Consider the following 56,147-nt stretch of genomic DNA (forward strand, 5'->3'; position numbering starts at 1 on the left):
CGCCATCGGGACGGCAGGCGCCGTGGCAGCCGGCACGCTTGCCGGGGGTGCCGCCGCGCTCGGCGTTGCCCGCACGGGCGGCGCAGGAGCGCTATCCGCGGTCCGTGCCGGGACCGCGCTCTCCTCCGGGGCCACGACCGCTTATGGCGTGGGGCAAGCCGCTTCGGGTGCGACCGGCGCCGCCGGTATCGCCGCCGGTCTCGCCGGCGTTGCCAGGGCGGGCTCCGGTGTAGCGGTCGACACGGCCCGTTCCTTCGGCGCCCGCGTGTCCGGCGGCTTTTCCGAGAGCGCACGACGGGGCCGCGAGGCCGCGTGGCAGGCGACCGGTGGCAGCAGGGCAGGGGGCGGCAGTGGCGTTGCCATGGTGCCGCCGGGGGACACGGGCGCTCCTGCATGGGCAAGACGCCTGCGCGCCGAGCAGCGCCGGCGGGCGCGTGTTCACACGACGGAGCAGGCCATCCGGGAAGGCGACAGGCCCGGTGCCGGCACCAACCCCGATCTCTCGGAGCGGGAGTAGCCCATGTTCCGACGCGCGACCAACCGCTACGGCGACACCCCAGAGCCCGTCACCCCATACCAGAAGGCGCAGCAGCTCTGGGACGAGCGCCTCGGCTCGTCGCGCGTGCAGGCCAGGAACTGGCGGCTCATGGCGCTCTCCTGCCTGGCGCTCGCGACCGGGCTCGCGGCGGGCCTGCTCTGGCAGTCGGCTCAGAGCCGCATCACGCCCTATGTTGTCGAGGTGGACAAGTTGGGCGGCGTGCAGGCGGTTGCGCCGGCCGTTCAGCCCTACGAGCCGACCGACGCCCAGATCGCCTATCACCTCGCACGCTTCGTCCAGGACGTCCGCTCGCTCTCGATCGATCCGATTGTGGTCCGGAAGAACTGGCTTGAGGCCTACGACTATGCGACCGACCGCGCGGCACAGGTCCTCAACACATTCGCCCGGACCAATGACCCGTTCAAGGCCGTCGGCGAGCGCAGCGTCTCGGTCGAGGTGACGAGCGTGGTCCGCGCCTCGGACAGCTCGTTCCAGGTGAAGTGGACGGAGCAGACCTGGCAGGGCGGCAACCTCTCCGAGACCGAGCGCTGGACCGGCATTCTTTCCGTCGTCGTTCGGCAGCCGCGCGATGTGGCGACGCTCCGCAAGAACCCCCTCGGCATCTATGTGCACGGCCTCGACTGGTCGCGCGAGCTCAATCCCGGAGAAACGCCATGACCCCGATCCGGATTCTTCTGTTCGGCGCCTCAGCCTTGGCGATCGCCGCCTGTGCAGCCGACGGCGCGCCGCCGCCAGAGATCTCCTATGACAGCGACGACTTCGCGCCGGCTACTGTCGAACCCGAGCCGTCCAGGCCGGTCGAGATCGTCACGTTGCCCGAGCCGCTGCCGCTCCCGGGCCAGTTGAAGCCGGTGCCTGACCGCGACCCGGCCGCACCCGACAAACGTCCGCCGCCGGCGCGCGTCGATGCCGCGAACAAGGCCGCGCGCCTGGAGCCGACCAAGCATGGTTATGTCAATGCCGTGCAGGTCTATCCCTTCACGGCGGGCGCGCTCTATCGCCTCTACGCGGCGCCCGAGCAGGTGAGCGACATCGCCCTGCAGCCCGGCGAAAAGCTGGTGGCCGTCTCGGCCGGCGATACCGTGCGCTGGGTCGTGGGCGACACCACCAGCGGCTCTGGCGACGAGCAGCAGGTCCATATCCTCGTTAAGCCCGTGGCGCCGGACCTCGAGACCAATCTCGTCATCACCACCGACCGGCGTGCCTATCACCTGGAGCTGGAGAGCACCGAGCGCACCTACATGGCCTCGGTCTCCTGGCACTACCCGCATGACCAGCTGATCGCGTTGCGCCGGCAGAACGAGCGCGCGATCGATGCCGAGGCGCGCGTCGTCGATCGGGGGCTGTCCCTCGACCGTCTGCGCTTCCGCTACGAGATCACCGGCGACGATCCGCCCTGGCGGCCGGTGCGGGCATTCGACGACACGAACAAGGTCTACATCGAGTTCCCACGGCGGATTGACCAGGGGGAGGCGCCGCCGCTGTTCGTGGTCGGATCGCAAGGTGGCGCGGAGCTCGTGAACTACCGGGTCCGCGACAACTACTACATCGTCGACCGGCTGTTCGCGGCCGCCGAGCTCCGCCTCGGCGAAGACCCGCAGCAGGTGGTCCGAATCAGCCGCACCGACGGGCGCGCGGCGAATGCCGATTCGGCACAACCGTTATCGGCGGAGGACCGCTGATGACCAACCCGGCCGATTCGCAGGGTGGACCGCCAAAGACCGATCCGGAGGCGTTGACGCTCCGCACACGGCCGCGGCCCGTCACGCGCTTCAATCGGAAGGTGCTGATCGCCGGCGCTGCGCTCGGCTCCGCCGCGATCCTCGGCGCGACACTGGTGGCGCTCAATCCACCGAGCTTCCGCACGCAGGAATCCGGCGGCGAGCTCTACAACATAGACCGCAAGCCGACTGCCGAAGGGCTCGCGGGCCTCCCGCGCAACTACGGCGAGATCGCCCCGAAACCGGTGCCGCAGCTCGGGCCAGCTCTCCCGGGCGATGTAGGGCCGCCGGTTGTCAGCATGGAACGCGAGCTTGGTGTCGTGCCGCCCCCACCCACCGCATCTGGCCCCATCTTCCGGCCCAATCCCGAGGACGATGCGGCACGCGCCGAACGCCTCCGGCTGGCACGCCAGGCGCAGCAGGCACGTGAGGCCGGCGTCTTCTTTCAGATCTCCGCACGACGCGAGACGGCAGGTGCATCCGCACAGCCCTCGCCCGGTCAGGGATCATCGCCCGACGGCGCGATGGGTATGGCCGAAGGAGAGACGCGCCGCCTCGAGCTCGACCGTGAGCGCGACCAGAACTATCAGGGCCACAAGCTCGACTTCCTGAACCAGCGCGTCGATCGCGAGATCTACAACCCGCATCCTCTGCAGGAGCCGGTCTCGCCCTACCAGGTGATGGCGGGCACGGCGATCCCGGCGAGCCTGGTTACCGGCATCAACTCCGATCTGCCGGGACTGGTGATCGCCCAGGTCACCGGGAATGTCTACGACACGCCGACCGGCCGATATCTCCTGATCCCGCAGGGTGCGCGCCTCATCGGGAAATACGACAGCGTCATCGCCTTCGGCCAGAGCCGGGCGCTCGTCATCTGGAACCGTATCGTGATGCCGGATGGCTCCTCGATCGTGATCGAGAACCTGCCGGCGACCGACACCGCCGGCTACGCCGGGCTCGAGGACGAGGTCGACTATCACACTTGGCGGCTCATCACCGGCGTTGCGTTGTCGACGGTGCTCGGTGTGGGCACCGAGCTGACCTTCGGCGAGGACGAGGGTGATCTCGTCCGGGCGCTGCGCGAGGCCGCCCAGCGGGACACCAACCGGGCGGGTCAGCGGATCACCGAGCGCAACCTCAACATCCAGCCGACCATCACCATCCGGCCCGGCTGGCCGCTCCGCGTCATCGTCCACAAGGACTTGGTCCTGCGGCCATACGAGAGGTGAAGGAGCCACAGCATGCCCGACCTGAAGCTTGCGAAGCTCCCCGACCGCACGCCGGTCAAGATCACGATCACGGTGAGCCCCGAGCTGAACAACGCGCTTCAGGTCTATGCCGAGCTCTATCGCGAGACCTATGGCGCAGCCGAGCCGGTGCCGGAGCTTATTCCGTACATGTTGGAAGGCTTCCTCGCCGCCGACCGCGGCTTCACCAAGGCGCGGAAGGACAAGCAGTTCGACGGCAGCTCGCGAGCCACGGCGCTGGCCCGGCAACCGGCGCGCCGCCGCACTGCGGAACCGAGTGATCCATCGCCCACTGCAAGCTGAGGAGGAGCAGAACGATGTCCGTGATCGGTACATTCACGCCCGCCAAGGATGGCGGTTGGATTGGCACCATCCGCACGCTCACCATCGAGGTGAAGGCGCGGTTTGTGCCCAACGACAACCGGGACAGCGAGCGAGCGCCGGCGTTCCGCATATTCGCTGGGCGGTCGGAACTCGGTGCGGCCTGGCGCGAGCGCACCAGCGGAGAGAACCCGCGCGAGTATCTGAGCGTCCGTTTCGACGACCCGGGCCTGCTGGAGCCGATCTCTGCGGCCATGTTCGAGGCCGCCGACGGCAAAACCGCCCAGCTTATTTGGAGTAGGCAACGACCGGCCTGAACATCGCTGGGGGCAAAAAATCCACCGCCGGAAGTGCAAGCGGGATCGTGACCGGAAGTCCCGGCAGGCCGACCGCCGCAGCGGCGAGCCCCTTAGAGCCGACGAGCGGCGCTGGTTCAGGTCGATGGTCCAGCGCATCGCCGCGATCCTCGCCATCGGCCCGCAACTAAACGATCTGTATTCGTTGGCCGCCGAGGACGCCTTTACGGCCGCCGAGCTGGGGATCGAGCGGTAGGCACCATCGCCATTGGCCGATGTTTCTCAGATAGGCACGGTTTCGGGGGTGTAGGGGATGTCAACGTGCAGGTCACCGCCAGGCAGGCGCGTAAGCATCATGCCTCCCTCAGCAAGAACTTGAGTGGCGATTTCCTTGAGCGGTTGAAACTCTGCGGGTGAGGTCCACGCGCCGCGCCGGGACCAAAGGTTCCGCAGCGCTTCCCTAAGTTGGTTGACGAACGGAGCGGAGGCGCTTGTGGCCAGGACGGCCTGCGCCTGAGGTGCCGTGTCCAGCTCTTCGCCCCGGCCGTCGAGATGCCCGATCAGGTAGGCGGCCATACGCAAGGGTTCGCACAGCGGGCGGCCGGCCTCCTCAAGAACGCGGTTCAGGTCGCCGTGCAGACGATAGGCGCGGATCGCGTCGTTTGCGAGGCTACGCGCGTCCCGAGTGACTCCCACAAAGCACTCTTCATATCGCGACGCCTGCCCCGCGCCGAATATCGCGCTAATACGGCATGCCGCGTACTCTTCCCAGAGTGCGCCGATAATCGGCTCGAAGAGGGCTTCCTCGTAATCCGTGATCTGACGCTGAAGAATGGTGCCCGGAAAGCATATATCCCTGTGTTTCAGGTCTTCGATATGCGCGCACTCGTGCGCCACCAGGTACAAGGCCTGTTCGAATTCGTCGCCCTCCTGCCGCTCAAGCGGCAGCACGAAAGGGGCGTGAAAAACGAGGTGTCCCTTTATCACACCATCGCGCAGGACGGCCGGCGCCATCGCGACGCCAAGCATCTGATCGCTTGAGGTTCTTGTCAGCGCCTGGTCGGCGTATAGCCGCGGTCGAGCTGCGCAAGTGCATCGTCATAGTCGTAGGCGACCGTAATTCCGTCGAGCCGGTCAAGGTCGATATACCGGCTGATTGACCGGACTGTGTAGGCGATGACGTGAGTAAACTGCTCGGCAGTCTCCGTGTCTGCAAAATTTCGCGCGCTGACCGCAATGGAGTCAGGAGCGGTGGAAGGCGGCAGATCGTCCGTTTCCGACATTCGAGTTCGCTATTTAGAGAGCCATTCGGCGTATGCTTGCACGTCGATCATCGGCACGGTGCCGCTGAACTGTAGCTGCGAAATCAGCTTCAGCAGGAACGCCGTCGCCGACTTGCCGCCGTTGTGACTTGCATACCGGCTGTCTTCCTGATCGAAGCTGAAATACCCGTGGGCCGCGACGCAGCCCAGGTCGAGGCGGTCGCCGTCCTGCCCGTCGCCGAGCGCGTCGAGCAACGCGTCGCCCAGGCCAGGCGTCCAGTCGCTTTCGAATGTCAGTATGCCGCCCAGAATCGGGATCAGCGGCTTTGCCGGATATGTGCCACCGGCGTGAGGAATCGGCAGGCTGGTGCGGTGAAGGCGGCGCACGCTTCCCACCTTCTCCCGCGCATAGCTGACCTGGCTTGCGTTGATCGCCTGCTTCGCTTCGAACACGGCATAGACGCTTTCCGCGGGAATGATGGTCTGCCCTTCATAGTGGAAGATGAAGGGCGAATACTGCCGGTCGAAGACGACGACATCGATCTGCTGGCTGAATACGCCCCGGCTATCGACGACATGGGCGGTTGCAGCCTGATACCGCTGCGGCAGGTAAGTCTGCAGGAGTTCCAGCCATACCTTTTCGCTCGCATCGCCTTTCGTGCCCGGATGACCGAAGCTCTTGCGCACCGTTTCCAGCCGCCGCTGGATGTCGTCGTGCAGCCCCGAGAGGAGCTGCGAGAGGGACCACTCGCTCATGCTGCACCGTCCTGAAAGGGGGGCGTCGGCGCCATCCTTCGCGCGATCTCCAGCGCGCGAGCCGCCGTCACCGTTTGCGTCGGATAGGCGTCGAGCACAATGTTGGGCAGCAACCGCTGCGTCAGGTCCGAGAACGTGAACCCGTAGCCGCCTTCCTTGCGCGCGCCGGTCGCGGCGACCACGGCGTCGATCTGCGGTTGCGAGAACCCGAGCTGCTTGAGCGCCGGCCCCAGAACGGCCCGCCGCTGCGTTTCATCGGGCCGCTGGAACGTCAAAATATCCGCCGCCCGCCTGCGCACGGCCGGATCAAGCGCCGTGAGCCTGTTCGTGCACATGATAACCGCGGCGGGCACGCGGCTGTTGGCGAGGCGGTCCACGCCCCGGATAAAGGCGTTCACACCCGCGCGGTCCTCGTGATGCATCTGCGCCGCCTCCCGGGACTGGGCGAGGGCATCCGCCTCATCGACGAGAAGAATGACCGCGCCGCGCGACCGCGCGCCGCTGCCCTTGAGCTTGCCGGCCTCGGTATGGGCATAGTCGAAGGCGGCGGAGAGGAGTTGCGTCATCTCGCCGACGCGTCCCTGGCCGCGCGTCGAGAGGCTCATTGGGAAAAGGGTGATCTCGATATCCTCCTGCCGCGCCACGGCATCGCCGATCGTCTCGGCGAGTTCCGATTTTCCCGACCCGACATCGCCCGCCAGCACGACGAGGGGCGGACGGCGCAGCACCGCGTGCAGCACGCCGTTGGCGCCGGGATGGTGTTTCTTCGCCCAGGCTTCGAGGCCCGCCGGGTTGACCAGCAGCCCGAGGATCTTCGTCAGGCGCGCCTTGTGATCGTCCAGGCCGACGAGACGCGCGAGTCGTTCCTGCGGGTCGAAGTCCGGGTAAGTGATACGTCGTTCGAACAGCTCGTCGAGGGCAGGCCGTGTTGTCATCAGTAACTCCTTACGGTCGCGCGATCGAGCGCCCGGCCGCCCGACGAATAGGTCCGGTCGCCACTCAGGTAGCCGTTGATGCCCGGCTCCGGGGCGCCCGTCCGCGGGAACGGCAGGCGCTTCTCGAATTCCGCCTTCTCCGCGTCGGTCAGGCTGTGCCATGCCGCGCTGTAGGTCATGTAGCTGTAGAAAGAGGCGCCACTGACATCCGCTCCGGGGCGAATCCGGCCCGGATCATCGTCGTTCGCAGAACCGCCTGCGAGGTCACGCGCCGTATACCGCAGTGTCGGCTCGATCCATTCGCCGTTGCGGCGAAACCCGTAGGTGACGGTGCCAAGGTATCCCGCCTTGAGGAACTCGATCGCCTCCGCTTCGTAGCCGGTAATCTCCGAGTCACTCGGATATCCGTACAGCCGCTGCATCCGCTTGAGGTCGGTGGCGACCTTCGCCGCCATGTGCTTGGCGTGCGTGAGGGTGAACGTGGTCGTTTCGGCGAGCGTGTAGCTGTAGGTCATATCCCCCTCACACCTGGAACGAAGGTCCGAAGACCTTCTGCCAGTAATAGACAGTTTCCTGCTTCGTCGGCGCGGCGAGCGCCGAATCGATGGCATCGCCCGCATCGAGCGCGGCATCCACGATCGCGTCGGCCTGCGCGGCGGTATAGAGCCGGCTGACGTTGTTCTTCTCGTTCACCGGGTCGATGATCTGCACCGGCTCGGAAAACGACCCGACCGCCGAAGCCGCGTAGCAGTCGGTGAAGACGATCTTCTCCCGCATGTTGCTGCGGGCGAGGTAGGTGAAGAAGTGCTGGAGCGCCTCGGGGTAGTCGGAGAAGTCAAGCCCCTGGTCGCACAGGTGCGAGAGGATCATCTCGATCATGAAGGATTTGAACCGGAAATCCTCCTTCTCCCGCTTCATGTTCCGCGCCCAGAACTTCACCAGCCGCGCGACCTGCGCGAAGTGCGTTTCCTGCGCCGTCTTGCGCTTGCGCGTAAACTCCAGGTGGAGCGGGATGCTGGTTTTCAGGAACGAGCCGTCGTCCTGGCTGACGAGGTTGCCGTACCACTGCGGGTCGCCGTCATAGAGAATCGGCACGACATCGACATCAAGGCCCGATCCGCGGAAGGAGACGGTCACGCTGTAGGTCTGCGGCTTGACTTGATCGGGGCTGAAGTTCGGAAACGCCTTCCGCAGGCGCTCGGCCAGGTAGTCCAGCAATGCCTTGATGTCGCTGGGCGCATCGGCGCCGCTGATGTAGCAGCCCACGTCGATATCGTTCAGCGACCGGAGCGCCGTCCCTTTCGCGAGGCTGCCCGAGAGCAGCATCTTCTTGAGCGTGAAGTCAGGGTGCTCATCGAGGTAGCTTTCGAGCCTCTCCCGAAGGCGGCGGGCCTGAGCGCGGTACTCGTCCGCCTTATCCTTCGGCAGGTTCACCTTGTCTTGCGCGAAGCGGACGATGTCGCCGTGGTCTACGTGTTGTCTTCCCATTTTCGATCTTTCTTGCCATTGGCGACTTCGCCATGCAATATATGTCTAGTATGTACATCGCTAGAGAAAGATCGTCAAGTTGTTTATGTCGAGTTCGCCATGACGAAGAAACCTCCACAGGCACCCGCCCCATCCGAGATTTTCCCGGAACGGCTGAAAGCCGCCCGCGACCTGCGCGGCTGGAATCAGAGTGAACTGGCCGAGCGCGCCAAAATGCCGCCCAGCTCTATCGCCCATTTCGAATCAGGCTCGCGCAAGCCGTCCTTCGACACGCTGCGGCGGCTCGCGAACGTGCTGGAGGTCACGACGGATTACCTCCTGGGGCGCGTCGAGGAACCGGAACTCGCCGAATCGGGAGACCCGCTTTACCGGGACGTGGGGAAGCTCACCGGGCGCGACCGCGAGCTGGCCAAGGACTTCCTCAAGATGCTGGCGGAGCGCACCCAGGCCAAGCGCAAGGGGGACTCATGAATTTGGCCTTTCGCCTGAAAATGGCCAAGCAGAAGGGGGAAGCCCTCGTCCGGGAGCTTGGAATCGATTCACTTGCGGTCGATCCACTCGCAATAGCGACGAGCCGCGACATCGTTGTCGAAGCGAAGCCCGACGCCGAGCCCGGCGTCTCGGGAATGCTCCTGCGTCACGGCGACGCCTTCGGAATTCTCTACGCCACACACGTCCAGAGCGAAGGCTTCCAGAGGTTCAGCATCGCCCACGAGCTCGGGCACTATTTTCTTGACGGGCACATCGACCACGTACTGCCGAAGGATGGCGTTCACGCGTCCCACGCGGGATTCGTATCTGCCGATCCCTACGAACTCGAAGCCGACAACTTCGCCGCCGGTCTGCTCATGCCGGCCCACCTGTTTCGGAAGGCGCTTGGGAGGCACGAGCCGGGCTTCGTGGCGGTCGAGTCGGTTGCGGGGCTTTGCCGCACGTCGCTGACCGCAACGGCAATCCGTTATGCGGAGCTAACTGACGATGCCGTTGCGGTCGTCGTCAGCACAGGCGCGACAATCGATTATTGCTGCCTCTCCGACACGATGAAATCCCTGCCGCAGCTCACGTGGCTGCGCAAGGGCTCGCCGGTCCCGCGTGGAACGGCCACGGCGCGGTTGAATGGCAATGGGGGACGTGTTGCTGCCGCAGACCGCGCCGAAGCGGACGTCGATATCATGGACTGGCTGGGGGGCACGCGCTCCGTGAGCGGAACGGAGGAAGTCATCGGACTGGGCGGCTACGGCAAGACCCTGACGGTGCTTACCTGCCCGTCGCTGGTGGACGAAACGTACCAAGAGGACGACGGCGAGGACGAAGAGGATCTGATCGACCGCTGGATGCCGCACTTCCGTCGATGACCGGCGGCCTTCCTGAAATCACCAGCGACTCCGAAGCGCGGGCGCTAATGGCTGGCGGCCTTGGAAAGGCCGAACTTGAGTTCGCAACATCGGTGACAGCGCCGCTCTACTGGGTAATCCGGCAGGAGGACGGGAATTATGTTGTCCGCAACGGCTCCGCCTTCTTTCTTGACGCAGGTGCAGGCCCTTTCGCCGTCACAGCCCATCACGTCATCGAGGGATGGCGGCGGGACCATGAGTGCGGCAACGTCGTAGCATTCCAGCTTGGTGACCAACCGCTCGATCTTGCCGGTCGCAATGCCGTCATCGGCGCCCATGCCGGTCTGGACGTTGCGACCTTCCGCTTCTCTGCCGAGGACGTCGCCTCGATCGGCAAGATTGTGCTGACCGGGTATCAAAGCGAATGGCCACCGAATCCGCCGCTGATAGATCGCGGCGTGTACTACGCCGGATTTCCCGGCACCGAAACGATCTGGCTTTCGCAGGACGAAATCTCGTTTGGCGCTGCCCCCGGAGGCGGGGTTGCAAGCAGTGTCAGCGAGACGGACGTTTCAAGCCTTATTAGCCGCGAGCACCTCATCGGCGTGTTGGGCGGAGGTGTGCCTCCGGAGAACTATGATTTCGGCGGCATGAGCGGTGGCCCGATGCTTATGGTCATCGAGCATCGGGGCTTGCGGTCGTGGTCGCTGGCAGGGGTCATCTATGAGGGGCCGAATCCATCACCCGATGAGCGGCAAGCGATCCTCGGCCTTGAGATAATCAGAGCTCGGCGCGCCCACTTCATCTTGCCTGACGGTACATTCGACGTGCGGCGCTGGAACGCCCTTTGTAGCTAACTGGTGTGGCCGCAGCATGCACGGCAAATGGGCACAACCTGGCGTTCCTCACAAAGGCTGGATCTGCGTCTATGTCGAAGATTTGGGCGCGCCCGATGCGATCTGCGAAATGTGCGAGCTTCAGGAAATCCGGTATGTCCACCATATGCAGCATGCCGACTATCCGGCCGTTCTGGAGGTCGGCTGTGTCTGCGCCGAGCATATGGAAGATGACTATCAAGGGCCTCGCCGGCGAGAGCGCAATCTGAAAAACGCCGCCAGGCGCCGCAGCCGCTGGCTGAACCGGTATTGGAAACTGTCCAGACAAGGCAACCCCTACATAAACACCGATGGCTTCAACATCACCGTGTTTCGAAGGCAGGATGGAGCATGGGGCGGGCGTATAGAGGACCGATCATCCGGCCAGTCAATCACATCCCGCCGCCGCTACGGCACGGAAGATCAAGCCAAGCTTGCCGCGTTTGACGCCATGATCTTCTTGAAGGACAAGCGGGGCTGGGGCCGCTCCGAATAGTCTGCGTTCCTGTTTCTTTCGAAACACAATCGGACGATCCGGCCGGAGGGCAGAAGCGGGCTCTAGGCCGGCGCCTGTGATCTAAACACGCGCGATCTAAGAGCTTCGTTGGCGGTGTAGCGTAGCCCCGATCATCTCTCGACTTCTGTTCGATCTCTTACGCTCATGCCCGCTCTTTGCAGATCCATCCGAACAGCGCCTACGTGGGCGCAAATAAAGGTGATTTAAGATTCAGGCGTTCTGGTGAATCCCTATCTCGGTGAACCCGATAATCGGTTCCGCTGGAAGGGCTGCGCCATGAAGAGGAGCGATCGGCAATCCGAGCCCAAAGTGCCGGCCAACGACAACAGCCGGGAGAGCGGCGAACCCCTGGATCCTCGCATCCTCCGTATTGCGGAGGCGATCGGCCGGCATCTAGCGCGCGAGCACGCCAGACGTTCCTTTCCGGCCAACGACAACGAGCCGCAAAGCGAATGACAAGGTTGAAACCAATTGGGCTTGACAGTACCTTGTATTATACGGAGAATGCAGATGATCGGAAGTATACGTGTCGAGGATGTTATGGCTCGAACCACAGCAATGGAGTTCCAGCGCAAGTTCGGCGAGTTCCAGCACCAAGCCCAACGTGAGCCGGTCGAGATCACCCGCCATGGCCGGCGCGAGCTGGTGCTGATGTCGGCGGACCATTACGACTGGCTGGTGGCCGCGGCACGCCGGACCTCCCGCACGACGGAGGCGCAGGACGTTGTCGTGGAAGCCGTGCGCCGGGCGGAGATGGACCCGGAGCATGCGGCGCTCGACGATCTCATGAAGTGAGCCTGGGCTGGTGGCTATCCCGGAGCCGAAACCCGGCTTGGTGATCCGTTACGACTATCTCTGGTCTCATGAAGCCTCCGCCGGCCGCGATGAGGGAAAGGACCGCCCCGCATGCCTCGTTGCCGCGAGCGACTCCAGCGTCCGTCCGAGGTTCGTGGTCATCCTGCCGATCACGCATTCGCCGCCTGACGAAGGCACGGTCGGCATCGAGATTCCGGCGAGGGTGAGGCAGGCGCTCGGGCTGGATGATGCGCCGAGCTGGGTTATCGTTTCGGAATACAATGTCGATGAATGGCCGAACGGCGGGCTCGCTCCGCTCCCCGGCCGCCCTGGCCTGTTTAGCTACGGCTTCATCCCGCCACGCCTCTTCACGCAGGTGAAGGAGAAGTTCCTGGAGTTGAGCGAGCAGCGCCGGAGCAGTGGGGTCCGCCGATGAAAGGGGATCGATCCATGACCAAGGTTGCGCTCTACGCCCGCTACTCTTCCGACAACCAGAGCGTCGCCTCGATCGACGACCAGTTCCGGGTCTGCCGCGAATACGCTGCGCGGGAGAAGTGGCGCGTGGTCGGCGCCTACAAAGACCCTGCCATCTCGGGCGCGAGCGTGACCTTGCGGCCCGGCGTGCAAGCCCTCCTGCAAGACGCCCAGCGGGGCAAGTTCGACATCGTGCTGGCCGAGGCGCTCGACCGTATCTCCCGCGATCAGGCCGACATCGCGATTCTATTCAAACACCTGCGCTTTGCCGGCGTGCGGATCGTCACCCTAGCCGAGGGAGAAATCTCCGAGCTGCATGTCGGCCTGAAGGGGACGATGAACGCGCTGTTTTTGAAGGACCTCGCCGCCAAGACCCATCGCGGTCTCCAGGGGCGTATCGAGAAAGGTAAGGCGGGCGGGGGACTCTGCTACGGCTATGACGTCGTCAAGCGGACCAACAGCGAAGGCGAGCCGCTCCGCGGGGAGCGCGCGATCAACGAGGCCGAAGCGCTGATCGTGCGCCGCATCTTCCGTGAGTTCGCGGCCGGACGGAGCCCGCGGGCGATCGCGACTGACCTGAACCGTGAAGCGGTTCCCGGTCCGCTTGGCAAGGCTTGGGGCGATACGACGATCCGCGGACATGTCTCGCGCGGTACCGGCATCCTCAACAACGAGCTTTATGCCGGTGTGCTCGTGTGGAACCGGCAGCGCTATGTGAAGGACCCCAGCACTGGCCGGCGCGTCTCGCGGCCGAACCCCGAGTCCGAATGGATCAGAACGGATGTCCTGGAGCTGCGCATTGTCGACGACTCCCTCTGGCGTGCGGCGAAGGAGCGGCAGGCCGAACTTGCGAAGCAGTTCGAGCCGACGACCATCGGTGTGCGGGAAGCACGGGCAAAGCGCATTCACAGTCTGCGTCGGCCGGCCTTCCTGTTGTCCGGGCTCCTTACTTGCGGTTGCTGTGCCGGCAAGTACGCAATCATCGCGCGGGATCGCTATGGCTGCCTGAACCACTACCGACGCGGCACCTGCGAGAACAACCGCACGGTGGCCCGGGAGGTGATCGAGCGCCGCGCTCTTGCCGGCCTTCAGGACAAGCTCGTTTCGGCGGACGCCGTAGCCCTCGCGGTGCGCGCCTATGTGGAGCAGACCAACCGGCAGAACCAGGAGCGCCGCGCCCAAGTAGACGTCGACCGCCGGGCCCTCGAGAAGATCGAGCGCGCGATCCAGGGCATCATGCAGGCCATCGAAGACGGGATGTACCAGCCCTCCATGAAGGTGCGGATGGAGGAACTGGAACGGCAGAAGGCCGAAATTGCCGCGCGCCTGACCGAGGCACCGGCCGATGCGCCTGACGTGCATCCGAACGTCGCCGAACTCTACCGCGCGCAAGTCACCCGGCTGACCGATGCTCTGGCGAGTCCCGATACGCATGCCGAAGCGGCCGCGGATGTTCGCGCTTTGATCGGCGAGGTGGTGATCACGCCAGGCGCGGGCAGAGGCGAGTTTTCGGCCGTTTTACGCGGCGAGCTGATGGGGATTCTGGACTTGGTTGCAGAGGGAGAAGGTCCGCCCGGACCCGAAGTTATAACAAACGCGGCTGCGTGTCCCCGCAACCACCCATACCGACACTCCCGTGAGCCCAGCTCCGGGAGTGTGGTTTTTTAAGACCCGTCCATAGGTTGTTGCTCGATCCAGCTCAGGATGGGCGCGCCGATATCCAACGTGTCATCGGAGGGCTGATACAATCCCTCCTTGACCGCCTCGACGATCCCCTAGATCTTCGATTCCTTGATGACTGTGGTGGCGGATGCGCTCTTTGCAAACGATTCGCTTCGCCATTCTCCTGCCGAGGCGAATATGTCGCCTTTTGCGGTCCATCGATCCGCGCTCGGCATCGGCGCGAAGCTGTGGGTAAGGCTGGTGGAGGCGAGGGGGTCACATGCGCTTGACGGATGGCGACATAGAACGGCGACCGAGCCACTGGCTGGCTTAGGCGCTGGCGGACGACCGCGACCTTGCCCTGAACGGCGAGGAAAGCACAGATCTCTGCGTCGTCGATGGCGGCTATATGGGGGCGACGCGGTCTCCCTCCCGATTCGGCACCGGCTGAGCAGGGGGCTATGAGCGCGGGCCGTTGATGCTCGACAGCCGCGCCTTCGGATCGCGGGTGACAATTGACGGGCGGCTCAATGTCGGCGTAAGCGACCGCTCGGCGAGCGGCTCGTGGCCAATCTCATCCTCGGAGCGGTACGAGCCGCTCATTGACACGGCCTTGGTCCGCCCGGTCGAGCGCGGCCTTCTGCCCGAGCCATTTCGGTTCGACGGCGTCCGTTTCGTGCGCGGCGCCGGTCGCGCGCGACCGGACCGAGCATCAGGGCGAAGCCCGATGCTGCTCCCCAGATTGCTCGCGGGGCTTGCGCCCTCCGGCGTCACCCCTGCGGAAGCCAACTTCAGGGAGCTCCAACGATCAAGTCGCAGCTCCGTGTTATCCGAGCCGTCGAGCGTCCTCTCATTCTCGCCGTGATCGACACCGATACGACGCAGCTCGCCCGCGAGATCAATGCGGCAATCAGCCAGCACATGGGCGCCGGATCGAGGTCATCGGAGGGCCACCGTGGAATGAACGGTCACTTATGACGAGGTGCTCTTCTATGCGGTGTATCCAGTATACTGGGCGGCGCGCCAGGCGTGAAGGAGCCCTAAGGCCGGCGGCGGAGCGACCCGATACCTTTTGTAGGTCCGCGCAGTCCGCGCCTTAACCGTCTCGCGCGCCGCCGCTCCGGCGCGATTGGAAAGCTGTGCCGCGGGTGGCGCGCTCGCGCTCGAGGCCGCTACTGAGCGTAACCTGCGCATCGCGCGGCCCGAATGCTCCTCCACAAGAAGGGCACTTCAGCGCGAGGCTGATTTCCGCTCCACAGGCGCTGTGGATGATCGTCAGCGCCGGCTCCTCGCCAGGGCCAAGCCCACCCCATTTCTCGCCCCAGGCCTTCAGCCCGAGGAGGATCGGATAGAGGTCGCGTCCCCTCTCGGTCAGGCGATACTCGTGGCGGACTGGCCGATCGGCGTACTGCACGCGGTCGAGGATTTTGTCGCGTTCGAGGCGCTTCAGCCGGATCGAGAGCAAATGCGAAGACATCCCCGTCTGCGCCTGGAACTCCTCGAAGCGACGCGATCCCAGGAATGCCTCGCGCAAGATCAGCATTGTCCAGCGGTCGCCAAGAACTGCCAGCGACCGTGCGATGGGGCAAACCGTATTGCCGACCCGAGACCAGCTCATCGGATCTTCGCTCCTTCGCTTCAGAAATTGAAGGAGCTATAGCACCGGATCCCCGTCAGAGGAAAGGCTGGCCACTCCTGCCTTTGAAGGCGTAGTGGGACGTCGCACAAGCGGAAAGAGCGGCCCCGCGGGACGCCCTTGCCGCTAGAGCGCTTCCGCTCTTCTTCGAATCGCGGAAGCACCCTAAGTTTTTGCCTGGTCGCATTTTCTTCACGCGAACCGGTATCCACTTCGCTCGAAAATGCTCTAGAAGGAAGCCGAGGGCTCGAAGGTGCCGAAGCCGCGCCGCCAGCAGTCGACGATCTCGCCGACCGTGGCATAGGCGCGGATCGCATCCATGACCGGCGGCACCATGTTTTCCCCGGTGGTGCAGGCATGCTCGATCGCCGCGAGCGCGCGCTGGACAGCGGCATTGTCGCGCTCGCGCCTGATGCGCGCGGTGCGCTCGTGCTGCCGCTCGGCCGTGCTGGCGTCCACGCGGAAGGCGGTGTTCGGCACATGGGGCTTTTGGGGCCACTTGTTCACCGTCACCCATGGCCGCTCACCGCTGTCGATGCGGCGCTGGCGGCGCTGGGCACCGCGGTTCATGATCTCGCGCGCAAAGCCACTGTCGATGGCGCGCAGGGCTCCGCCGATCTCCTCGATCCGCTGCAGATGCGCCCACATGGTATCCGCCGTCTTCTTCGTGAGCGTCTCCACGAAATAGGAACCGCCAAGCGGGTCTATGGTGTCGGTGAAGCCGTGCTCGTGGGCCAGGATCTGCTGGGTGCGGATGGCCACCCGCACGGTCTCTTCCGTCGGCGTGCCGACCGCCTCGTCGTGGGAGGCGATGTAGACATAGCTCGCCCCGCCGAGCACATAGGCAAGGGTGCCGTAGCCGATGCGGACGATATTGTTCAGCGGCTCCTGCAGGGTCTCCTGGCCATGGCCGTAGACGGTGGTCTTGAGGGCGAAGGACCTGGGATCCTCAGCGCCGTAGCGGTCTCGCATGAGCCGCGCCCACACCTTGCGCAGGGCGCGCAGGTTGGCCACGGACACGAAGAAGTCGTGCCGCTCGTCCGGGAACATGTGGAAGAGCGGTGCGACCTGGTCGATGGTGAGGCCGCGGGCGAGCAGAAGATCGATATAGTGGACGGCATTGGCAAGGGCGAGCGCCGCGCCCCAGGTGGAGCCCGCGCCCCCGGCATTGAGATGGTTGTAGCAGACCGTCAGCGGCGACCAGTTCGGCGCATTGTCCACGCACCACGCGACCGGATCCACCGCCAGCTTGGCGGCCGGCGCGGGCGGGATGATCTGCGTTCCCCGCGCTAGATATTCCTTGAGCGGATCATTCTGCAGGTTGACGACATAATCGCCCCATTTGAGGCCCTGCTTTTCGCCAACCACCGCGAACATGGCGAGCACGATGGGGCCTATGGAATTGCCGAGCGTGCCGACCCTTTCGATGGCGTTGAGCGGAATGCCTTCGAACAACAGCTCCATGTCCGCCAGGGTGTCGATGGACACACCGACGCGGCCGACCTCGCCGGCCGACATCACGTGGTCGGAATCGTAGCCGCATTGGGTGGGCAGATCGAAGGCGACGAGGATCTGCTCGATGCCGAGATCGATCAGCTTGCGGAAGCGCTTGTTGCACTCGGTTGCCTCGCCATAGCCGGCATAGGCGGAGACGACGAAGGGCTTCGTTCTGTACATCGCCGGCCCATCGCCCCTGGTGTAGGGGTATTCGCCGGGGAAGCCTACGTCACGCATATAGTCGAAGCCGATCGCCTCGAGTGATGCCGGGCTGTAGAGCGGCTCGATCACCTCGCCGATGTCGACCTCGAAGGCGCGGCATTCGGGGCGCACCGCCACGGCGGGCTTGTAGGCCTCGTCCAGCCAGCGTTGATGCTCGCGAGCAATGGAGGACGTCTGCTGCACTGTAGGGTGCTCGGCACTCAGCGCCTTTCGACTGATCTCATTCATGGTCTCCCTCCCGGGACATGGCAAGGAAGCGTTCCGCTGCCGTGTGGCGGTCCAGGCGGCGCAGCGCGACCGCCTCGATCCATTCGCTCAGCGATCCGCCGGCAAGCGCCACCCGCTCCACCTGCTGCTGCAGCAGCATGGCCTGAAGCACCGACCGCATCTGCGCCTCGGCCTGGCGCAGGCGCCTTTGCCGGAGGGTGCCGCTCTCGGCGAGCCATCGGCCACAGGCTTCGACCGCCGCGATCAGGGCGGCGACGGAGGTGTCATTGCCCACGGCCGTATTGACGACGGGCGGATGCCAGTGGCCTTTCGCGCCGGCGGGATCGCCGAACCGTTCCGAAAGCAGAAGCCGGGCATGCCCCGGCACGGCGGCCGCTTGCGCCTCGACCGCTCCGGCTTGGTTGGCGCCCGGACGTCCTGCGAAAACCAGCGAGAGCATGCTGCGGATATCGGCGGCGACACTGGCCGCGCCCGCTAGGTCGCTCTTGTTGACCGCATAAACGTCGCCCACCTCCATCAGGCCGGCCTTCGCCGCCTGGAGGGAATCGCCCAGGCCCGGTACGGCCACCACCACCGTGCAATCGGCCACGAAGGCGACCTCGACCTCGTTCTGCCCAACCCCGACCGTCTCCACCATCACCCTGGTCAGGCCCGAGCCGCCCATGAGCGCGCAGATGTCGAAAGCCGATCCGTTCAGGCCTCCGGAATGGCCGCGGGTGGACATGGAGCGGATGAATACCGAACTCAGATCTTCCGAACGCCGCATGCGCACCCGGTCGCCCAGGATGGCACCGCCGGAAAAGGGGCTCGCCGGGTCCACCGCAAGAATGCCGACGCGATGGCCCTGGGCCGCCCAATGCGCAGCCATGGCATCGACGAGGGTCGACTTCCCGGCGCCGGGCGGACCAGTCACTCCCACCACCAGCGTATCGGATGCAGCCGCAACCGCTTCCGCCAGGCATGCCTGCCACCCCGGCGCCCTGTTCTCAAGGGCGCTGACCGCGCGAGACAGTCTGCGGCGCCAGGCGGTATCCATGGGCCTAGTCCACCGACAGGAGCAGGGCATCGCCTTGGCCGTAGCCCCCGCAGATGGCCGCTGTCCCCAGCCCACCACCCTGCCGCCTGAGGCCGTTTGCCAATGTCATCACCAGCCGTGCGCCGCTGGCGCCCAGCGGATGGCCGATGGCAACTGCCCCACCAGCGACATTGGTGCGGGCGCGGAGGACTTCAGCCTCGCGAGGATTGTCCTTCGCCAGGCGCAGTGTGCTGACCAGCGGTGTGGCGGCGAAGGCCTCGTTGATCTCGATGCGGGCGAGTTCCCCCGGCGTCAAACCCGAACGATCCAACAGCTTCAGGATGGCCTTCGCCGGGGTGGACGTGCCGGTGGTGGGACCGTCGGCGACCTGGGCATAGCCTATGATCTGTGCCAAGGGTTCAGCCCCACGGCTCTCGGCGAAGCGGCGGGACGCGAGAACGAGGAAAGCCGCGCCGTCATTGAGCCCGGGCGCATTGCCCGGCGTGACGGTCGGGCTTCCGTAGACCGTTTTGAGGGTGCTGAGTTTTTCCCGACTGGCATCGGCGCGGGGCGACTCATCCACGCTCACCTCGCCGACGGGAAAGATCTCGCCTTCGAAATAGCCCTCGGCCTGGGCTGCGAAATAGCGCTGGTGGCTGGCGAGCGCCCATTCGTCCTGCGCGGCGCGATCAATGCCGGCCCGCAACGCCTCTTCGCCGGTATAAGCGGCAATCGCCTTGTCGAGGAAATCGGCGCGCAGGAGCAGCGGGTCGGAGACCGCAACGGGTCCGGGCCGTGCACCCCTCTGCCGCGGCCAGAGGAACGGCGTGTTGCTCAGGCTCTCGAACCCGCCGCAGACGATGAGGTCCGCGTCGCCATTGCGGATATCCCGGTAGGCGAGGCCCACCGCCGTCATGCCCGAGCAGCAGGCGCGGTCCACGGCCAGCGACGGTGTGGTCTCGCGCAGTCCGGAGCCCAGGAGCAGGGCCTGGCGCGCGGGCGTGAGCACGCCGGCACCGATCATGCCCACCCCGGCATAGACCATCTCCACGTCCGCAGGCGCCGCCTCGCTCTTGCGGAGCGCCTCGGCAATCGCCATTGTCGCCAGCTCAATGGCGGACCGGTCCTTGAGGGCACCGCCAAAGCGGCCGAAGGGCGTGCGGGCATAGGAGAGGATAACGACGTCGCGGTCGCTCTTCATCACGCAGTTCCTCCGCCTTCCAGCTGCGTGCGCAGTGCCGCCTTGTCGATCTTGCCATTGGCCGTGCGCGGCAGATGCGGCACGAAATGCCATCGCCGCGGCGCGCGTATGCCGAGCTTCGGCCGGGCATGGGCCTCGCACTGCTCACGCGTCAGCGCCGCCCCGTCCTCAGGCGCCACGAAGGCCACGCAGATCTCGCCGAACTGGTCGTCGGGCAAGCCGATGACCGCCACCTCCTGCACGCCCGGGCAACTCGAGAGGCACGCTTCGACTTCGGCCGGATAGATGTTGAAGCCGCCCGAGATGAGCATCTCCTTCGAGCGGCCCACGATATGGATAAGGCCGTCGCTGTCCCGGCGGGCGAGGTCCCCCGACCACAGCCAGCCATCGCGCAGCACCTTGGCGGTCTCCTCCGGACGATTCCAGTAGCCGCGCATCACATGCTCTGCCTGGATGGTGATCTCGCCGATCTCGCCGGTGGGGACTTCTTTGCCGCGCTCGTCGCGCAGTACGATATCGACGAAGCTGTAGGGCCTCCCGATGCAGCCGTGCCTCAGCGTACCATCCGGCGCCAAGTGCTCGGCGGCGGTTAGGAAGCTGCAGGTCATCATTGCTTCGGTGAGGCCGTAGTTGTGCGTGAGCACATCGCCCCAGCGCGTCAGGGCCTTTGCCAACGTGTTGCGCTGGATCGCCTCCGCCCCATACCCGACCCAGCGGATGCTCGACAGGTCGTATGAGTCAATGTTGCCGGCGTTCAGGATCCGGGTGAGCACGGTGGGCACGCAGCTGAATGCGGTCACCCGCTCGCGCTCCAGGGTCGGCAGCAACTCACCCAGCGCGCCACCCGGCACCAGCACATTGGTCGCGCCGCGCAGGAGAAACGGAATGGCATAGGTGCCGCTGGCATGGGTCAGTGGGCCGATATGCGCCAACCGATCGCTCGACCTGATATCGCGATCGACCAGCATGTTCTTGTAGACGCTGAGCCAATTGCGATGGGACAGCATCACCCCTTTGGGCACGCCCGAGGAGCCCGACGTGTAGTTGATCGAACACAGCGCGTCATAGTCGTCCGGCGGGTTAGGCGCGCCTGCTTCCGTCGCCAGCAGGGTGCGCCAAGCCGGGCCGCCCTCGGAACCGCCATCCACGTCGACAACCCATAAGCCGGTGATGCCCTTGAGCCGTTCGATGGTGGCGGCGTCGGCGAAAACGGCCCGGGCCCCGCAATCATCCAGGATCCGTTGCACCTCGTAGGCGGTATAGCGGGCATTGAGCGGCACACGGACAAGGCCCGCCTGTTCCAGGGCGAGCTTCAAGATCAGGTACTCGGCTCTGTTGGCCATGAACAACCCGACGCGGCTGCCGCGTTCGAGCACCGAGCCGAGCCCGGTGGAGAGCCGTGCGACCATGTGCTCGAGCTCGGCAAAGGTCCAACGCCGGTCGCCATCGACCAACGCGGTGCGGCCCGCATAACGGCGGAAGGCGTTACGGAGATGGGCATCGACGCTCAAGATGCGTCCTCGGCTGGAATGTGCTGCGAGAGAGGAACCGCCGCGGCGATGAAATCCGCGATCTCGGCGATGGGCGTGCCGGACAGGAAGACCTTGGCCACGCCGGCATCCAGCAGGGCAGGGATGTCCTCCTGCGGAATGACGCCGCCGGCGACCAGGATGATATCGTCCGCCCCGGCTTCGACCAGCAGCTGCCGGACCTTCGGAATGAGAACGTTATGGGCGCCCGACAATATGCTGATGCCCACCACGTCCACGTCCTCGTCTATGGCGGTGCGCACGATTTGCTCCGGTGTGCGGCGGATGCCGGTATAGATGACCTCCATTCCCGCCTCGAGAAGCCCGCGCGCCACCACCCTGGCCCCCACGTCGTGGCCATCCAGGCCGACCTTCGCCATCAGGACACGGATTTTGCGGGACATGATCTCGGAAGGTTCCTCAACACCATGCCCCAAGCATTTCGCCATCGCCGCGGCGAACGCCAATAAAGTGTTTTTATGTTGCACATAATGAGGGGTGAACCCGCTCGGCGAAGCCGTTTCAATTTCGATATCCAAAAGAGTGAATTCAAATCTATCTGATAGTGCGAAGTGGCTCCTCTTGCTAAGTCCATTTATTCAAGAAGCAGAGGCAACCAGACGGGCGACGGCAACGTCGCAGGCACAGGCCTAAATGCTCCGACTATCTCCGCTTCATCTAATGCAAACACGTTGAGGCGCACGTGGCAGCGCAGTGGAGGGCGGCGCGGGCGCAGGTTCGATACCAGGGAGGGACCAAATGGATCGGCGTTCTTTCATCACGGCGACCGGCGCGCTCGCCATCGGCTCGGTTTCGGCGGCTACATTGGCCACACCGGCCATCGCGCGCGGGGAGCAGGTTTGGCGAATGGTCACGACCTGGCCGAAGAACTTCCCCGGGATGGGGGTTGGCGCCCAGCGGCTGGCCGACCGCATCACGGCGGCGTCTGACGGTCGCCTGACCATCCAGGTGTATTCTGCCGGCGAATTGGTGCCGCCCCTCCAGTCCCTGGATGCCGTTATCGACGGCTCGGCCGAAATGAGCCATGGCGCTGCCTATTACTGGCAGAACAAGAGTCAGGGTCTCAATTTCTTCACTGGGGTCCCTTACGGAATGACGTCGCGCGAATTGTCCGGTTGGATCCAATATCTCGGCGGTCAGGAGATATGGGACGAGATTTACGATCAGTTCGGGGTGCAAGGATTCCTGTCGGGCGACACGGGAACCCAGGCGGGCGGCTGGTTCCGCAAGGAGCTCCACGGTCTCGAAAGCCTGCAGGGGCTGCGTTTCCGCAGCCCTGGTCTCGGCGGCCAGGTGTGGGCCAAGCTCGGGGCGACGGTGACGAACATGGCAGGGGGAGAAATTTTCCAAGCGCTGCAGTCCGGTGCCCTCGACGCGGCTGAATTCGTCGGGCCCTACAACGACCTGGCTCTCGGTCTCTACCAGGTCTGCAAGAACTACTACCTCCCAAGCTTTGTCGAACCCGGTGTCGCGACCGAGCTCGTGGTCAGCAAGGAGAAATTCCAGGCCTTGCCCGCCGATCTTCAGGCCATCATCAAAGACTGCTGCCAAGCGGAATACGACCAGATGGCTGCCGACTTCCAGGTCAATGATCCGCGCGCGCTCCGCACTCTTGTCAGCGAACACGGCGTCAAGGTTCTTCAGTTTCCGGACGAGATTCTCAAGGCCGGGGCGAAGGCCTCGGCGGAAATCATAACGGCGTTGCGGGACTCGAGTGATCCGCTCACCAAGAAGGTGACCGAGAGCTATATCTCCGCGCTGGCCACCATGCGCGAGCGCGCCGAGCGCACCGAAGTGCCCTATCTCCAAGCACGCGAACGGTACTTTTCCCTCTGAGCACTGAACGACATTTGAAGGCCCGGAGCCGCTCCGGGCTTATGTCTTCGGTTGCTTGCAAGGGGAGGGCTGTCGTCGCATGCAGGAATGCAGTTCACAGCAGAGGCGGACTTGGAGTTTCCTGTTCGCCAAACTGGCTGTCGCGGTCGTCATCGCAATTTGCGCCGTCAACAGGTGGGCCGGGACCATATTGTCCTGGCTGTCGCTCGCCGTCGTTCTCGTGTGCTTCACCGTGGTCGTGCAGCGCTATGTGTTCGCGACCAGCCACATCTGGATGCAGGACCTATACGTGTGGCTCAACGGTGCGATGTTCACCGGGGTTGCGGGCTATGCGCTGCTGCGCAATGACCATGTCCGGGTCGATATTTTCTACCGTCCCGCGGCAACCCTCACCAAGGCCTTGATCGACCTTACTGGCGTGGTTCTGTTTCTCCTGCCTTTCTGCTGGGTGGTTTCCGTCTATGCCTGGCCGTTCATAGCGCGGTCATGGCGCCTCCAGGAAGCTTCCGCCATTGGCGGCGGGATGCCAGGATTGTTCATCCTGAAAAGCTTCATTCTCGTCTTCTCGGGCCTGCTTGCTCTGCAAGGTATGGCGATTGCCCTTCGCAGCATCCTGGTTTTCGCGGGGCGCGAACACCTGCTTCCCGCCGAGCTGCGATATGAGAACAATGGGAGCTCTCACTGATGCAGCCAGTGCTCCTCGGCGAAATCCTCGCCGGCTTGATGTTCTTCGGCATTATCGGCCTCCTCATGCTGGGGTTTCCCGTCGCCTTCTCCTTGGCCGGCGCCTCGTTGCTGTTTGGCTTGGCCGGCGCTTTTCTCGGCGTGTTCGATCCATCGAATTTCAGCAGCCTTGCCGCACGCTATATCGGTTTTATGACCAACGAAGTGCTGGTGGCGGTTCCGCTATTCATCTTCATGGGCGTCATGCTCGAACGGTCGCGGATCGCGGAGCAACTGCTGCTCACGATGGGCAAGCTCTTCGGCAATCTGCGCGGCGGCCTGGGCATATCGGTGGTCGTCGTCGGCGCCATGCTTGCGGCGTCGACGGGCGTTGTCGGCGCCACGGTCGTGACAATGGGTCTGATTTCGCTCCCCGCGATGCTGCGGGCCGGCTACGATCCGAAGCTGGCTTCCGGCGTCATCTGCGCATCGGGAACACTGGGGCAGATCATTCCTCCCTCGACCGTGCTCATTTTCATGGGCGATATGCTGGCGGGCATCAATGCGCAGGTGCAGATGACCAAAGGCAATTTTGCCCCGACCCCCATTTCCGTTGGCGACCTCTTCGCGGGAGCATTGTTCCCTGGTCTTCTCCTCGTTTCGCTCTATCTCTCCTGGGTGGTCCTGAAGGCAATTGTTGCGCCTGCATCCTGTCCGGCAACGCCCGTACCCGCGGAGGAAAGGAAGCACCTCTTTCGAGACGTCCTGGTCGCTCTCGTGCCACCACTCCTGCTTATCGTCGCGGTGCTCGGCTCGATCCTTGGGGGTATTGCGACAGCAACGGAAGCCGCAGCGGTGGGCGCGGTCGGAGCCATGGTCCTCGCTGCCTTGCGGTGGCGGCTCTCGTTAACGGTGCTACGCGAAGCGGCCATTTCGACCGCCACCATCACATCCATGGTCTTCGTCATCCTGTTCGGAGCGTCGGTCTTCTCGATCGTCTTTCGCCTGATGGGTGGCGACAATCTGGTTCACGAGCTGCTTTCCGCCCTGCCGGGCAAGGAGATCGCCGCCGTGGCGGTGGTGATGCTCATCATGTTTCTGTTGGGCTTCATCCTCGACACGTTCGAGATCATCTTCATCGTGATCCCCGTCACCGCGCCGATCCTGCTCCATTTGGGCGTCGACCCGCTTTGGCTGGGCGTACTGGTCGGGGTGAACCTGCAAACGAGCTTCCTCACGCCGCCTTTTGGATTTGCGCTCTTCTACCTGCGCGGTGTTGCGCCGGCGAGCTTGACCACCGGAATGATCTACAAGGGGATCATTCCCTTCACATGCTTGCAGCTGTTTGCCATTGCCACCATGTTCGCCTTTCCGGAATTGGCGACTTGGCTTCCGCAATGGCTCTATCGTTGAAAGGATCGGGTGAGCGGTCGTGGAAATCGCGCGGCTGCAGCGACGCTGGCGTCACCCCATGATGGGCACGGGGCACGCAATGGCAGCTCTATGCCTCCGCGGTGAAGCCTGCCGTATTGATCCCGGCGACCGCACAGATCTCGTCGTTGTCAGAGGTATCGCCGGTCACGCCGACTGCGCCGAGAAGCTCACCGTCCTTGCGCACCAGAACGCCGCCGGGCACCGGGACGATCTTTCCCCCGGACACGCCAGAAAGGCCTTGAAAGAAATGCGGGCGATCGATCGCCATCTGGGAAACAGTCCGCGATCCGACACCGATCGCCAAAGCGCCATAGGCCTTGCCGAAGGCGATCTCGAAGCGGAGCATTGACGCACCGTCCTGACGTTGGAAAGCAATGAGGTGGCCACCTGCGTCAAGCACGACGACGCCCAGCGGTTTCAAGCGCAGTTCGGCGGCCTTCTGAAAGGCGGTTTCGATAATGCGATTCGCATCAGGCAGCGTCAGCCGGCTCAACTCTTTCGTTCCTCGTTCTATCGGGTCCAAACTGCTTTCGATCATAACGGCCGAAAGCAATTCTTCCATCGAAGAGATTTGAAACCGGACTTTTGCAATTCGCAAACATCGAACCCGGCAGCGTTCCGGGTCGGTCCCTAGGCAAAAGCTCGTTGCCGCTGCATCGGGGCGTGACGGCTGCTGACGAGCTCGAACAGGATGTCGCGCAAAGCGATTGCAGCGGGAGACAACTGGCTCGCCTCGAGCATCCGCAGCTCGATGGACGGCAGCTTGGGCAGGTTGAATGCCGAGCCCACATCGCGCATGCCGTCCGGGACCCGATGGCTCGCGCGGGCTGTTATCCCGTGCGAGGCGCGGACGGCGGCCCATATGCCGGGAAGGCTCGGGGTGGTCAGCGCCAGACGCCAGCGCAGCCTTCTTATCTCAAGCGTGCGTAGAGTAAGCTGCCTGAACAGGCAGGGGTGGTCGAAGACCACGAGCGGAATAGGCTCACCATCCCGCGGCCTGGCCAATTTTTCGCCGCCGAACCATTTCATCGGCAGCGATGCGACATGGATGCCATGCGTATCGGAGCCCTGCGGAAAATAGGCAAAGGCGACATCGATGCGCCCGGCACGCACCTCCTCTTCCAAAGCGTGGTTTCGGCCCGCACGGACCTCCAGATGGACGCCGGGCATGTGGCGCGAAAACCGCAAGAATGCTTCGGGCATGAGGTCGTCGAAGAAATCCTGGGGAATTCCCATCCGTACGGCCGCTTCACCCGTCGTCGCGCCCAGCGACAAGGCCGCTTCATCATTGAGCGCGATGATCCGGCGCGCATATGTCAGGAGTGCCTCGCCTGCCTCGGTCGTGACAAGGCCGCGGCCTTGCCGACGGAACAACGGCTGGTTCGCCTGCTCCTCCAGCTTCTTCAACTGCATGCTGACTGCCGATTGCGATCGGCCGAGGTAGGATGCGGCACGCGCGAAGCTCCCCATCTCGATGCCGACGACCATCGTGCGCAGAGCGTCCATGTCAAAGGTGGGTCTCATTTCCGTTTTCCGGGATTACCACTTCAAATCTATCTGATAGTCGAAATTATCTGCCTTCGCTAGTATCCCTCGACAAGAAGGAGATCACTGCCAGCGCCAGGGTGCTGGGCGCGTGATCTGAAGCCCTGATGGATCAGGCGGTCGCGCGGTGCGCGACCGAATCTGATCGGGCGGCAAGGGAAGCTCATGGCACAGAATTCCACGGGGACGCCTATAGGCTTCATAGGGCTCGGCACCATGGGCGAGCCGATGGCGCGGAGAATGGTGAAGGCGGGCATACCGCTGCTGGTGTGGAACCGTTCGCCATCGAAGTGCGGCGTGCTGGCTGACGCTGGAGCCGCCGTCGCCCGAGACCCGGCCGAGGTCTTCGGGAAGTGCGAGACCGTGATTTCCATGCTTGTGGACGGTGCGGCGCTGGATGCGGTGCTTTCGCGCGGTCATCCGGCTTTCGGCGAGAAGGTTGAAGGCCGCAGGCTGGTCAATATGGCCACGACGGCTCCCACCTATTCGCGGGCGCTCGAGCGCGACATTCATGCGGCGGGCGGGGCCTATGTGGAGGCGCCGGTGTCCGGTTCGCGCAAGCCCGCCGAGGCTGGGGAACTCGTGGCCATGCTAGCAGGAAGGCCAGAAGAGGTGGCCACAGTGCGGCCACTCCTCACGCCGATGTGCCGCAACGCGATAGCCTGCGGTCCTGTGCCCAACGCCCTCTATATGAAGCTGGCGGTGAACCTGTTCTTGACCGCTATCGTGACCGGGCTTGCCGAGTCGACACATTTCGCGGCGCGCCATGGCCTCGACCTTGCGCAATTCGTGGCCGTGCTCGACGCCGGGCCCCTGGCCAGCGACGTGTCACGGGTGAAGGCGAAAAAGCTTCTCGATCAGGATTTCGCCGTGCAGGCATCCATCACCAATGTCATGGAAAACGTGCGGCTTATCTTCGAAGCCGCGCGCCAGGCCGAGATCGCGTCGCCATTGCTGGACACGTGCCATGCACTCTTTCAGGAGAGTCACGCCCTGGGGCTGGGCGATACCGACATGGTGGGGGTGATCCGTGCGATCGAGCAACGCACCGCCGCGCTCACGTGACGCTCAGTAAAGCAAAGCCCGCCGACCGCACGGCCAGCGTGCCAAGGAGGAGTTGAGAATGAACATTTACCCCGCAGGCACGAGGCCCTCGCGCCGTGGTGCGGAGGAGCACTTCACCGGTACCGTCTGGCGCGAGCAAATCATAGAGGCGCCGGCGCCGGCGCGGGTATGCGCAGGCTTCGCCCGGTTCGAGCCAGGCGCGCGGACGGCCTGGCACACCCATCCCCTCGGCCAGACATTGTGTGTCTTGTCCGGCATCGGCCGGGTCCAGAGCTGGGGTGGTGACATCCGGGAAATCCGCGCCGGAGACGTGGTGTGGATCCCTCCCGGTGAAAAGCACTGGCACGGTGCCAGCCCGACGACGACCATGGTCTATATCGCAACCCAAGAGGCGCTCGACGGCATCCACGTGACCTGGATGGAGCATGTGACGGACGAGCAATACGGCGCTGCGGGGGCCTGACGCCGGCGCAATCGCGATTTCAAAACTGGGTGACTGTCGAAAGTAGACGACGGCGATAGCGTCGCGTTGTTCAAGCAGCGCGCTGGGGAGAGTTCGTATTCTCGCGGAGGAATTGCCGATGCCAAAGAATATTCAATGCACGTTTAGCGTCGACGTAGACGCCGTTGCTGGTTTCCTCGGTTCTTGGGGAGGGGCAGACTCTCTCTACGACATCCAGCGCGGGGTCTTCTCCGTCGAGGTCGGGACCCCAAGAGTGCTCAGGCTTTTCGACAGGCTGGGCATCAAGGCGACTTGGTTCATTCCCGGTCATACGATCGAATCATTTCCCGACCACACCAGGATGATCGCGGACGCGGGGCACGAAATCGGCGCCCATGGCTATTCGCACGAGCCTCCTGTCGGGCTTAGCCTCGAGCAGGAAGAAGACATCCTCAAGAAGACGATAGAGTTGATCGAGAAGTACTCCGGCAGGAGGCCTCGCGGCTACTCGGCGCCGTGGTGGGAGCCGTCCGCCCACACTTTCGACCTCGCCCTCAAGCACGGCTTCGCTTATGGCCACACGCAGGCCTATCACGATTTCCTGCCCTTCTATGCACGCACGGGAGAGGCCTGGACCAAGGTCGATCATTCCAAGCAAGCAGCGGAATGGATGAAGCCGCTGGTGCATGGCCGGGAGATCGATCTGGTCGAGATACCGACCAACTGGTATCTCGACGACTTGCCGCCCCTGATGTTCATCAAGAAGGCACCCAATAGCGGCGGCTGGTTCAATCCTCGCGATATCGAGGAATTGTGGCGTGATCAGTTCGACTGGGTCTATCGGGAAATGGATTACGCTGTCTTCCCGATCACCATCCATCCCGATGTCGCCGGCCGGCCTCAGTTTCTCCTCGTGCTCGAGCGCCTCATCTCGCACATAAACGCGCATCCCGGCGTGCGCTGGCTGACAATGGAGGACGTTGCCGAGGACTTTCGTCGCCGGCATCCATTCGAGGGGCGCTGAGGCGGTGCCGCTTGAACTGCAAGACCTGCCGGACGTCGACGCTCCGGGCGGCGACGGCGGGCTTCGCGATGTGCTCTCCGCCCCGGTCGGCGACGATACCGCCGCCTACGCGATCGCAATGCGGCAACCGTTCGACCAGCTGAGACAGGCTGCGGCGCAAGTGGCCGGCATTCTTGCACTGGCAGCGGCCGGGAGCCGAACGGCTTCGCCGGACCATCCGATGCTCGCGCTCGCCCGCCAGGCCTACGAGGAGGCGGTGGATGCTATCCGCTCGACAAAGTCCCCTCGGCAGGCGGCGCATCACCACCGGCACATGTTGCGGGCGGTGAGCTTCATTGGACGCGCGCTGAACGAAGCGAGGGCGACGGCATGCTCCGGGGGCGTGGTCGATGTCGACAGAGTCCTGCCGCCGCTGCGCATCGGCTGGCAGGAATTGCAATGGACGGCCGGCGCTCTTCCCGGATTCGAAGTCGTGGCCTTCAACCAGGCGTGTTGTGCCCACCACGGGCGACAGGCGCCCTAGACGCGAGAGGGGGCAATGGGCACCTATTCAATCTGGGTTCTGGAATACGGCTATACCAGCGAGTTCCCGAAAGCGATCACCGTCCACGGCGCCTTCGGCGAAAGCATCCGCTTCTCCTACGCTTATGTTCTCATCAAGGGCAATGGCCATGTCGCCATGGTGGATGTCGGTTATGACAACACCGCCTACGGTAAGGTGCTGAACGATCGCTTTGGGATCGAGAACTGGCATTCGCCGCGAGATGTGCTGAGCGCCTGCGACGTGGCGCCCGAGGATGTCTCCCATGTGTTCGTCACCCACGCCCATTTCGACCATTTCGGCGGCTCCGAACACTTCCCCAACGCCGTTTTCTACCTGCAGGAGCGCGAGCTTTCGAAATGGATCTGGGCGATGGCCCTCGACCGCAAGTTCCGCTGGCTGACCGCCGCCATCGACGCCAACGATATCATGCGGGCGGTCAATCTGGCACGGGAAGGCCGGCTCGTATGCGTCGACGGTGCGCGGGAGGACGTGCTGCCGGGGATCGACCTCTTTCCGGCGCACGACACGCACACGGCCGGCTGCCAATACGTTCTCGTCCGCAACGACGGCAGACCTGAGAGCTCCGACGGCTGGATCCTGGCGGGCGACCTCGTCTACCGGTTCGAGAACCTCGTGGGCAGCGATGAGAACGACCCCTCCTATCTCCCGATCGGACTGGCGACCGGCAGCCAGACCAATCTTCTCCTCGCCACCGACGAGATGCTGACACGGGTGGGCGGGGACCCGCGGCGGATCATCCCCGTCCATGAGGCGCGCCTCAAGGACGCATTTCCCTCCCGTCGAACAGCCGCGGGCCTGCACATCGTCGAGGTGACGCTCGGTGCAGGCCAGACGAGCCTGGTCGCATAGCTGAGGCCATCATGATCTACGAGTTTCGCACCTACAGGCTCCGCCCTCGTGCGCTTCCTGAATTCCTCGGGCTGTTCGGCGATGCGCTGCCGCGACGGGAGCAATTCTCCAAGCTTGCCGCGTTCTGGTACACCGAGATCGGGCCGCTCAACGAGGTCATCCATGTGTGGCCCTACGAGAATGCGCTCGAGCGCACACGCATCCGCGCCGAAGCGGTGAAGGCCGGCGTCTGGCCCCCGGCGACAGGACATCTCATCCTGGACATGAAGGCGGAAGTCTTCGATGCCCTGCCATTTTCACCTGCACTCGATCCGTCCGACCATGGCCCGTTTTTTGAGATGCGGACCTCGACGCTCAAGCCGTTCAGCATTCCGACCATGGTCGAGCGCTGGAAGGACAGGATCGCGGCTCGTGCAGAGCTGTCTCCCCTGATCGGCGTCTTCTCATCCGATATTGGCGGCCTCAACCGGTGGATGCACATCTGGGCCTACAGAAGCCTCGATGAGCGAGACGTGATACGGAAGCGGGCCGAGGAGCAGGGCATCTGGCCGCCGCCGGAAGAAAGTCCGGCGATGGACGAAGAGAGCAAAATTCTGCTGGCAGCCCCGTTCTCGCCAATCAAGTGAAAGCGATACATTCGCCCCTTCACCACTCGATGCAACCTCCACCCCAACTCGCGAGCAATCTCTAGAGCGCATCCGCTCTTCTTCGAATCGCGGATCCGCTTCAAGTTCTTGCTGGGTCGCATTTTCTTCACGCGAACCGGTATCCACTTCGCTCGAAAATGCTCAAAACACGATCTCACAACCCGCTTGACCGCCAGTGCAATTCCGTTCACCGATAGTCCCAAGTCGGGAAGAATTGCGTGGACCTACGACAGATCCAATACTTCGTTGCTCTCTACGAAGAAAAGAGCATCACCAAGTCGGCGCGACGGCTCCACGTGGTGCAGCCCGCGGTCAGCATGCAGATACGGCGCATCGAGGTGGACTACGGCGTGACGCTGTTCGAGCGGACGTCGGCCGGCGTGTTTCCCAATGACACGGCCGCGGCGATCTACCCGACATGCATCGAGATCCTCGCCCAGGTCGAGAAGGTGCGCCAGACCCTGCGGCAGGGTTCGGGCAAGCTGTCGGGCCGGCTTTCGGTCGGCGTGCCGCCCTCCATCGCCCACGGCATTCTGGCGCCCCTGCTGCTCGAGTTTCGCGCCAAGCATCCTGGCGTGCATCTCGCGGTGCACGAGGGCTATAGCGCCCACCTCGTCGACTGGCTGCTCCAGGGTGATCTCGATTTCGCGATCTTGAGTGAATACGAGGAGGACAAGCGCCTGCGCCGGCAGCCGATCGCCACGGAAGAGCTGCGGGTGGTCGGCAGCACGGAGGCAGCCTTTCCCGGCGACATGATCACCGGCAAGCAGCTGCTCGACTTCAAGCTGGTTGTGCCCTCGTCCAAGAACCTGATCCGCATTCTGCTCGAAGCGGAATTCGACCGGGTAGGGCTGGACTTCGTGCCGGCGATGGAGGTGGATTCCCTGGCGACCGTATTCGCAACCATCCGCGATCCGGAATGGGCGACGATCCTGCCGGCTTCGGCTATTGGGGCGACGCACACAGCCAGCGGCCTGCGCAGCCTGAAGCTGGTGGAGCCGACGATCCGGCGAACCCTGGTCGCGACATTCCAGGCGCACAAGTCTTCTCACCCGGCGACGCCCTATTTCATAGCGGCGCTGAAGGAGGCCATCATCGCGGTGGGCGGCATCGAGGCGACCACATAAAGCGGTATGATGCGCCACATCAGAAGATATTAGTCGACTGGCTCCAGGGCGCTAACGCACAGTGCCCATGCCCGGGAGGCCGCCGCCTCCGGCCATGTGCGGGGGCTTGAGCGTGCAGAAGCTGAGCGTGCAGAAGAACAGCCATTCGGCCGGCGAAGAGCCGGTCGACATCTTCACGATGGTGGTGCTGCGCCGGCGGTTCGAAGCCATCATCCGTGAGATGATCAACGCGCTGTTTCGGTCCGGCCGGTCCGGCGTGCTGAACACTGCCATGGACTTCTCCTGCAGCCTCACCGATGCGAAGTTCCAGTCGATCAGCCTTGCGCTCGGCCTGCCCGTGCATGTCGGCGCGATCGACCTCATCCCCCGGGCGATCGCGGCAAAGTTCGGTGACGATATCCATCCCGGCGACTGCTTCGTCAACAATAGCGGTTATCTCGGCAATACCCATTGCGCGGATTTCACGGTCTGCGCGCCGGTCTTCGTGGAGGGCGAGATCGCCTTCTATGTGATCGCCCGTGCCCATCTCGGCGATATCGGCTTTCCCACCCCCACCACCTACGGTCCGTTGTCGCGCGACGTGTATGAGGAAGGGCTGATGCTGCCCTGCGTGCGGATCCAGAAGGATTACCGCGACGTCCCCGAGGTGATCGATATCTGCAAGGCCAATATCCGCGTGCCCCAGCAGTTCTATGGGGACTATCTCGCGGTCCTGGCGGCGGTGCGCACGGGCGAGGCGCGGCTCGCCGCTTTGTGCGCCAAATACGGCTTCGCGACCGTGAAGTCGTTTCTCGATGCTTTCCAGGACTATGCGGAGAAAGTGGCCATCAGCGCCATCGGCGCGCTGCCGCGCGGCAAGGTCACCAAGGAAATGCTCTATGACTCCGAAACGGAGCTTTATCCGGATGGCATCCCGATCCGCGCGACCATAGAGGTTGACCCGGATGCGGGGCTCGTGACCGTGGATCTGCGCGACAATGTCGACAATCTTCCGCTCGGCATCAACATGACCGAGAGCACCACCATTGCCGCCTGCATGACCGCGGTGCTGAACGTGCTCGGTCCAGACGTGCCGCGCTGTACCGGCTCGTTCCGCCGCATCCGGCTGCTGATGCGCGAAGGGGCGGCGATCGGCAAGCCGCGCTTTCCGGCCGCGACGTCAGCGGCGACCACCAATCTGTGCCATGCCCTGATCCCACATCTGCAATCGATGTTTGCCGAGCTGGGCGGCGACCTCGGCACCGCCTATGGCACCATCGGCATGCCCGGCTCCTGCGCCGTGGTCAGCGGCGAAGATCCGCGCGTGCCGGGCAAGTCGTTCGTGAACCAGCTGATCATGGGCTATTGGGGCGGGCCGGCCATGCACGGCCATGACGGCTGGCTCACCTATGGCAGCGGCGCTTCCCAGGGGATTCTCTGGCAATCCAGCGTCGAGGTGGTCGAGCAGCAGCAGCCGATCATCATAGAAAAGCTCGAGGTCCGGGAGGATTCGGCCGGCGCCGGCCAATGGGAAGGCGCGCCGGGGGCCCTGTGCGTCATCCGCCCGCGGCTGGGAGCGGTGCGGTTCATGGTGAACTCCGCCTCGCGGACGCATCCGCCCCAAGGGGTGCGCGACGGCCACCCGGCCGCGCCGATGCGGATCGCGCGCATCGATGCGGAGGGTGAGCGGCACGATCTGCCCATTTCCGTGGATACGACGCTGATGCCGGGGGAGAAACTGCTTTCGGAAGGCTGCGGCGGCGGTGGCTATGGCGACCCGCTGACGCGCGATCCCGAGCGCGTCCTTGAGGCTGTGCTTGCCGGCCGCATCTCGCGCCAGCGCGCCGAGAAGATCTATGGGGTGGCGATCCGCGCCGAAGGCTCACGCCTACGCTTCGATCCCGAGGCCACGGAGAGCCTGCGCCAAGCCCTCAGACGTGGCGGAGCCGAGCTATGACCATCGAGATCGCAGTCGATGTGGGCGGCACCTTCACCGATCTCGTCTTGCGGGAAACGAGCGGTCGTGTGCGCGCCTTCAAGGCGCCGACGACCCCCGGACGGATCGTCGATGGGATCCTGAACGGGCTCGACCTGGTCGCCCGTGCCTATGGGCTGGAGCGCCGTCGCCTGCTCTCGGCCTGCTCCAAATTCGCCTGCGGCACGACGGCGGCGACCAATGCGATCCTAGAGGGGACCTATGCCCGCACCGGCCTCATCTGCACGGAAGGGTTCCGCGACACGCTGCTGATCCGTGAAGGCGGCAAGCAGGACACCTACGCCATCGCGGTGGACTATCCCCAGCCCTATATCCCGCGACACCTGACCTTCGGCGTGCGTGAGCGGGTGAATGCGGAAGGGGGCATCGAGCTGCCGCTTGATGAAGGCCACGTGGCCGAGGTGATCAACCGACTGAAGGCGCAGGAGGTGGAATCCATCGCCGTCGCCCTGCTCTGGTCCATCGCCAATCCCGATCACGAGCTGCGCATCGGCGCGCTGCTCGATGAGCACTGGCCGGAGATCCCCTACAGCCTCAGCCATCGCACCAGCCCCACCTTGCGCGAGTACCGCCGCACCTCGGCAACCGCCATCGATGCTTCGTTGAAGCCGCTGGTGAAGCGCGCGGTGAGCGAGCTGGAGGAAAACCTGCGCGCGGCGGGGCTGACCGGCGTGCTGACACTGGTCACCTCGTCCGGCGGCCAGACGTCGGGCGAGGAGGTGATGGCGCGACCAATCAATCTGTGCCTGTCCGGCCCCTCCGCCGCGCCCGAAGCGGCCCGCTCCAGCCTTCGGGCGGAAGCGGCCGAGACCTGCAATGCGATCGTCGTCGACATGGGCGGCACCAGCTTCGACATCAGCATCATCAACGATTGGGAAATCCCCATGCACCGGGAAGGCGTGATTGCCGGGCACGCCTTCGGGGTTCCATCGGTGGAGGTGAAGACCATCGGCGCCGGCGGCGGCTCCATCGCCCGGGTGGATGCGGGCGGCTTCATTCATGTGGGCCCGGAAAGCGCCCGCTCCATTCCTGGGCCCGCCTGCTATGGGCGTGGTGGGACCCGGGCCACGGTGACGGACGCAAACCTGGTGCGCGGTTTCCTCGATGCGTCGAGCTTTGCCGGCGGCACCATGGCGCTTGCGCCGGAGCGCGCGGTGGCGGCCATCGAAGCCGATGTTGCGCAGCCGCTGGACCTCTCGGTGGACGAGGCCGCAAGCCTGATCGGGCTCACCGTCGAGCAGAACATGGTCGCCGCCATCGAGGACATCACCATCCGCCAGGGTGTTGACCCGCGCGAATATGTCATGGTGGCGGGCGGGGCCGCGGCCGGTCTGCATGCGGTGCCGATCGCCCGCGAGCTCGGCATCCGTCGGGTGGTCGTGCCGCCGGTGGCGGGCGTCCTCAGCGCCTTCGGCATTCTGGTGAGCGACATCCGGTCGACCTTTTCGCGCAGCCTGCCTGCCACCACCGACCGGTTCGACTATGCCGCCGTGAACGATACACTGGCAGCGCTCGACGCCGAGGCCCGCGCCTATCTCGACCGTATGAACGTGTCCGAGCAGGCGCGCGAAGTGCGCTTCTCGGTCGAGGCGCGCTATCGTGGCCAGGTCTGGCAGCTCACGCTCAATCTCGCGAATGCGCGGATCAAGGACGATGCGGCCCTTGCCGCCCTGATCGAGGATTTTCACCGGCTGCACGAGCGGCATTATTTCGTGCGCAGCACCGATCCGGTCGAGTTCACCGAATGGTCGGCGATCGCCGTGGGCAGGCTTCCCACCGGCCGCCTGGAGCATGAGACGGCGCGCGACGGCAGCCTCGAAGCCGCACGCAAGGCGCCACGCTCGGTCTATATGCGCGAAGTCGGCGGCCGGGCGAAGGTCCCGGTCTTCGATGGAACGCGCCTTGCACCGGGGATGCGCATAGAGGGGCCCGCCTTGATCGATCAGCCGCTGACGACGGTGGTGCTCTATCCCTCGACCGCAGCTTCGGTGACCGCCAATGGCAGCCTGTGGATCGATCTCTCCTGAGGCCCGGGGAGGCCAAGATGAGCGCGCGTGAAACCACAATCTATCTCAATGGTCGCTTCCTTCCCGAGAAGGAGGCGACGGTATCGGTCTTCGACCGCTGCTTCCTCTATGGCGATGGCGTCTTCGAGGGCATCGCCGTGTGGGCGCGAGCGCCATTTCGCCTCAAGCCGCATCTCGACCGGCTGAGGGATGGCCTTGCCTATCTGCGCATCGCCAACCCCCATGACGACGAAGGCTGGGCGGCGCTGATCGAGCAGACGATCGCCGAGAACGCCATGGAGGATGGTTATCTCAGGCTGCAGATCAGCCGGGGTGAGGGCATATCGTCAATCAAATGGGAGCCGCGGCTCCTTCGCAAGGCCGAGCCGAATGTGACGATCATCCCCATCGTCGGCTTCAAGGATTACTACAAGGGCCTGATCGCGGAGAAGATGGAGAGCGGCCTGCGCGCCATCGTGCTGTCGAGGCCGCGCGTGCCCTCCGCCTCGCTGCCTTCCGGCACCAAGCACTGCAATTATCTCAACAGCGTGCTCGGCGCGATCGAGGTCACCTCGTCCGAGGCTGATATCGGCATCGCGGTCGACCGGGAGGGCTTCGTCACGGAAGGCATCGCCTACAATGTCTTCGGTGTGAAGGACGGGCGCCTGTTCACAGCACCGCTCAACCGCGACATCCTGCCGGGTATCACCCGCTCGGTGGTCATCGAAATCGCCCGCGCCGAGGGGCACGAGGTCTCGGAAGAGCTTTTCGACATCTTCAGCCTGAGCGCGGCCGACGAGGTCTTCATCTGCTCGACCCTCGAGCTTGCGGTACCCATGGTCGAGATTGCCGGGCGCAAGATCGGTTCTGGCCAGCCGGGGCCGATTGCCAAGAAATTCGGCCGGCTGCTGGTCGAGACAATGGAGCGCGAGGCGCGGGCGTGGCATGCCGAGCGCCAGCGTGCAAGGAGGAGCGCATGAGCGATTTCATCGACCTGAAGGGCAAGACGGTGCTGGTGACCGGCGGCTCGCGCGGCATCGGCGAGGGGATCGTGCGCGGCCTCGTGGCCGAAGGCGCCAATGTGGTGCTGAACTATACCTCGAGCCGCGAGCGGGCGGAGGCGATCGCCGACGAGCTCGGCCGCGACCGATGCCTCCCGGTCCAGGCGTATATGGACCGCTGGGAGGATCTTGATCGGCTCTGGGCCGAGGCGGTGGCCTGGAAGGGCCGTATCGATGTGCTGGTGAACAATGCCGCCGTCCGGCAGCCGGTACCCATAACGGCGCCCAGCAAAGAGTGGGACGAGCACTGGATCTACACGCTGCGGGTCAATCTGGTGGCCACCGCCCATCTCTCCCGCATGGCCGTGCTGCACTTCCAGGAGACGGGCGGCGGCATCATCATCGGCATATCGGCGCGCATCGCGGTGCGGGGTGACCGGCCCGACTTCTTCCACGATGGCGCGTCCAAGGGCGGCATGAACTCGCTGCTGCGCGGCATCGCCCGCTTCTATGCCAAGGACAACATCCAGACCTACATCCTCTGCGTCGGGGTCATCAACACCAAGCAGGCCGACGACATGCTGAACATCTATGGCGCGGAGGAGATGCTGTCCGAGATTCCCTTCGGCCATTTCGGCACGCCGCAGGACGTGGCCAATGTGGTGGTGTTCTGCGCGAGCGGCAGGGCGCGGTATTCGTCCGGCACGACGATCGACGTCACCGGCGCCTCGTTCATCCATTGACCCTCCGGATCGGGCCGATGACCGCCGCGCCCCGGCAAAGCCTGATCGGTGTCTCGCTGCCTCGCGTGGAGGATGAGCGCTTCGTCACTGGCAGGGGGCTCTATGTCGCCGATCTGCGGATCGAGGGCGCGGTCCACGCGGCGTTCGTCCGCTCTCCCATAGCCCACGGCCATATCCGCGCGCTGAACCTTGAGGCGGCGCGAATGGCGCCAGGGGTGATTGCGGCCTTCTCCGGACGGGACCTCGTGGCGGGCGGCGTCCTGCCGCTCCCATGCGTGCGGGCGACGGACAGCGCCGACGGCACGCCGTTCTGGGCGCCAGTCCGCCATGCGATCGCGGTCGACGCCGTTCGCCATGGGGGCGAGGCGGTTGCGCTCATCATCGCCGAGAGCGAGCTGGCCGCGATCGAAGCCGTCGATCTCGTGGAGGCGGATTACGAAGAACTCCCCGCGACGATCGATGCTCGCCAGAGCGGCGAGCGTGCTTTCGACTGGGAGAAGGGCGACCGGGAGCGGACGGAAGCGGCGTTTCGCCAGGCCGCGCGGATCGTCGAGATCGAGGCGGTCAACAATCGGGTGCTGATCAGTCCACTGGAGCCGCGCGGGGCGGTGGCGGCCTATGACGCGGCAAGCGGGCAATACACGCTGTGGGCGCCGAGCCAGGGCGTCCACCTGATCCGGCGACTCGTCGCGCCGACGCTGGGGATCGAGCTGGAGCGGCTGCGCGTGGTGACCAACGACGTGGGCGGCAGCTTCGGGGCAAAGCTCGTGAGCATGCCGGAGCAGACGGCGCTGCTGTTCGCCGCGCGTGTGCTTGGCCGCCCGGTGCGCTGGATCGCTTCCCGCTCGGAAAACCAGCTCACCGACATTGCCGGGCGCGATCACGTGATGAAAGCACAGCTGGCGCTGGATGGGGATGCTCGCATTCTCGGCCTCAAGGTCGAAACCTTTGCCAACCTCGGCGCCTATGCCTCGGCCATCGGTCCATCGTCGCCGACGGTCGGGTTCGCCGCCACCATGTGCGGGCCCTATGACTTCCAGGCCGTCCACCTGACCGTGCGCGCCCGCTATACGAACACCGCACCGACCGATGCCTATCGCGGGTCGGGCAAGCCCGAATCCATCTACCTGCTGGAGCGTCTGGTCGAGCGCGCGGCCCGTGAAACCGGCCTTGATCCCATTGAATTCCGCCGCCGCAATCTCATCCCGGCAGCAAAGATGCCCTACCGCGCCGCCAATGGCTATGTCTATGACAGCGCGGATTTCTCGGCCGTCATGGACAAGGCCCTTGAGCTTGCCGGCTGGGAGGACTTCCCGGCGCGCCGATCGGTGAGCGAGAGCCGGGGGAGACGCCGGGGCAGGGGGCTCGGGCTCTATCTGCATACCACCGGCGTTACGTCGCAGGAAGTATCCCGCGTGCGTCTCGACTCGGCAGGGCTTGTGGTCGTGGAGACAGGCCTCCAGTCATCGGGCCAAGGCCACGAGACGAGCCTGGCACAGCTTACGGCCGAGCGGCTCGGCATCGCACTCAACGAAGTCCGTATCGAGCAGGGCGACAGCACCCGCGCCGAGACGGGCGGCCCCACCGCCGGATCATCTTCGTTGCAGGTCGGCGGCATCACCATTCTGCGCGCCACGGAAGCGATGCTGGACAAGGCGCGGCACCGGGCGGCCGATCATCTGGAGGCCCTGGTGGAGGATGTGGTCTATGAGGCCGGCCACTTCCGTATTGCGGGCACCGACCGCCGCATCCATCTCTTCACCCTGGCCAAGGAGCTTGCCACCCGTGGGGAGGACGGCTGCGCGGGCGAGGCGGCGCTGGAGGGCAATATCCTGACCATTCCGAACGGCGCCTATGTCTGCGAGGTGGAGGTGGATCCGGCGACGGGCGCCGTGGCGATCGATCGGTTCGTGGGTGTCGACGATGTGGGCCGCAGGCTTAACCCGCAGCTCGTCGAGGGGCAGGTGCATGGCGGGATGGCCCAGGGCATCGGCCAGGCGCTGCACGAATATGTCCGATACGATCCGCAGACGGGCCAGATGCTCTCGGGCACGCTGATGGATTATTGTCTGCCCCGCGCCGACGACCTGCCGATGTTCACGCTCGACGCCGCCGATCTGCCGACCGGCAACAACATGCTGGGCATGAAGGGCGCGGGCGAGATCGGGTGCATCGGCGCCCCCGCGGCGGTGATCAATGCCCTCGCCGATGCGATCGGCCATGATCGGATCGACATGCCCGCCACGCCGGAACGGGTCTGGCGCGCCCTGAACAACCTGCCGGAGTTTCAGCCATGATCCCCGAACGGGCCGATGTCGTCATCATTGGTGGCGGCATCATCGGATGTTCCATCGCCTATCACCTGGCCAAGATCGGCATTTCCGACACGCTGCTGCTGGAGCGGCGGCAGCTGTGCTGCGGCACCACCTGGCACTCCGTCGGCTCGGTGGCGGAACTGCGCGGCAATCGCCGCATGACCGAGCTCGCCCGCTACACGGCCGAGCTCTATCGCAGCCTCGAAGCCGAGACGGGGCAGGCGACCGGCTATAAGAAAACCGGCTCGATCATGCTCGCGCTCAACAAGGAGCGGCTGAGCGAGATGGAACGCGCGGCGGTTCTGGCGCGCGCCTTCGGCCAGGAGGCCGAGATGATCTCGGTTTCGGAGATCACGAAGCGCTGCCCCCAGGTGCGCACCGACGACGCTTTGGCCGGCCTCTATCTCCCAACGGATGGCCGCACCAACCCGATCGACACAACCCAGGCGCTGGCCAAGGGCGCCCGCATGGGCGGCGCGAAGATCGTGGAAAATGTGGAGGTTACCGGGCTTGCGGTCGCCGACGGCAAGGTGCGCGGCGTGGAGACCACACAAGGGCCGGTCCGCGCCGAGGTGGTGGTGCTGGCGGCGGGCATGTGGAGCCGCGCCTTTGCCGCGCGCTATGGCGTCAGCCTGCCCCTGCAGGCGGCCGAGCACTTCTATGCGGTGACGGAGACGATCGAAGGCCTGCAGCCCTCCATGCCCTTCATCCGCGTACCCGATGAGAGCACGTATTACAAGGAGGATGCGGGCAAGCTCTTGTTCGGATGCCTGGAAAAGCGCGCGAAGCCTTGGGCGCTCGATGGCATCCCCAAAGAATTCTGCTTCGATTCCTTACCTCCGGATCTCGAGCATTTCGAACCCATACTGACGGCGGCGATCGCCCGGTTTCCCCTGCTGGAAAAAGCCGGCATCCAGCTGTTCTTCAACGGCCCGGAGAGCTTCACGCCGGACGGGAACGCCCTGGTGGGCGAAACGCCGGAACTCGGCAACCTGTTCGTGGCCTGCGGCATGAACACCGTCGGCGTGATGTCGGGTGGGGCGGTGGGCCGCATGCTGGCCGAGTGGATATCGGAACGGCGCCGGCCCGAGGGCTTTGCCGAGTTCGACGTCGCCAGGATGTCGCCGTTCCAGTCCAGTCGCAATTTCCTGCGCCACCGCACGGTGGAAGCGCTCGGCGTGCTCTACGATGTCGGCTTTCCCAACCGCGAATATACTTCCGGGCGTGGGGCGCGGCGCATGCCCCTCCACGACCGGCATGTCGCTGCCGGGGCCATCATGGGCAGTCGCGCGGGATGGGAAGTGCCCCTGGTCTATGCACCGGCCGGAGCGCCGCGCGAGATGAACTACAGCTTCGGCCGGCAGAGCTGGGTGTCCTGGGCGGCGGAAGAGGGCAGGGCGGCGCAAGAGAGCCTCGCGCTGTTCGACCTTTCCGCCGCGGCCAAGATCGAGGTGAGCGGCGCCGGCGCTTTCACCCTGATGGACCGGCTGTCCGCCTCTCCGCGAGGGCGGGGGCTGTGGCAGGCGCTCTGGCTCAATGAACGCGGCCGCATCCATGCCTCCGTCGCGGTCCTGCCGCTGGAGGGGACGCGCTCTCTCGTGATCTCGGCGCCCGGATCCGAGCGGCTGCATGGCGCCTGGATGAAGCGCTATCTGCGCTCGGGAGAAGAGGTGATCCTCCGCGACGCCAGCTCCGCGCACGCAATCTTCCTCCTGTCCGGTCCGAGGGCCTCGTCCGTTCTGGCAGAGGCCGGCGCCCGCAATCTCGACCACCCGGTGGCGCGGATCGAGATTGGCTATGCTCCGGCCATCGCGGCTCGGGTCGAGGGATACCTGCCGGGCGCGTGGCTTCTGGTGCTGCCGGCGGAATTCGCCGCCCATGCGTTCGAGGCCTTGCAGGCGGCGGCTGGCGGTTCCGTTCGCCTTGCCGGGGCCAACGCGCTGGAGGCGCTGCGCATCCGCGCGGCGTCCCCGGCATGGCCGTCCGAACTATCCGACACCGTCACGCCCCGAGAGGCGGGCGTGGAACATCTGATCGACTGGAACGAGGCAGACTTCATCGGACGAGAACAGGCGCTGCGCGACCAGGACACCACTTTGCGCAGCCGGCTGGTCCGCGTAGCCATGCTGGAGGATCATTCCGCGCTCTACGGCCAGGAAGGCATCCTGCGCAACGGCCAGCCGGTGGGCCTCACCACGTCAGGCGCCTGGTCGGCAACCGACGGCGTGCCCGTGGCGCTCGGCTATGTATCGGACCTCGATGGGATCGATGACGGCTGGTTCGCGGGGAGCTCCTTCGAGCTCGACATCCCCGGCGGGCCGGTGCCGGCCCGCTGCACGCCCGTGCGGAGCTGACCACCCGCTCTTAACCCTTCTCCTCGCCAGACTGCAGGCCGGCACCCTTGGTCAGCCAGGCGCCGATCGCCACCGCGATGATGCTGAAGGCGATCAGCAGCGTGGCAATCGCCGTGATCGTCGGATTGATCTGCAGCACCAGCTGGTTGAACATCCGCTTTGGCACCGTGAAATGGGTGCCGGCGACGAACAGCGTGACCACCACCTCGTCGAAACTGATGACAAAGGCGAACAGCCAGGCGGCGGTCGCATTGGGCAGGATGTTGGGCAGAAGCACCCGCGTCAGCATCTGCATATGACTGGCGCCAAGCGTCAGCGCGACCTGCTCAACCCTAATGTCGAAGGCGCGGATGGCGAGCGACATGAGCAGGACCACGTAAGGGGTCGCCACCACGATATGAGCGACGATCAACGCCCAATACGCACCGAGTATGCTCAGCTTCGCAAAGAAGATATACAGTGCCACCGCGATGATCACCGGCGGGATCACCATCGGCATAATGAAATTAGCCTCGAGCGCGCTGCGCCCCAGAAACGTGCCGCGGACCAGACCGTAGGCGGCAAGGGTGCCTAGGATCAGCGCCAGGCTGCTCGACGTGACGCCGATCACCAGCGAGTTGACGGCCGCCTCCAGCCATTGCGGATCGCCGAAAAACGCCTCGTACCATCGCAGAGAAAAGCCGGGTGGGGGAAAGCGCAGGGATTCCGCGCTGGAGAAGGACATCGGCACCACGATGATGATCGGCAATGCGAGAAAGGCCAAGACCGCGCTGCCGGTCACCGCGAGGGCGGAGGACGCGACCCTCGATCCGCCTTGTATGGGGAGACGTTCGCTGCTCATGTTCAGCCCTGCCCGCTGGCGGCGCCGCGGCGGCTCCGCAGCCGTTGATAGACCCCGTAAAGCACCAGCGTCAGCACCAACAGAACGACCGACATGGCGGAGGCCAGGTTCCAGCGAGGGAACCGGTTGATGAGGATATCGAGCATGTTGGCGATGAGGGGCACCCGTCCTCCGCCGAGGATCGCCGGGGTGATGTAGAAGCCGAGGCTCAAGATGAAGACCAGCACGAAGGAAGCGCTCAGTGCCGGCAGTGACAGGGGGAAAAACACCCGGCGGAAGAATTCGCCCTGGCTCGCGCCCAGCGTATAGGCGACTGCGCGCAGCCGCGGATCAACCTGGCGCATGGCTGCATAGAGCGGCAGCAGCATGAAAGGCAGCAGCACATTGACCATGCCGATGATCACGCCGAGCTCGCCATAGAGGAACTCGATCGGCCGGTCGATCACTCCGAGATATTGCAATGCGCGGTTGACCAGGCCCGCGTTGCCGAGCACCACGATCCACGCATAGGTCCTGACGAGAATGCTGACCCAGAACGAGGTGACGATGATGGCGAGCGCGATGACCTGCCCGCGCCGCGACAGGAGCGTCATCCAATAGGCGAGCGGATAGCCGATGACTGCGCAGAGAACCGAGACGATGAAGGCGACCCGGGCGGTGCGGGCGATCACCGTCCAATAGATGGAGGAGGTCGCGAACTCGACATAATGGGCAATGGTGAGGCTGCCGCTGACCGGGTCCACCAAGCTCCACGCCGCGGTGAGCAGAAGCGGCAGGTTGAACGCCAGGGTGATGAAGGCGAGCAGCGGCACGACGAAACCAAAGCCGAACACCTTATCCCGCCTGCGCGGCCGCTGGGCCGGCCGGTCCCGCTCAATTCCGACGGTGCCCGCCTCCGCGGCCGTTTGCAGGTCGGTCATCAATCGTCCATTGGCTGCGTTCGTGGGCTGGCGCCCGCCCGGCTCGAGCCGAGCAGGCGGCTCGGTCTTTATCACTGCGACAGTTTGAATTCCTGCCAGCGCTTCTCCACGGTCGCGGCGTTATCGTACCACCACTTGCCGTCGGTCACGAACTGCACGTCGCGGTTAGCCTTGTAGTTCGGGAACTGGGACAGCTTGTCCTTCGGCAGCAGCGGGTCGAGCTCAGGGCTCGGTCCGGTATAGCTAATATGCTGCGCCACGCAGGCCTGTTTCTGCGGATCGGAATATTCGTGGAGATAGAGCCAAGCAGCCTCCTGCATGGCCGGGTCCGCGCCCTTCGGCGCCCCCCACCAGGAGGTGTCGAGCATGCCCTGGTTGAAGGAATGCTTGATCTCCGGCTTCGAAACGAGGCGGCCGGACCAGCCGATGGCATATTGCGCCTCGTTGTCCTGCAGAAGCTGAGGGGCCTGCCCGCCCGCCGTCCACCAGATCACGTCCTTCTTCACCCGGTTGAGTGTCTTGAAGGCGCGGTCGAGATCGAGCGGGAACAGCTTGGCCGGCTCCACGCCATCGGCCAGGGCGGCGAAGGCAAGCACGTATCCGGGATAGTCGGGCAGCGCACGTTTTCCCGGGAAGTTGACCGTGTCGAAGAATTCCTGCCAGTTCTTCGGTGCCTTCGCGTCGGGCCGCCACGCCATGATGGTCGAGAAGTAAGTGCTGGCGAAGCCGTAGGGCTTCTTGGCATCCGGGAACATCTCGAAGGGTTTCACCTTCTCCCAGTCGATCGGGTCGAGCAGCCCCGTGGCATGTGCGCGCTCCAGCTCCGTGGTCTCAAGGTCCACAAGAGCCACGTTCACATTGCCGGACTGGGCAAGACCGGCGAGCTTGGCGTAGCCGGCCGGTGTGTCGACTTCGACCTTGATGCCGTATTTCTCCTCGAATGGCTTATCGACGCATTTCTGCACGGCATCCGTCCATTCGCCGCCGGCGGTCAGGATGCGCAGGGTCTTGGCAGGTTCCGCCGATGCCGTCCCGACGAGAGATAATGCTGTGGACGACGCGAGCGCGATGGCGAGTGCGATTCTAGGCATGTGAACTCCTTCCCATATGTTCCCCACCGGGTTGATGTCCCGGTTCCCGTTGTCAGCGGCTCAATGCCGCGAAGATCTGGACGGGAGGATCCAGACGTCCTCCGGAGTCCACGAGAGGCCGACGCGTTCTCCCGGACGATGGATGCGGCGGGCGTTGCTGGCCTGTATGGTGATGGTGGTGCCACGCTCCGTGGTCGCGAGATAGCGGATGGACTCGCCGAGGAAGATCTGCTCCTCGATGCGCGCGGGGGTAGCGCCGGCAGCGTCGGGGCTACCGAGCGTGATCTGCTCGGGCCGCAGCATGCCGATGGCGACGCCGTCGGGCCTGGCCGACCCGGCACGCGCGTCGATGGCAATCGTGTCGCCGCAGGCCAGGCGGATATAGCGGGCTTCCCCGATCTGCGTGACCGGCCCTTCGAACAGATTGGCGGTGCCGAGGAAGTTGGCGACGAATTCGTTCGCCGGCTGGCGATAGGCTGTCTGCGGCTCATCGATCTGCTGAATGCGACCATCGGCCAGGATGACCACCTCGTCGGCCATGGACATGGCCTCCTCCTGATCGTGGGTCACCAGGATGGCGGTTATGCCGAGATCGCGCTGCATCTGCCGTAGCTCGAGCCGGACCTGCTCCCTGAGCTTGCGGTCGAGGGCGGCGAGCGGCTCGTCGAGCAGGAGCACGCTCGGCTCGAAAACGATGGCGCGCGCGATGGCCACGCGCTGCTGCTGCCCGCCGGACAATTCGTCAGGACGCCGATCTTTCAGCTCCTGCAGGCGGACCCGCTCGAGGGCGGCCCCGACCTGGGCGGCAATCTCCCCCTGCGGGCGGCGCCTGATCCTGAGCGGGAACGCGACGTTTTCATAAACCGACAGATGCGGGAAAAGGGCATAGCTCTGGAACACCAGCCCGATGTTCCTGTGGGCGGCAGGCATTTCCGTAACATCGCGGCCGCCGATGGCGATGGTGCCGCGCGACGGGCTGGCAATGCCTGCGATCAGCGACAGTGTCGTCGACTTGCCCGAGCCGCTCGGACCCAGAATTGCCGTGAGCGCGCCAGGATTGATGGAGAAGGAAACAGAATCCAGTGCACAATGCACTCCATAGTACTTCGATATATTATGAAGTTCCACGGAGGACATTGTCGAATTCTGCCAGCTCCCTGCGCATTCTGCGTACAACACGCATGATGCAGCACCCATTCCATTTCAATTTCATAGGTGGGCAAGTTGCAATTTATTATTGTTTATACGGCGCATCAGAGGGGGTTATGGCATTTCGCGCGCCTTCTCGGCCAAACATGGCCGCGAAGCTTGCACTCGTTTGTTTGTTTAATTATATAGACAAAATGAGCGAATACCTGCAGCCCATCACGGTCGTCTCCACCATCGATCCCACCTGGCGCGACTATAACGGTCACGTCAACTACGCCGCTTATGCCATGGCGGCCGATCCCGCCATCGACGCGGTCTACGCGGCCGTCGGCATGGACCTCGACTACCGGCGAACGAACGGCCGATCGGACTATGTGGTGGAAAGCCGGTTCTTCTATCTCCGGGAGATCCGGCGCGGAACCGGCATCGAGGTCAGGGCGCGCCTTGCCGATTTCGACCGCATACGAACGCATATCTTCTGCGAGATCGTCGAACACGATAGCGGTGTGCTCGCGGCCACGGCGCATATCATTTCCATTCATGTGAATTCGGCGAAGGCCAGGAGTGCAGAGTTTCCCGCCTTCGCCCTCGCGGGTTTCGAACGGTTGAAAGCGGAACACGACCGCCTGCCATTGTCCGATTATTTCGACGGCAGCGTGGTCCTGCGGCGGCGGCTCGGGCCGGCCGGACGCCGATAGCGCCCCTGCCTTCAGCCCGTCAGGTCGACCGACCGCGTCGCCTTCAGCACCTCGACCAGCGCCTGATCGCGCCGCGCGACCACTTCGGCGACCGCCCGGCTGCGGAAGAAGCCTTCCGCTTGCGCGATGACCGTATCGCGCAGCTCGTCTGTGAGGGTTGGCGCGCCGAGCTCGTCCCAACTCGTCTCGATCTCTTCCTTGAAAATCTCGAAATAGCGCCGCATCCCGCCCATGCCACCGCCAAGCGCATAGGTGAGGAACGGCCCCATGAACGCCCAGCGCAGCCCCGGGCCGTAGCGCACCGCATCGTCGATATCCTGAATGGTGGCGGCGCCCACCTGGACCAGATGCATCGCCTCCCTGAAGACGGCGTTCTGCAGCCGGTTGGCGATATAGCCGGTGATTTCCTTGGCGAGGACGAGCGGCTGCTTTCCCGCCGCGTGATAGAATTGCTCCGCCGTCTCGACTGCCCAGGGTGCGGTGCGCGGGCCGGCCACGATCTCGACCAGCGGCACGAGATAGGGCGGGTTGAAGGGATGGCCGACCAGGCAGCGCTCGGGATGGGCGCAGGCCGATTGGAGCCGCGAGACGAGCAGGCTCGACGAGCTGGAGGCGATGACAACCGAAGGGGGTGCGGCGGCATCTATCTCGGAGAACAGCTCTATCTTGAGCGCCTCGCTCTCCGGCCCTGATTCCTGAACGAAATCCGCACCCTCAATCGCGTCGGCAAGGCACCTGGCCATGATGAAGTCCGGGACCGCCTCGGGGACTGTCGCATCGAGCGCGCGAAGGATCGGCCAGGCTGCGGCCACCACCTGCGGCAGCCGCTCCAGGCTTGCCGGAAACGGATCGAATGCCCGCACCGCAAGGCCGCGCGACAAGAAGCAGGCTACCCAGCCGGCTCCGATCGTGCCCGTGCCGATGACGGCGACTGTCTTGATCTCTTTCATGGCGCCCCTGTCGAGTGAATTAGACTTCTCAAGCCAAAATCCGGCTGCGCACCTCTCCTCAATAATGACTATTGTTTAAAAAATCAAACTGTCTTATGGTCCGGGGAATTGATCAGACAGGTGCGTTTCATGCCCATAGATCCCTCTTTCCGACAACAGATCCTCGCCAGCGTCGAGCGTTTCGTCGCCGACCGAGTTGCCCCACGTGCGGCCGAAATCGACGCCAGCGACACGTTTCCCGCCGACCTCTACCGCGAGGCGGCGGCGCTCGGCGTCTTCGGCCTATGGATCCCGGAGGCCTATAGTGGAATCGGACCGGACCTGGTGACGCCGCTGCTGATCTCCGATGTTATTGCGCGCGTCAGCCCGTCCTTTGCGCTCATCTTCTCCAACTGCGGAGACGCGGTCACGCCTATCGTCAATTTCGGCACGGACGCGCAGAAGAGCTGGCTGCTGCCGAAGATCGCCTCGGGAGACTTGATCCCCTGCTTTGCGCTGACCGAACCTGGAGCGGGTTCGGATGCGGCCTCCATAACCACCCAAGCAAGGGCGGTTGACGGTGGCTATGTCTTGAGCGGCCGCAAGATGTGGATCACCAATGGCGGCGTCGGCGACATCTTCACCGTCTTTGCCAAGACCGATCCGGAGGCGGGCAACAAAGGCATATCCGCGTTTCTTGTCGAGCGGGGCGCGCGCGGCTTCACCATCGGGCGCAACGAGGACCTGATCGGCCTGCGCGGCTGCCCGACCACGGAGCTCATGTTCGAGGACGTATTCGTGCCGGCTGACCGCATATTGGGCGAGAAGAATCGCGGTTTCAAGATCGCCATGTCGACCCTCGACGAGGCCCGGCTCAACTGCTCGGCCATGGCGCTTGGCGCGGCCACCGGCGCGCTCCAATGCGCCATCGATTACGCCAAGGAGCGCGTGCAGTTCGGCAAGCCGATCATCGAACATCAGGGACTGGCCTTTCTGTTGGCCGACTGTGCCGCTCGGCTGACCGGCGCGCGGGCCATCTGGCAGCGCGCGATGGCGGCGCTCGAAGCCGACCGCAGCCGCGAGGCGAGCACACTTGCCGCCATGGCCAAGCTGCTCTGCACGGAAACGGCCATGCGCGTGACCACCGAATGCGTGCAGGCCATGGGCGCCAACGGCCTGTCCAAAGCCTATCCCGTCGAGCGCTTCATGCGGGACTGCAAGCCCTTCGAGGTGTTCGACGGCACCAGCCAGATCCAGAAGCTGCTCATCGGCCGCTACCTGGAGAAATACGGCCTGCCGGACATCGCCGAGGCGGAGATCGCGGCGCGCGGCATGGCCACAGGATAAAGTCCAGAACTTCGGGAGACGGTAATGACCATGGGAACTGTGTTTGCCACCGGCGCGGCCGGCGGCATCGGGGAAGCGACTGTCGCGCGCCTGCTTGACGACGGCTACACCGTCGTTGCGGCGGATATCAGCCGCGAAGGCCTCGATGCCCTCGCAAGACAGCATGAGGGCCAGCCGCTGCATACAATCGCGGCCGATCTCACCGACGAGCAGGCCGCGCGCGAGGCCGTGAGGACGGCGCGCAGAGAGGTGGGCCAGATCGACCGCCTGGTGAACCTGATCGGCTGGTTTGGCACCCAGCCCTTCGTCCAGGAGGACTCCGCCTACTGGCGCAAGACGATCGCCATCAATTTCGAAGCATTGCTCTACGTGACGCACGAGATCCTGCCGGAGATGATCGAGCGGAAGCGGGGCAAGATCGTCAATGTCACGTCAGACGCGGGCAAGGTCGGCCAGAGCGGCGAGGCCGTCTATTCCGGCACCAAGGGCGCGGTCATCGCCTGGTCGAAGAGCCTGGCGCGGGAGAACGCGCGCTACGGGCTCAATATCAACTGCACGGCACCGGGACCGACGGAAACCGCGCTCGAGCTGGCGCAAGACTCGGATGTGATCGGCCGTGTGATCAGGGTGATCCCGTTCCGCCGCTTCGCCAAGCCGGCGGAGCAGGCGGCGATGATCTCGTTCCTCTGCGGACCGGATTCGGACTTCATCACCGGCCAGGTGTTCAGCGTGAGCGGCGGGCTGACCATGATCTGAGCCGCGGGCCTCACGCCGCGCCATGACGAGGGATGACACGATGACCCCAGCTATCGATTTCCTGTGCAATCACTTCACCGCCGACAGCATCGCCAAGAACTACCTTCACAATGAGGAGGAGGCCGCCCGCTTTGCGCAGATCGGCCTCACCGGCAACCTGGTCGGCAACGACCCGGAGGTGTTCCTGGCCGAAATGGCGAAAATCGGGGTGGAGAAGCTGCTGGTGCCGTCGATCGTCACCTGGTCTTACTGGCGCAGCGAGCCGGTGGAGCATTCGACGCCCGAGGAGGTGATCGCGCTCTGCAAGGCTGCACCCGATCGGATCTTCGGCCTCTATGGGGTGGATGTGCGCAAGCGCATGGACGGTGTGCGTGAATTGGAGCGGCTGGTTCGCGAGCACGATTTCCGGGGCATCCACATCCATCCGCACGGCTTCGGCTTCACGCCCGATCACGCCTACTACTTCCCCTTCTACGCCAAATGCGAGGAGCTCGGCGTGCCCGTCGTCATCTCCATGGGGCATACGGTCGACCTGATGCCGATCGAGAACGGCAAGCCCATCCATCTCGACAAAATCGCGCTCTACTTTCCGAACCTGAAGATCGTCTGCGCCCATACGGGCTGGCCCTGGGTGGAGGAGGCGATCGCCCTGGCCTGGAAACACCCCAATGTCTTCATCGGTACCTCCGCCTACAAGCCGAAGAACTGGTCGCCGCAGCTGGTGAAGTTCATCGATAGCTGGGGCCGCGGCAAGGTGATGTGGGGCACTGACTTCCCGCTGATCATGCACAAGGACTCGATCGCTCAGGTGAAGGCGCTGGGCCTGAAGCCCCAATCCGAAGCGGCGCTGCTCCACGGCACGGCGCAGCGCGTCTTCGGCCTTTGACGATCACAGCAACAGGAAGGCTCAACGTCATGACCACCGAACCCGGCCTGGACGTCACCGTCGCAAAGGGCGTCGCCAAGCTGATGATCCGGCGCGAGCGCAGGCGCAATGCGCTCGATGATGCGACCATGGAAGCCCTCCGGGAAGCGCTGGCGAGAACCAAGCGTGAAGGTGTGGGCGCCATTGTCCTGTGCGGCGAGGGCACCAAGGCCTTCTGCGCCGGTTCCGACCTCAAGGAAATGGCCAGCCAGACCTATGAGGAGCGCCTGCTGCATACGGAACTCGGCCAGGAGCTCGGCGACCTCATCGAGGCGCATCCGGCCCCGGTGATCGCCGCGATCGAGGGCTATTGCCTTGGCGGCGGCCTGGAGCTTGCCGCCGCTTGCGACTATCGCATCGCCGGCCGCAACGCCGTGCTCGGCCTGCCAGAGGTGGCCATCAACGCGCTGCCGTCCTGGGGCGGTACCGTCCGCCTGCCGCGCATTATCGGCGTCGGTCGCACCCGCGAGCTCGTGCTGTTCGGCCGCACGGTGAAAGGCGAGGAGGCCGAGCAGTGGGGCCTTGTGGCCCGTGCCGTGGAGGACGGAACGGCGGTTGCCGAAGCGATGCGCATGGCGGAAGAGATCGCAGCGGGGCATGATCGCCGGACGGTGGCGATCGCCAAGCATCTGCTGAGCTTCGGTTATGGCATTCCGGCCCGCAGCGGCCGCCATCTGGAATATCTCGCCGACATGAACCAGCTCGGCAGCGAGGCGGTGGAGCGGGGCGTCGCCAAATACAAGAGCTGAGCGGGGCAGGGAGGGTGCAGATGAGGTCGCAGGTCGCCAACGGGCCGGAGATCGGCACAGGTCACAAGCTCGATGCGCTGCTCGCGCCCCGGTCGATCGCCGTCATCGGCGCATCGCCGCGGGCGGACACGCCCGGCTTCGACACGCTCATGCAGCTTCGCCGCATCGGCTACACGGGGAAGGTCGTCCCCGTGAACCCCAAATATGACGAGATCGCCGGGCTCCGCTGCGTGCCTGAGCTTGCGGCGCTCGACGACGCCCCCGATCACGCGATCATCGCCGTCAATAACGACATCGTCGAGCAGGCGGTGAACGAGGCGGTGGCCCGCGGGGTGCGCGCGGTGACGATCTTTGCCAGTTGCTATTTGGAGAACGACCGCGAACCCAAGCTGGTCGAGCGCTTGGCGGCCACAGCCCAGAGCAGCGGGCTCGTGATCTGCGGCGCCAACGGCATGGGCTTCTACAACATGTCCGCCCGCGTGGCGGCAAGCTGGTTTCCGATCACCGAGCTGCCGTCCGGCGGCATCGCCTTCGTCAGCCATTCCGGCGCGGTCTTCGCGGCCTTGCTGGGCCTCGACCCTCGCCTCGGCTACAGCCTCGCCGTCTCGGCCGGACAGGAGCTGACCACCACCGTTGCGGACTATCTCGACTATGCGCTCGATCTCGCCGAAACGCGGGTGGCGGCGCTGTTCCTGGAGACCGTGCGCGACCCGGCGGGCTTCGCCGCCGCCCTGGAGAAGGCGCGCGACCGGGAGGTTGCGGTGGTCGCGATCAAGGTCGGCCGCACCAGCCAGAGCGCCAAGCTGGCGGAAAGCCACTCGGGCGCCATTGCCGGCAATGACGCCGCCTACCAGGCGCTGTTCGATAAATACGGCGTCATTCGCGTCCGCGATGTGGACGAGCTCGCGGCGACCGCGACCCTGCTCGCCAGCCCCAAGACCTATGTGGCGGGCGGCCTTGCGGCCATCACCGATTCCGGCGGTGCGCGTGGCCTGCTCATCGATCTCGCCGATGAGGAGGGCGTGGCCTTTGCAGAGATCGGCCGGGATACGCGCGAGGTGCTGAAAGCCCGCCTGGATTACGGCCTGGAGCCGGTCAACCCGCTGGATGCGTGGGGGTCCGGCCGCGACTATGTCGGCGTCTATCGCGACTGCCTCACCGCGCTGATGCGCGATCCCGATACCGGCATCGGCATGTTCCTCTTCGATATCGCCCTGGAGGATCATCTCTCGCGCGGGTTTGTCGATGCGTGCATCGACGTGGCTGGTGCAACGGACAAGCCGCTCTTCGTCGCCAGCAATTTCGGCAAGCTGCCACGCACCGCGTTGGCTGACAGGCTACGGACGGCAGGGATTCCGCTGGTCGACGGGGTGGGCGTTGCTCTCAGGGCGGTGCGCAATGTCATTGCCTTTCGCAATGGGCGCGAGGCCGGCCAAGGCCAATGGCAGGGCGCCGAGGTGCCCCATTCGGTGGTGACAGGCTGGAAGGCCAGACTCGCCGCCGAGCGTGGCAGCGCGTTGGATGAGGCAACCGGCTATCGCCTGCTGGCCGACTGGAAGCTGACGACACTGCGTCACGCAATGGTGGACAGCCCCGAGGGTCTCAGCGAAGCCCTGGACCGGCTCTCGTTCCCGGTGGTGCTTAAGACCGCCGCTCCGGGCATTCTGCACAAATCGGACGTTGGCGGCGTGTTGATCGGGCTGAAGGATCGGTCGGCCGTGTTGACGGCCTATGCCGAGCTCGCCTCACGTCTCGGGCCACAGGCGCTTCTGGTCGAGATGGCGCCCAAAGGCTTGGAACTTGTCATCGGCGGGCTCGTCGATCCGCAGTTCGGGCCCATCGTGATGGTTGGCGCGGGCGGCATTCTCGTTGAACTCGTGCGGGACGTGACCTTCATCATGGCGCCGGCCATGCCCGCCGAGGTCGAACGCGCGCTGCGCCGGCTGAAGGTCGCACCGGTCTTGAGCGGATTCCGGGGAACGGCGCCAGTCGACAGGCGGGCGCTAGCGGAGACCGTGGCGAAATTCTCCCAGCTGCTGGCCGATCTGGCCGGCGAGGTCTCGGGCATCGAGATCAATCCGCTGCTCGCGACAGCACAGGGATGCGTGCCGCTCGACGTGCTGGTCACCCTGAAGCGGCCGATCGCTGTTTGAAATCAACATTCATTCCGAGGGGCACATGATCGATCTCACCGGCAAGACCGTTCTGGTAACCGGCGCCTCCCGCGGCATCGGGCGCGCCATTCTGGAGACCTGCCATGCGGCAGGCGCCCATGTCGTGCTGCATTACGGCCGCAGCGCCGAGGCGGCCATGGCTATCGCGTCGCGGCTAGGCGAAGCGCGATGCCTTGCGGTTCAGGCTGAACTCGGCGAGCTTGCGCAGCTTCAAAGCCTCTGGGCGGCTGCTGTCAGGTGGCGGGGCAGGATCGATGCCCTGGTCAACAACGCGTCGATCCGCATCGACGTCGACCTCGACGAGAGCGACGAGCGTTGGGACGAAGCCTGGCGCCGCGTGCTCGATGTAAACCTCATGGCGCCCGCTCATCTCTGCCGCATGGCTGTCAAGCATTTCAAGCAGTCGGGCGGCGGCTCGATCGTGAATATCGCGAGCCGGCCGGCCTTCAGGGGCGACACTGCAACCTGTCCGGAGGACGGCGCGGCCAAGGGAGGGTTGGTGTCGCTGACCCGGCAGATCGCCCGCCACCACGGCGCCGATAATGTGAAAGCCTTCGTGGTGGCGCCGGGCATCATCGAGACCGACCAGGCATCGGAATTCTTCGCGGTGAGCGGCCGCACGCAATGGCTGGGGGAAATCCCGGCCGGCCGGTTCGGCACGCCCGCCGATATCGCGAATGTCGTCGCCTTCCTCCTGTCCGGCCTGGCGGATTACGCGACGGGAGCCACCATCGACGTGAACGGCGCGTCCTACGTGCACTAGTTGCCGCACGGCGCCAAGTCGGGCATCCAGGCCACACGTCGCGAATGTCCGCTTGCAGCCCCTGGATTGCCGCGTCAAGCGCGGCAATGACGGAAGGGGCTAGGGTTTCCTCCCCGTCTCGTCATGCCGGCCGCGCCTAGGCGCTGAGCCTGCATCCAGCGCCGCACGGCATAGGCTTTCCCTGGCGCCCTGGATTGCCGCGTCGGTGATGACGGAAGTGGCTGAGGTCCGGAGATTTAGAACGAGGGCGGCGTCGCGGCGCTCACCACTTCGCACACCTCGTCCCCCACGTTTCGGAAGCGGTGGGGGATCGAACTGTTGAAATAATACGCCTCCCCGGCTTTGAGCACCCTGCGCTCCACGCCGACCGTCACTTCGAGGGCGCCTTTGAGGATGATGCCGCACTCCTCACCTGAGTGTTGGAGCATTTCAACGCCCGTGTCCGCGCCAGGCTGGTACCGCTCCATCACCATCTGCAGCTTGCGATTGCGATCATGCCCATTGACGAGCAGAAACGAAATGTCGTCGCCTCCGATCTCGACCAGGTCTTCTTTTTGAAAGAAGACATTGTTCATATGCTCGGTGTCGAGAAGAAAGAAATCCGCGATGCTGATCGAGAAGAC

At 64.6% G+C, this 56,147-nt stretch carries 57 protein-coding genes (1 of these 57 running past the window's edge); 37 read left to right on the forward strand and 20 right to left on the reverse strand.

Features of this window, described 5'->3' with window-relative positions:
• From E4P09_RS26115 to E4P09_RS22615, 6 genes are all read left to right on the forward strand, one after another.
• The coding region (locus E4P09_RS26115) for a TrbL/VirB6 family protein (protein ID WP_487392617.1) at window positions 1–517 on the forward strand (517 nt) is incomplete at its 5' end.
• Window positions 518–520: 3 nt separating this feature from the next.
• Window positions 521–1,216 (forward strand): conjugal transfer protein TrbF, encoded by a 696-nt coding sequence (gene trbF / locus E4P09_RS22595; RefSeq protein ID WP_137391922.1) that lies wholly within the window; start codon window positions 521–523, stop codon window positions 1,214–1,216.
• The gene (trbG, locus tag E4P09_RS22600) at window positions 1,213–2,241 is read left to right on the forward strand and encodes a P-type conjugative transfer protein TrbG (protein WP_137391923.1); all 1,029 of its coding nucleotides are present in this window, start codon (window positions 1,213–1,215) and stop codon (window positions 2,239–2,241) included. Before trbF ends, trbG begins: the two co-directional genes overlap by 4 nt.
• Window positions 2,241–3,509 (forward strand): TraB/TrbI/VirB10 family type IV secretion system protein, encoded by a 1,269-nt coding sequence (locus E4P09_RS22605; RefSeq protein WP_137391924.1) that lies wholly within the window; start codon window positions 2,241–2,243, stop codon window positions 3,507–3,509. Before trbG ends, E4P09_RS22605 begins: the two co-directional genes overlap by 1 nt.
• Window positions 3,510–3,521: 12 nt before the next feature.
• Window positions 3,522–3,830, forward strand: a complete 309-nt coding sequence (locus E4P09_RS22610; RefSeq protein WP_137391925.1) for a DUF2274 domain-containing protein — start codon at window positions 3,522–3,524, stop codon at window positions 3,828–3,830.
• Window positions 3,831–3,844: 14 nt separating this feature from the next.
• The gene (locus E4P09_RS22615; RefSeq protein ID WP_137391926.1) at window positions 3,845–4,165 is read left to right on the forward strand and encodes a DUF736 domain-containing protein; all 321 of its coding nucleotides are present in this window, start codon (window positions 3,845–3,847) and stop codon (window positions 4,163–4,165) included.
• Window positions 4,166–4,426: 261 nt separating this feature from the next.
• Here E4P09_RS22615 and E4P09_RS22620 read toward each other — a convergent pair whose 3' ends face one another.
• The 6 genes from E4P09_RS22620 to E4P09_RS22645 are packed head-to-tail and all read right to left on the reverse strand — an operon-like array spanning window position 4,427 to window position 8,585.
• A complete protein-coding gene (locus E4P09_RS22620; protein WP_137391927.1) occupies window positions 4,427–5,173 on the reverse strand; it encodes a hypothetical protein in 747 nt (248 codons plus the stop codon).
• Between the two features lie 20 nt (window positions 5,174–5,193).
• On the reverse strand, window positions 5,194–5,427 hold the full coding sequence (locus E4P09_RS22625; protein ID WP_137391928.1) for a hypothetical protein: 234 nt from the start codon (window positions 5,425–5,427) through the stop codon (window positions 5,194–5,196).
• A gap of 9 nt (window positions 5,428–5,436) precedes the next feature.
• Entirely contained in the window at window positions 5,437–6,162 is a 726-nt protein-coding gene (locus E4P09_RS22630; RefSeq protein ID WP_137391929.1) for a DUF6602 domain-containing protein, read from the reverse strand.
• Complete coding sequence (locus E4P09_RS22635) at window positions 6,159–7,097, reverse strand: AAA family ATPase (protein WP_137391930.1); 939 nt, start codon at window positions 7,095–7,097, stop codon at window positions 6,159–6,161. Before E4P09_RS22635 ends, E4P09_RS22630 begins: the two co-directional genes overlap by 4 nt.
• Window positions 7,097–7,612, reverse strand: a complete 516-nt coding sequence (locus tag E4P09_RS22640) for an HORMA-1 domain-containing protein (protein WP_137391931.1) — start codon at window positions 7,610–7,612, stop codon at window positions 7,097–7,099. The genes E4P09_RS22635 and E4P09_RS22640 overlap by 1 nt, the downstream gene beginning before the upstream one ends.
• Before the next feature lie 7 nt (window positions 7,613–7,619).
• Window positions 7,620–8,585 (reverse strand): CBASS oligonucleotide cyclase, encoded by a 966-nt coding sequence (locus tag E4P09_RS22645; protein WP_137391932.1) that lies wholly within the window; start codon window positions 8,583–8,585, stop codon window positions 7,620–7,622.
• Window positions 8,586–8,684: 99 nt separating this feature from the next.
• On the opposite strand from E4P09_RS22645, the gene E4P09_RS22650 reads away from it, so the two are divergent.
• The 8 genes from E4P09_RS22650 to E4P09_RS22685 all read left to right on the forward strand — a co-directional run bounded on the left by E4P09_RS22650 (window position 8,685) and on the right by E4P09_RS22685 (window position 14,248).
• On the forward strand, window positions 8,685–9,056 hold the full coding sequence (locus E4P09_RS22650; RefSeq protein WP_137391933.1) for a helix-turn-helix domain-containing protein: 372 nt from the start codon (window positions 8,685–8,687) through the stop codon (window positions 9,054–9,056).
• Window positions 9,053–9,940 (forward strand): ImmA/IrrE family metallo-endopeptidase, encoded by an 888-nt coding sequence (locus E4P09_RS22655; RefSeq protein ID WP_137391934.1) that lies wholly within the window; start codon window positions 9,053–9,055, stop codon window positions 9,938–9,940. The genes E4P09_RS22650 and E4P09_RS22655 overlap by 4 nt, the downstream gene beginning before the upstream one ends.
• Entirely contained in the window at window positions 9,937–10,776 is an 840-nt protein-coding gene (locus E4P09_RS22660; RefSeq protein ID WP_137391935.1) for a hypothetical protein, read from the forward strand. Before E4P09_RS22655 ends, E4P09_RS22660 begins: the two co-directional genes overlap by 4 nt.
• 82 nt (window positions 10,777–10,858) lie before the next feature.
• Window positions 10,859–11,290, forward strand: a complete 432-nt coding sequence (locus tag E4P09_RS22665) for a hypothetical protein (RefSeq protein ID WP_239025327.1) — start codon at window positions 10,859–10,861, stop codon at window positions 11,288–11,290.
• Between the two features lie 297 nt (window positions 11,291–11,587).
• Window positions 11,588–11,767 carry a hypothetical protein gene (locus E4P09_RS22670; protein WP_137391937.1) on the forward strand — a complete coding sequence of 60 codons (180 nt, stop codon included), beginning with the start codon at window positions 11,588–11,590 and terminating at the stop codon, window positions 11,765–11,767.
• A gap of 84 nt (window positions 11,768–11,851) precedes the next feature.
• Window positions 11,852–12,106: a type II toxin-antitoxin system prevent-host-death family antitoxin gene (locus tag E4P09_RS22675; RefSeq protein ID WP_137392128.1), complete on the forward strand. Its 255-nt coding sequence runs from the start codon at window positions 11,852–11,854 to the stop codon at window positions 12,104–12,106.
• A 10-nt stretch (window positions 12,107–12,116) separates the two neighbouring features.
• Window positions 12,117–12,542, forward strand: coding sequence for a hypothetical protein (locus E4P09_RS22680; RefSeq protein ID WP_137391938.1), 426 nt, complete (start codon window positions 12,117–12,119; stop codon window positions 12,540–12,542).
• A gap of 14 nt (window positions 12,543–12,556) precedes the next feature.
• Window positions 12,557–14,248 (forward strand): recombinase family protein, encoded by a 1,692-nt coding sequence (locus E4P09_RS22685; RefSeq protein WP_137391939.1) that lies wholly within the window; start codon window positions 12,557–12,559, stop codon window positions 14,246–14,248.
• 1,090 nt (window positions 14,249–15,338) lie between these two features.
• Here the strand turns inward: E4P09_RS22685 and E4P09_RS22690 are convergent.
• From E4P09_RS22690 to E4P09_RS22715, 6 genes are all read right to left on the reverse strand, one after another.
• Entirely contained in the window at window positions 15,339–15,860 is a 522-nt protein-coding gene (locus tag E4P09_RS22690) for a winged helix-turn-helix transcriptional regulator (protein ID WP_137391940.1), read from the reverse strand.
• A 246-nt stretch (window positions 15,861–16,106) separates the two neighbouring features.
• A complete protein-coding gene (locus tag E4P09_RS22695; RefSeq protein ID WP_137391941.1) occupies window positions 16,107–17,825 on the reverse strand; it encodes a methylmalonyl-CoA mutase family protein in 1,719 nt (572 codons plus the stop codon).
• Complete coding sequence (gene meaB, locus E4P09_RS22700) at window positions 17,818–18,861, reverse strand: methylmalonyl Co-A mutase-associated GTPase MeaB (protein ID WP_170984588.1); 1,044 nt, start codon at window positions 18,859–18,861, stop codon at window positions 17,818–17,820. Before meaB ends, E4P09_RS22695 begins: the two co-directional genes overlap by 8 nt.
• Window positions 18,862–18,865: 4 nt before the next feature.
• Complete coding sequence (locus tag E4P09_RS22705) at window positions 18,866–20,041, reverse strand: thiolase family protein (protein ID WP_170984589.1); 1,176 nt, start codon at window positions 20,039–20,041, stop codon at window positions 18,866–18,868.
• Entirely contained in the window at window positions 20,041–21,552 is a 1,512-nt protein-coding gene (locus tag E4P09_RS22710; protein WP_137391944.1) for a class I adenylate-forming enzyme family protein, read from the reverse strand. Before E4P09_RS22710 ends, E4P09_RS22705 begins: the two co-directional genes overlap by 1 nt.
• The gene (locus tag E4P09_RS22715; protein WP_137391945.1) at window positions 21,549–21,974 is read right to left on the reverse strand and encodes a cobalamin B12-binding domain-containing protein; all 426 of its coding nucleotides are present in this window, start codon (window positions 21,972–21,974) and stop codon (window positions 21,549–21,551) included. The genes E4P09_RS22710 and E4P09_RS22715 overlap by 4 nt, the downstream gene beginning before the upstream one ends.
• 355 nt (window positions 21,975–22,329) lie before the next feature.
• On the opposite strand from E4P09_RS22715, the gene E4P09_RS22720 reads away from it, so the two are divergent.
• The 3 genes from E4P09_RS22720 (at window position 22,330) to E4P09_RS22730 (ending at window position 25,503) form a co-directional block, all read left to right on the forward strand.
• Window positions 22,330–23,427, forward strand: a complete 1,098-nt coding sequence (locus E4P09_RS22720; RefSeq protein WP_137391946.1) for a TRAP transporter substrate-binding protein — start codon at window positions 22,330–22,332, stop codon at window positions 23,425–23,427.
• 79 nt (window positions 23,428–23,506) lie between these two features.
• Complete coding sequence (locus tag E4P09_RS22725) at window positions 23,507–24,112, forward strand: TRAP transporter small permease subunit (protein ID WP_137391947.1); 606 nt, start codon at window positions 23,507–23,509, stop codon at window positions 24,110–24,112.
• Entirely contained in the window at window positions 24,112–25,503 is a 1,392-nt protein-coding gene (locus tag E4P09_RS22730; RefSeq protein ID WP_137391948.1) for a TRAP transporter large permease, read from the forward strand. Before E4P09_RS22725 ends, E4P09_RS22730 begins: the two co-directional genes overlap by 1 nt.
• 88 nt (window positions 25,504–25,591) lie before the next feature.
• Here E4P09_RS22730 and E4P09_RS22735 read toward each other — a convergent pair whose 3' ends face one another.
• Both E4P09_RS22735 and E4P09_RS22740 read right to left on the reverse strand, forming a co-directional pair.
• Complete coding sequence (locus E4P09_RS22735; RefSeq protein ID WP_137392129.1) at window positions 25,592–26,017, reverse strand: GlcG/HbpS family heme-binding protein; 426 nt, start codon at window positions 26,015–26,017, stop codon at window positions 25,592–25,594.
• 137 nt (window positions 26,018–26,154) lie between these two features.
• Complete coding sequence (locus tag E4P09_RS22740; RefSeq protein WP_137391949.1) at window positions 26,155–27,048, reverse strand: LysR family transcriptional regulator; 894 nt, start codon at window positions 27,046–27,048, stop codon at window positions 26,155–26,157.
• 186 nt (window positions 27,049–27,234) lie between these two features.
• Between E4P09_RS22740 and E4P09_RS22745 the strand changes: the two genes are divergently transcribed.
• The 13 genes from E4P09_RS22745 to E4P09_RS22805 all read left to right on the forward strand — a co-directional run bounded on the left by E4P09_RS22745 (window position 27,235) and on the right by E4P09_RS22805 (window position 43,182).
• Window positions 27,235–28,134: an NAD(P)-dependent oxidoreductase gene (locus E4P09_RS22745; RefSeq protein ID WP_137391950.1), complete on the forward strand. Its 900-nt coding sequence runs from the start codon at window positions 27,235–27,237 to the stop codon at window positions 28,132–28,134.
• A gap of 58 nt (window positions 28,135–28,192) precedes the next feature.
• The gene (locus E4P09_RS22750) at window positions 28,193–28,597 is read left to right on the forward strand and encodes a (R)-mandelonitrile lyase (protein WP_137391951.1); all 405 of its coding nucleotides are present in this window, start codon (window positions 28,193–28,195) and stop codon (window positions 28,595–28,597) included.
• A gap of 118 nt (window positions 28,598–28,715) precedes the next feature.
• On the forward strand, window positions 28,716–29,600 hold the full coding sequence (locus E4P09_RS22755) for a polysaccharide deacetylase family protein (protein WP_137391952.1): 885 nt from the start codon (window positions 28,716–28,718) through the stop codon (window positions 29,598–29,600).
• A gap of 4 nt (window positions 29,601–29,604) precedes the next feature.
• On the forward strand, window positions 29,605–30,123 hold the full coding sequence (locus tag E4P09_RS22760; protein ID WP_137391953.1) for a hypothetical protein: 519 nt from the start codon (window positions 29,605–29,607) through the stop codon (window positions 30,121–30,123).
• Between the two features lie 15 nt (window positions 30,124–30,138).
• A complete protein-coding gene (locus tag E4P09_RS22765) occupies window positions 30,139–31,014 on the forward strand; it encodes an N-acyl homoserine lactonase family protein (RefSeq protein ID WP_137391954.1) in 876 nt (291 codons plus the stop codon).
• An 11-nt stretch (window positions 31,015–31,025) separates the two neighbouring features.
• The gene (locus tag E4P09_RS22770; RefSeq protein WP_137391955.1) at window positions 31,026–31,640 is read left to right on the forward strand and encodes an NIPSNAP family protein; all 615 of its coding nucleotides are present in this window, start codon (window positions 31,026–31,028) and stop codon (window positions 31,638–31,640) included.
• Between the two features lie 239 nt (window positions 31,641–31,879).
• Complete coding sequence (locus tag E4P09_RS22775; protein WP_137391956.1) at window positions 31,880–32,788, forward strand: LysR family transcriptional regulator; 909 nt, start codon at window positions 31,880–31,882, stop codon at window positions 32,786–32,788.
• A 112-nt stretch (window positions 32,789–32,900) separates the two neighbouring features.
• Window positions 32,901–34,724 (forward strand): hydantoinase B/oxoprolinase family protein, encoded by a 1,824-nt coding sequence (locus tag E4P09_RS22780; RefSeq protein WP_239025328.1) that lies wholly within the window; start codon window positions 32,901–32,903, stop codon window positions 34,722–34,724.
• The gene (locus E4P09_RS22785; RefSeq protein WP_137391957.1) at window positions 34,721–36,790 is read left to right on the forward strand and encodes a hydantoinase/oxoprolinase family protein; all 2,070 of its coding nucleotides are present in this window, start codon (window positions 34,721–34,723) and stop codon (window positions 36,788–36,790) included. The genes E4P09_RS22780 and E4P09_RS22785 overlap by 4 nt, the downstream gene beginning before the upstream one ends.
• Before the next feature lie 17 nt (window positions 36,791–36,807).
• On the forward strand, window positions 36,808–37,749 hold the full coding sequence (locus E4P09_RS22790; protein WP_137391958.1) for an aminotransferase class IV: 942 nt from the start codon (window positions 36,808–36,810) through the stop codon (window positions 37,747–37,749).
• Window positions 37,746–38,513, forward strand: a complete 768-nt coding sequence (locus E4P09_RS22795; protein WP_137391959.1) for an SDR family NAD(P)-dependent oxidoreductase — start codon at window positions 37,746–37,748, stop codon at window positions 38,511–38,513. Before E4P09_RS22790 ends, E4P09_RS22795 begins: the two co-directional genes overlap by 4 nt.
• A 17-nt stretch (window positions 38,514–38,530) precedes the next feature.
• Complete coding sequence (locus E4P09_RS22800; RefSeq protein ID WP_137391960.1) at window positions 38,531–40,810, forward strand: xanthine dehydrogenase family protein molybdopterin-binding subunit; 2,280 nt, start codon at window positions 38,531–38,533, stop codon at window positions 40,808–40,810.
• Window positions 40,807–43,182 (forward strand): FAD-dependent oxidoreductase, encoded by a 2,376-nt coding sequence (locus E4P09_RS22805; protein ID WP_137391961.1) that lies wholly within the window; start codon window positions 40,807–40,809, stop codon window positions 43,180–43,182. The genes E4P09_RS22800 and E4P09_RS22805 overlap by 4 nt, the downstream gene beginning before the upstream one ends.
• A 10-nt stretch (window positions 43,183–43,192) precedes the next feature.
• Here the strand turns inward: E4P09_RS22805 and E4P09_RS22810 are convergent, their stop codons facing one another.
• The 4 genes from E4P09_RS22810 to E4P09_RS22825 all read right to left on the reverse strand — a co-directional run bounded on the left by E4P09_RS22810 (window position 43,193) and on the right by E4P09_RS22825 (window position 47,129).
• Window positions 43,193–44,023 carry an ABC transporter permease gene (locus E4P09_RS22810; protein ID WP_137391962.1) on the reverse strand — a complete coding sequence of 277 codons (831 nt, stop codon included), beginning with the start codon at window positions 44,021–44,023 and terminating at the stop codon, window positions 43,193–43,195.
• A gap of 2 nt (window positions 44,024–44,025) precedes the next feature.
• The gene (locus E4P09_RS22815) at window positions 44,026–44,943 is read right to left on the reverse strand and encodes an ABC transporter permease (protein ID WP_137391963.1); all 918 of its coding nucleotides are present in this window, start codon (window positions 44,941–44,943) and stop codon (window positions 44,026–44,028) included.
• 71 nt (window positions 44,944–45,014) lie between these two features.
• Window positions 45,015–46,034 (reverse strand): extracellular solute-binding protein, encoded by a 1,020-nt coding sequence (locus E4P09_RS22820; protein WP_137391964.1) that lies wholly within the window; start codon window positions 46,032–46,034, stop codon window positions 45,015–45,017.
• Between the two features lie 60 nt (window positions 46,035–46,094).
• The gene (locus E4P09_RS22825) at window positions 46,095–47,129 is read right to left on the reverse strand and encodes an ABC transporter ATP-binding protein (RefSeq protein WP_170984590.1); all 1,035 of its coding nucleotides are present in this window, start codon (window positions 47,127–47,129) and stop codon (window positions 46,095–46,097) included.
• 248 nt (window positions 47,130–47,377) lie between these two features.
• Between E4P09_RS22825 and E4P09_RS22830 the strand changes: the two genes are divergently transcribed.
• Window positions 47,378–47,881: a thioesterase family protein gene (locus E4P09_RS22830; protein WP_170984591.1), complete on the forward strand. Its 504-nt coding sequence runs from the start codon at window positions 47,378–47,380 to the stop codon at window positions 47,879–47,881.
• 11 nt (window positions 47,882–47,892) lie between these two features.
• Here the strand turns inward: E4P09_RS22830 and E4P09_RS22835 are convergent, their stop codons facing one another.
• Window positions 47,893–48,831 (reverse strand): 3-hydroxyacyl-CoA dehydrogenase NAD-binding domain-containing protein, encoded by a 939-nt coding sequence (locus E4P09_RS22835; RefSeq protein WP_137391967.1) that lies wholly within the window; start codon window positions 48,829–48,831, stop codon window positions 47,893–47,895.
• 129 nt (window positions 48,832–48,960) lie between these two features.
• Here E4P09_RS22835 and E4P09_RS22840 point away from each other — a divergent pair, with 129 nt between their 5' ends.
• From E4P09_RS22840 to E4P09_RS22865, 6 genes are read left to right on the forward strand one after another with little or no spacing between them, the layout of a single operon-like run.
• The gene (locus tag E4P09_RS22840; RefSeq protein WP_137391968.1) at window positions 48,961–50,157 is read left to right on the forward strand and encodes an acyl-CoA dehydrogenase family protein; all 1,197 of its coding nucleotides are present in this window, start codon (window positions 48,961–48,963) and stop codon (window positions 50,155–50,157) included.
• A 24-nt stretch (window positions 50,158–50,181) separates the two neighbouring features.
• A complete protein-coding gene (locus E4P09_RS22845; RefSeq protein ID WP_137391969.1) occupies window positions 50,182–50,913 on the forward strand; it encodes an SDR family NAD(P)-dependent oxidoreductase in 732 nt (243 codons plus the stop codon).
• Window positions 50,914–50,953: 40 nt separating this feature from the next.
• Window positions 50,954–51,799 carry an amidohydrolase family protein gene (locus E4P09_RS22850; protein ID WP_170984592.1) on the forward strand — a complete coding sequence of 282 codons (846 nt, stop codon included), beginning with the start codon at window positions 50,954–50,956 and terminating at the stop codon, window positions 51,797–51,799.
• A gap of 29 nt (window positions 51,800–51,828) precedes the next feature.
• The gene (locus E4P09_RS22855; protein WP_137391971.1) at window positions 51,829–52,587 is read left to right on the forward strand and encodes an enoyl-CoA hydratase/isomerase family protein; all 759 of its coding nucleotides are present in this window, start codon (window positions 51,829–51,831) and stop codon (window positions 52,585–52,587) included.
• Window positions 52,588–52,607: 20 nt separating this feature from the next.
• Complete coding sequence (locus E4P09_RS22860) at window positions 52,608–54,740, forward strand: acetate--CoA ligase family protein (protein ID WP_137391972.1); 2,133 nt, start codon at window positions 52,608–52,610, stop codon at window positions 54,738–54,740.
• Between the two features lie 25 nt (window positions 54,741–54,765).
• Entirely contained in the window at window positions 54,766–55,524 is a 759-nt protein-coding gene (locus E4P09_RS22865; protein ID WP_137391973.1) for an SDR family NAD(P)-dependent oxidoreductase, read from the forward strand.
• A gap of 236 nt (window positions 55,525–55,760) precedes the next feature.
• Here E4P09_RS22865 and E4P09_RS22870 read toward each other — a convergent pair whose 3' ends face one another.
• On the reverse strand, window positions 55,761–56,147 hold the 3' portion of the coding sequence (locus E4P09_RS22870; protein ID WP_137391974.1) for a cupin domain-containing protein. Its footprint extends 186 nt past the window's final position; 387 of the gene's 573 nt are visible here — the last part of the coding sequence; its start codon lies beyond the right edge, outside the window — the gene reads right to left on this strand; the stop codon is at window positions 55,761–55,763.

The organism is Rhodoligotrophos defluvii (assembly GCF_005281615.1).
Taxonomy (GTDB): domain Bacteria; phylum Pseudomonadota; class Alphaproteobacteria; order Rhizobiales; family Im1; genus Rhodoligotrophos; species Rhodoligotrophos defluvii.

Bases quoted from the DNA above. Each gene is read 5' to 3' on its own strand.
- E4P09_RS22815 (WP_137391963.1), bottom strand. From the start codon at position 44,943: ATGACCGACCTGCAAACGGCCGCGGAGGCGGGCACCGTCGGAATTGAG.
- E4P09_RS22675 (WP_137392128.1), top strand. From the start codon at position 11,852: ATGGCTCGAACCACAGCAATGGAGTTCCAGCGCAAGTTCGGCGAGTTC.
- E4P09_RS22770 (WP_137391955.1), top strand. From the start codon at position 31,026: ATGATCTACGAGTTTCGCACCTACAGGCTCCGCCCTCGTGCGCTTCCT.
- E4P09_RS22660 (WP_137391935.1), top strand. From the start codon at position 9,937: ATGACCGGCGGCCTTCCTGAAATCACCAGCGACTCCGAAGCGCGGGCG.
- E4P09_RS22645 (WP_137391932.1), bottom strand. From the start codon at position 8,585: ATGGGAAGACAACACGTAGACCACGGCGACATCGTCCGCTTCGCGCAA.
- E4P09_RS22635 (WP_137391930.1), bottom strand. From the start codon at position 7,097: ATGACAACACGGCCTGCCCTCGACGAGCTGTTCGAACGACGTATCACT.
- E4P09_RS22670 (WP_137391937.1), top strand. From the start codon at position 11,588: ATGAAGAGGAGCGATCGGCAATCCGAGCCCAAAGTGCCGGCCAACGAC.
- E4P09_RS22650 (WP_137391933.1), top strand. From the start codon at position 8,685: ATGACGAAGAAACCTCCACAGGCACCCGCCCCATCCGAGATTTTCCCG.
- E4P09_RS22820 (WP_137391964.1), bottom strand. From the start codon at position 46,034: ATGCCTAGAATCGCACTCGCCATCGCGCTCGCGTCGTCCACAGCATTA.
- E4P09_RS22715 (WP_137391945.1), bottom strand. From the start codon at position 21,974: ATGTCCCGCAAAATCCGTGTCCTGATGGCGAAGGTCGGCCTGGATGGC.
- E4P09_RS22850 (WP_170984592.1), top strand. From the start codon at position 50,954: ATGACCCCAGCTATCGATTTCCTGTGCAATCACTTCACCGCCGACAGC.
- E4P09_RS22740 (WP_137391949.1), bottom strand. From the start codon at position 27,048: ATGAGACCCACCTTTGACATGGACGCTCTGCGCACGATGGTCGTCGGC.
- E4P09_RS22695 (WP_137391941.1), bottom strand. From the start codon at position 17,825: ATGAATGAGATCAGTCGAAAGGCGCTGAGTGCCGAGCACCCTACAGTG.
- E4P09_RS22625 (WP_137391928.1), bottom strand. From the start codon at position 5,427: ATGTCGGAAACGGACGATCTGCCGCCTTCCACCGCTCCTGACTCCATT.
- E4P09_RS22785 (WP_137391957.1), top strand. From the start codon at position 34,721: ATGACCATCGAGATCGCAGTCGATGTGGGCGGCACCTTCACCGATCTC.
- E4P09_RS22640 (WP_137391931.1), bottom strand. From the start codon at position 7,612: ATGACCTACAGCTACACGCTCGCCGAAACGACCACGTTCACCCTCACG.
- trbF (WP_137391922.1), top strand. From the start codon at position 521: ATGTTCCGACGCGCGACCAACCGCTACGGCGACACCCCAGAGCCCGTC.
- E4P09_RS22720 (WP_137391946.1), top strand. From the start codon at position 22,330: ATGGATCGGCGTTCTTTCATCACGGCGACCGGCGCGCTCGCCATCGGC.
- E4P09_RS22840 (WP_137391968.1), top strand. From the start codon at position 48,961: ATGCCCATAGATCCCTCTTTCCGACAACAGATCCTCGCCAGCGTCGAG.
- E4P09_RS22810 (WP_137391962.1), bottom strand. From the start codon at position 44,023: ATGAGCAGCGAACGTCTCCCCATACAAGGCGGATCGAGGGTCGCGTCC.
- E4P09_RS22730 (WP_137391948.1), top strand. From the start codon at position 24,112: ATGCAGCCAGTGCTCCTCGGCGAAATCCTCGCCGGCTTGATGTTCTTC.
- E4P09_RS22655 (WP_137391934.1), top strand. From the start codon at position 9,053: ATGAATTTGGCCTTTCGCCTGAAAATGGCCAAGCAGAAGGGGGAAGCC.
- E4P09_RS22755 (WP_137391952.1), top strand. From the start codon at position 28,716: ATGCCAAAGAATATTCAATGCACGTTTAGCGTCGACGTAGACGCCGTT.
- E4P09_RS22830 (WP_170984591.1), top strand. From the start codon at position 47,378: ATGAGCGAATACCTGCAGCCCATCACGGTCGTCTCCACCATCGATCCC.
- E4P09_RS22630 (WP_137391929.1), bottom strand. From the start codon at position 6,162: ATGAGCGAGTGGTCCCTCTCGCAGCTCCTCTCGGGGCTGCACGACGAC.
- E4P09_RS22610 (WP_137391925.1), top strand. From the start codon at position 3,522: ATGCCCGACCTGAAGCTTGCGAAGCTCCCCGACCGCACGCCGGTCAAG.
- E4P09_RS22805 (WP_137391961.1), top strand. From the start codon at position 40,807: ATGATCCCCGAACGGGCCGATGTCGTCATCATTGGTGGCGGCATCATC.
- E4P09_RS22725 (WP_137391947.1), top strand. From the start codon at position 23,507: ATGCAGGAATGCAGTTCACAGCAGAGGCGGACTTGGAGTTTCCTGTTC.
- E4P09_RS22605 (WP_137391924.1), top strand. From the start codon at position 2,241: ATGACCAACCCGGCCGATTCGCAGGGTGGACCGCCAAAGACCGATCCG.
- E4P09_RS22860 (WP_137391972.1), top strand. From the start codon at position 52,608: ATGAGGTCGCAGGTCGCCAACGGGCCGGAGATCGGCACAGGTCACAAG.
- meaB (WP_170984588.1), bottom strand. From the start codon at position 18,861: ATGGATACCGCCTGGCGCCGCAGACTGTCTCGCGCGGTCAGCGCCCTT.
- E4P09_RS22615 (WP_137391926.1), top strand. From the start codon at position 3,845: ATGTCCGTGATCGGTACATTCACGCCCGCCAAGGATGGCGGTTGGATT.
- E4P09_RS22690 (WP_137391940.1), bottom strand. From the start codon at position 15,860: ATGAGCTGGTCTCGGGTCGGCAATACGGTTTGCCCCATCGCACGGTCG.
- E4P09_RS22745 (WP_137391950.1), top strand. From the start codon at position 27,235: ATGGCACAGAATTCCACGGGGACGCCTATAGGCTTCATAGGGCTCGGC.
- E4P09_RS22835 (WP_137391967.1), bottom strand. From the start codon at position 48,831: ATGAAAGAGATCAAGACAGTCGCCGTCATCGGCACGGGCACGATCGGA.
- E4P09_RS22865 (WP_137391973.1), top strand. From the start codon at position 54,766: ATGATCGATCTCACCGGCAAGACCGTTCTGGTAACCGGCGCCTCCCGC.
- trbG (WP_137391923.1), top strand. From the start codon at position 1,213: ATGACCCCGATCCGGATTCTTCTGTTCGGCGCCTCAGCCTTGGCGATC.
- E4P09_RS22620 (WP_137391927.1), bottom strand. From the start codon at position 5,173: ATGCTTGGCGTCGCGATGGCGCCGGCCGTCCTGCGCGATGGTGTGATA.
- E4P09_RS22750 (WP_137391951.1), top strand. From the start codon at position 28,193: ATGAACATTTACCCCGCAGGCACGAGGCCCTCGCGCCGTGGTGCGGAG.
- E4P09_RS22795 (WP_137391959.1), top strand. From the start codon at position 37,746: ATGAGCGATTTCATCGACCTGAAGGGCAAGACGGTGCTGGTGACCGGC.
- E4P09_RS22705 (WP_170984589.1), bottom strand. From the start codon at position 20,041: ATGAAGAGCGACCGCGACGTCGTTATCCTCTCCTATGCCCGCACGCCC.
- E4P09_RS22845 (WP_137391969.1), top strand. From the start codon at position 50,182: ATGACCATGGGAACTGTGTTTGCCACCGGCGCGGCCGGCGGCATCGGG.
- E4P09_RS22765 (WP_137391954.1), top strand. From the start codon at position 30,139: ATGGGCACCTATTCAATCTGGGTTCTGGAATACGGCTATACCAGCGAG.
- E4P09_RS22800 (WP_137391960.1), top strand. From the start codon at position 38,531: ATGACCGCCGCGCCCCGGCAAAGCCTGATCGGTGTCTCGCTGCCTCGC.
- E4P09_RS22855 (WP_137391971.1), top strand. From the start codon at position 51,829: ATGACCACCGAACCCGGCCTGGACGTCACCGTCGCAAAGGGCGTCGCC.
- E4P09_RS22790 (WP_137391958.1), top strand. From the start codon at position 36,808: ATGAGCGCGCGTGAAACCACAATCTATCTCAATGGTCGCTTCCTTCCC.
- E4P09_RS22685 (WP_137391939.1), top strand. From the start codon at position 12,557: ATGACCAAGGTTGCGCTCTACGCCCGCTACTCTTCCGACAACCAGAGC.